Genomic DNA, 54,975 nt, shown 5'->3' with positions numbered 1-54,975 from the left:
AAAAATCTGAACCTTTAATAGTCTTATAGAAACCTTAAGGGATTGAACAGATAAGTGAATTTATTTTCTTTGCTGTTAATTAGATCGGCAATTATCATGGCAGCCGTTGTCCCATTTGTCATTCCCCAAAACCCAAATCCAGTTGCTACGTATATGCCTTCTTGAGATGTCATGCCTATCAGGGGTAGGCCATCATCAGTAACGCAGTCTTTACTGGACCACCTGTATTCAATAGACTTAACATTAAGGTGTTTGCGTGCATAATTTTCAAGTCTACTATAGTACACATTTTTGTCAGGTACATCTATCGGACTATGATCTCCAGCAACAATTATCATATTACCTTTGTCTGTAGGAGTTGTCCTATAGGTGTGTACAGGATTGAAGTCTATAAACATCCCTTCTGGGAAATTTCCTTCAGCATATAATGCTAATACATAGGATCTTCCTGAATGCAAATGTTTGTAAAGCTGATCTGGATCGTATACTGGTGTATTTGTTGCAACTACCACTTTATCGGCCATTATTGAGCCCTGATCTGTTACTACTTCTTTGATGTCTCCATTTTTGACAGTAATGGCACAGGTTTTCTCAAAGATATAACAACCATTGCCAATTACATACTTTGAAAGGGCCAGAAGATACTTACGGGGATGAAATTGAGCCTGATTCTCGTATTTGATGGCAGGACCAGTTCTAAAAGGTAAAGGTACTTCTTCTGTGTAAGAAACCGGAAGTCCCAACTCTCTAGCAGCTTTAAATTCACTTTTAATTTCGTCACTTTTTTCATCAGACTCAGTGTAAATGTAAAGAGGAAGACGTTTAAATTCACAGTCAATTTTCCGCTCTCTTATAATATCAGCTATTTTCTCAACTGCCTTGATATTGGCGTTAGCAAAATCCTGGGCTTTTGACTTACCTAATTTTGATATAATATTTTTATAAATCATATTAGGGCCCATACTTATCTTAGCTGTGGTTCCAACTGTTACTCCTTTTACAATCCGATCTGCCTCTATTACTGCTACGGTATGTCCGGTCTCCTTTAATAGTGTTGCAGTGGTTATACCAGCGATGCCACCTCCCAGTATTACCGCATCAACTCTTAACCCTTTTTCAATTTTTGGAAAATCTGTAGCAGGGGATGATTCTAACCAGAATGAAACTTCTTTTCCCATTATTTTTTCTTCTTTCTTCATCTCCTAACCTCAACTGACTTATTATTCTTTTTGATACTAAATTAGATAGACCGACCCAAGCGAAAATCTAAGACTTTTCTAATATCTATTTTCCGGTTAATTGACTTGTTTTTTTAGTTATAATTTAATTTTCAACAAATTAAATTAATCTATAGTTATATATTGAATAAGTATATAGTTACTTAGAAAATGTTTGAAATGTAAGTTATCTATATTTTAAATTATTAAAGATATATTGAATTTTAATAAACCAGAAATTCAAACAGATTGATTACGTAATTTAAAAATCGACCAAGAATAGGAGTTTATCCAATTTCTGCCTGGAAAGCTCGTATCTATAGTTAAAGGTTTAGTCAGAAAGGAGATGGTATAAATGAGTATGGAAGAAAATTTGATGTTGATGAAAACACTGGACGATGCCTGGAATTCACAGGACTGGGAGACTTTTAATAAACGTCATGCTGACAACGTAGCAGTATACTGGCCAGGGCAGCCAGAGCCCACAAAAGGTGGACATGCTCACCAGGCAGAGGCAGTGGAGTTCTTTAAGACGTTCCCAGATAATCATGTCGCAAACAATCCTTATAAGATCCTTTTTGGCTCTGGAGACTATACATGCTCTGTGGCTGATTTCACAGGTACCATGAAGGGACCAATGAAGGGTGCCGATGGTAAACTTATCCCTCCAACTAATAAGAAGTTCAAGGTAGAGTTCTGTACTGTTGCCCACTGGAAAGACGGAAAGATTGTGGAGGAAAGATTGTTCTACGATCTAGTGGGCTTGCTAAAGCAGATTGGCCTGATGTAATGTATGAAAATATTGACTACGTGAAAATCGGCTCGAATGTAAGTCATGCCTTTAATAACTAACAACTAATGCTCTAGGCAATCTAAGCCGTCAGCTTAGGAAGTGTACATCATTATCTTTAACTCTGAGCTAATTTGAAAATTAAACAATGAGGAACAGGAATGATTGAAACTAGAAAGATATCAAAGGTTCTGACGAGCAAACCCACAATAGAAGGAGCAGGCGTATATCTCAAACGTGCGTTTGGCTTTAGCCAGGTTCCTATTTTCGACCCATTTTTGCTTTTGGATGATTTTAGGTCCGATAATCCAGATCATTACATCAAAGGTTTTCCCTGGCATCCTCATAGAGGTATAGAGACTATTACTTATGTTCTTCGTGGTGATGTCGAACACGGGGACAGCATGGGTAATAAGGGAATTATTTCATCAGGGGATGTACAGTGGATGACTGCCGGAAGTGGAATTATACACCAGGAAATGCCCAAAGGAGACACGGATGGTTCGATGTATGGATTTCAGCTATGGGCTAATCTTCCTAAATCTCAAAAAATGATGGATCCGCGCTATCGAGAAGTAAAAAGTGATCAAATTCCGGTAGTATCGCTGGAGAATGGCACAAAAATCAGGGTAATTTGTGGAAATGTAGGAAGCGGACAAGGGCCAGTTAGAGATATAGTTACCGATCCGGAATATCTGGATGTAACCGTTCCCGACGGGTCAGAGTTTTCTCATCCTACCAAACGTGGATACACAGTGTTGGCTTATGTCATAGAGGGAAAAGGATATTTCTGCAAGGAGAAAGAACCATTTTCCTACGAGATGGAAGGTGCCAATTATTTTGACATGAAGCGAAATCCTTTCCTGGAAAATGGAGATGTTGTCCTGTTTAGTGACGGTGATCAAATTTTGGTTTCAACTGAGGGAGATCATGTCAGGTTCTTGCTAATCTCGGGAAAACCGATTGGTGAACCGATCGCTTGGTACGGTCCTATTGTAATGAATACGAATGAAGAATTACGTATCGCTTTTGAAGAGTACAGCAATGGAACTTTTATCAAGCAAGAGAGAGGAGGCAAGTAAAATAAGTAATTATCAAGAAAATGTGGGTCTTGGCTTGGCAACCCTCGCACATTGATAAATATTTTATTATTTTTTACCTGTTCTTACATTTCTTTGCTTTTTATTCTTTCGCTTTGGGTAACTTATTATATTATTTAGTCCTGTATGTTAGATCTTAAGTCTGACGCCTTTGACCTGGCTGGGCAACTTACATATGAATTACTTTTCAACAAAATATAGTTTCATATTAAACTCTAAACTCGTTTTGTTAAACTAACTTTTATGACTCTGTTCCTGATTATTCCTTCTCTGTTACCGTAAATTTCACAGTGAATTCTGTTCCATTACTCCTTTTAATTTCAAGTTTGCCATCTAACTGATCTGCAAGGGAAGTTACGAGTTGAAGCCCCAAACTATCAAGATTTTCAATGACTATGTTTTCAGGAATGCCCACTCCATTATCTGAGACGGACAGAATGTAAGCGTTACTACTATAGCCTTTACTTTTAGATTCTCTGTTTTCATCTCTTTGAAGTCTGATTTTGATTTTCCCTTTATCTCTTCCTTGAAATGCATGTTTAAAGGAATTGGAAACAAGTTCATTAATTATTATTCCCAATGGAATTGCTGTGTCGGTATCAAAGAATGTATTTTCCTCCAGATCCATATCTAAGCTAATATCCTTATTGCCTACCCTGTATGTCAGAATGAGATTTTCAGCAAGTTTTCCAATATAGGAAGAAAAGTTCAGTTTATCGGTTCCCCCGCCCCTATATAACTCTTCATGAATCAGAGACATGGAGATTATTCTGTCCTGGCTCTCTTTGAAAGCATTCAGCAATTCTGAATTGCTGATGTTAGTTCTGCCTTTTAACTTTTCAGCTTGAAGATCCAGTAACGCTGATATAATCTGCAAGTTATTCTTGATTCTATGATGAATTTCCTTTTTTTTGGCAATCTCATATTTTGCAAGAGCTTCCTTAGCCTCTTTTTCCTGAGTAATATCTCTAAACATTATTGCAAATTGTCCTTTTTCAATCCTATCGATTCGAACAGTAAACCATTTGCCTGGCATGTTTCCAAAATTCTCAAACTGAATAGATTTGCCTGTCTGGTCAACTTTTTTATAAGCTTCAAACCAGTAACCTTCCACATCAGGCCCTACTTCACGCATGGTTTTACCAATTTGTGCTTCCCGCTCAGCACCTGAAATTCTTGCTCCAGCAGGGTTTATATCCAGAATTAATAAATCACAGAGTGTACCATGATCATCATAGATTGCTTTGCAATTTGCAAAACCTTCACTTATAGAGTTGAATAAAGATTGATACTGCTCTTTACTCTTGCGTAAATCCTCCTCTGCTTTTTTATTTTCGGTAATGTCTTGGCCTGCTCCTCTTATTTGAACAGGTTTGTTTTCTTCGTTAAATATGACTTCAGAGTGCCCATGGATTACGCGCGTTTCTCCATCAGGTGAAATTATTCTAAATACTATTGGGCCACTGAGCTTTTTTCCTTTTAAAGACTCCTGATGGACACCAAGCAAATAGTCTCGATCGTCTGGATGTATGTAATTTAAAATTTTATCTAAAGAAATATCTTCTTGAGGTTTAAGTCCAAAAATCCGATACATTTCATCAGACCAGGATATTTTGTCGGTTAGAAGATTCCATTTCCAACTTCCAATGTGAGCTATTCTTTGAGCTTCAGCAAGATCTTTCTCACTCTCTTTCAACGATTTGTAGGCATTTTCAAGCTCTGATGTTCGTTCTTTAACCATATTTTCTAAATTTTCAAATGTTTCTTCCAGTTTAGCTTCTGCTTTTTTTCTCTCAGTTATGTCAGTAAATGATCCAACACTACCACGTACCTGACCTTCAGTATTATACAATGGACTTGCTGATACTGTAATTATTCGCCGTTTCCCACTTGGAAGAAGCGCTTCCAATTCCACATTGCGTAAGTCTATATTCTTTTTGGCTGCTTGTTGTACTGGTAATTCATCAGCGCACAACTCTTTGCCTTTGTAGAAAAAGCGCCCACCTTTGGGGACGCTTGCTGAAATATTTTCTCCAACTTCTGCCCTATAAAATTCATTTGCTATTCTATTGCCTGTAATATTGTATCCTTCCAAGTCATGGTTGATCAATATCGGTGTGGGTACTACTTCCATTATTGTTTCTAATTCTTGGGCTCGCAGACGAGTTTGCTCTTCCATATGTTTGCGTTCTGTAATATCCTCAAACAGTGTATATACCTGGAATGGTTTATCTTCTCCAGAACGGAAAAGAGGCACTGCACTTATGTTGATCCAGCGATAACATTTTTCTCTCGGATTGTAAACTCCCATCACTACATTTTGTACCTTCTGCCCTGTTTGCAGGGATACCATAGCTGGATGTTCAAGTCCTGGAAATTCCGAGCCGTCTTCCCGGATAGTATGATACTCTTCGCCAACAGATGAGCTGCCTAATAACTCACTTGATGTCTTGCCAAGGATCCTCTCAGCAGCCGGATTCATAGAGATTATCTTACCGCTAGCGTCCTGGTAGACTACACCTTGAAGCATGGTTTCATATAAAAGTCGATAATGCTGCTCAGACTGAAAAAGAGCTTCCTCTGCCTGCTTGCCTTCTGTTATGTTTGAGTCTTGAGTTGTATATATTATATGGCTGTACTTTTCCGCGTTCTTCCGAATCTTGTCTTCACATTCCCTATGCTCAGTTATGTCGAATCCAGAAATGTTCACACATTCCTTTTTGGGTAAGGGAGAAAAAACAACCAAGTATACTCTGTTTCCCGCTTTAACATCCAATTTTTCTGGACTATTTAGGGAAATTACTCTTTGAACGAGATCTGTGATATTTGGAGGTAGATTCTCCCCAATTTTCACTCCCCATTCACGCAATAGAGGCTCTGCTGCGTCGTTTGAGTAATTAACAATTCCATCTTTCGTGATACTGAGTAAAGGATTGGGGGTTTTTGCAAGAAATTGATCCATACCTGTGCCAGTTCCTCTTTAGGCTTGTTTTCTCTGGTGAGATATACCTTCCTTAACTATATCTGGAAAACTTATAGATAATTGAAATTTAAAATTATTTATTGATCCTATAAAAGACATACTTTATTTTAGTTAATTATTAACGTTGAAAAATATAAATAATAAATTAAAACTTGTAACGCATATGAGGCTCAGAATTAATAACTTCATAATTAGTACGAACTTTTACCTCCGGCTTGAAAAGCATACTATTTACAATGAGACTGGTATTTTCCTGTGAAAACCCAGAACCATAAAAATGGCTTTATAGAGATCCTCCCATTTATGATATGCCAAATGCATTGGATTGGATTGTAGAATCAGGTTTCAGGTTTAAATTGAGGTTATGAAAATCAGTTTTGGGAGGATTTCTACATAGTCCAAAAATGTAACTAAAAGAAAATTATTCGATCAAAAAAAGTTTGATGCGAGAGGTGCGATTCGAACGCACGAACTCCTACGAGAATAGGCTCTGAACCTATCGCCTTTGACCTGGCTGGGCAACTCTCGCATATGAAAGATAGTTTTTTGTATTTGTCTACTCTTTATTTAAATGGTATATTACTGCTAAATTTCGTCTCTTTTTTCTTGGATCTTCTAATAACATTTAGTCCTGTATGTTAGACTCTGAACCTGGCGCCTTTGACCTGGCTGGGCAACTCTCGCACGATGTAGCTTATGTTGCAGGAGCAATAGTAGTGCTCTTTATTCTTATACTTTTTCCTTGAAAGCCTGTTTGGAGGACAAAACTCGCCAGGACTCTTTTTAGAATTTCCTTTTTGTAAACGAGTTTGACCAGGTTTAACTAGGTTTAACCAGGCTTTAAAAACAGGACTTAAAAGAAACTCTGGGTATTTAGGAAGTCTCTAAAATAAGTTAGAATTGATGAAATTTTCATTTCATCAATTTCAGGATAAGGGCTTTTTGCGCATGCAGGCGGTTCTCGGCCTCATCAAAAATTACGGAATTCGGACCGTCCATAACTTCATCCGTAATCTCAAGGCCTCGACGAGCTGGCAGGCAGTGCATAACTATTACGTCCGGTTTTGCGGCTTTAAGGAGTTCCGTATTGACCTGGAAAGCGGCAAAGTCCTTCAGGCGTTTCTCCTGTTCAGCTTCATCGCCCATGGACACCCAGACATCCGTATAAATGATATCTGCATCTTTTGCAGCAACTTTCGGGTCATTCGTAACTGTGAACTTGCCTCCGAAGGCTTTTGCTTTTTCAAGGAACTCGGCTTTCGGCTCGTAGCCCTTCGGGCAGGCAACGGCAAATTCCATTCCCATGATAGCCGACCCTAGCATGGCTGAATTGCAAACGTTGTTTCCATCTCCTACCCAAGCAAATTTCAGGCCTTCGAATTTGTCCTTATACTCCATTATGGTCATGAAATCGCCAAGGATCTGACAGGGGTGTTCCCGATCCGAAAGCGCATTGATCACGGGTATTGTTGAGTATTCGGCTAGTTTCTTTACGGTTTCGTGGCTCATAACTCTGGCCATGATTCCGTGAAGGTAGCCTGAAAGGGTTCTGGCAGTGTCCTCAATAGTCTCGCCTCTTCCTATCTGAATATCTCTGGAATTCAGGTAAAGTGCGTGTCCTCCAAAATCAGTCATTGCAACCTCAAAGGATACCCTGGTTCTTGTGGAAGATTTCTCAAAAATCATTCCCAGGCTTTTGTTCTTCAGGAACTCTGTAGGTTCTCCAGCCTTGCGTTTTTCTTTCAGGTCCATGGCCGATTCAAGGAGTTCATAAATCTCTTTTCTGGACAGGTCAGTTATCGAAAGTACATCCTTCTTCATCACTTCAACCCCGACTTTACTCTAGCTAAACTTACTCTATTCAAGCTTAATTTCTCTATTTTAGCTGAATTTACTCCATTCAAGCTTAATTTCTCTATTTTAGCTGAACTTATTTCATTCTGGTTGAACTTTAGTTTGTATTACTACATAGTACTTATCTGCACGCCGTACTTTTGCATGACAGTTCAGGCAGTTAGCCTTATTTTCGGCAGTTAACCTTGTGTTTAGCATTCAATTTTATTTTCGGCAGTTAGCCTCTAAGTTCTTTCATATGGTCAATTCTCTTCTGGATAAGAGCAGCAGTCCCAATATCTTTCCGGAAAAACAACTTGCCGTGGAGATTTTCAAGGGCGTTCTGGGCAATTTTTTCGGCCGCAGCTATAGTTTCAGCAATCCCGATAACTGCAATGGCGCGGGAACTGGTTGTGTAAATTTTTCCTTCTTTTTCGTAGACACTGGCATAGTAAATGGAAGCTTCCCCTATGTCTCCTACAGTTACCTCAATGTCCTTTTCAGGCTTTTCAGGATAGCCGGCAGGAACTGCGTATTTACAGACAGTTGCTTTCTTGCTGAAGTTTACAGGCAAATTTCCAAGTGTCCCTTTAACTACCGCAGACATGATTTCCACGAAGTCTGTTTCAAGGAGGGGGATTACGTTCATGGCTTCGGGGTCACCGAATCGAGCATTGAATTCCACTACCTTGGGGCCGTTGGCTGTAAGGATGAACTGCCCATAGAGAACACCCTGATACCCGGTTCCGGTTTCCTCATAAAGTGACTTTACGGTATCCTGCATAATCTTCTTTGCCTTCTCAAGATCTTCAGGGAGCATAAAAGGCAGGATTTCCCCAGCATCAGTGTATGAACCCATGCCTCCTGTATTGGGTCCAAGATCCCCTTCATAGGCTCTTTTATGGTCTTGCACGGCAGGGAAGAAAACAAGGCTTTTTCCATCGACAAAGGCCTGAAGCGTAAACTCCTCTCCTATAAAACGTTCCTCAATGACCACAGCCCCTTTTTCAAGCAGCTCACTTGTGTAGGCTTTGGCAGCCTCGAGGTCAGGGAGCTGATCTCCCATAACTTTTACTCCTTTGCCTCCTGTCAGGCCTGAGGGCTTGACTGCCACGTCGCCAAGTTTTTCTATGAAAGCATGCGCAGGTTTTTCCTCTGTGAAAACTTCATAAGCAGGGCAGCCTTCGATTCCATATTTTTTCATGAAATTTCTTGCCCAAGCTTTGTCAAACTCTATAATTGCACAGGCTTTTTTAGGCCCTACAACCGGAATTCCGGCTTCCCAGAGGGCATCTGCAACTCCTGCTGCAAGAGGGGCTTCAGGCCCTACAAAGGCCATTTCGATGTTTCTGGCTTTTGCATACTCAATAACTTTTTCAATTTCGGTCTCCTTCTCAAGGAGAAAATCCTCACAGAGGGCAGCAATTCCGGGATTTTTTTTCGCCATGAATGCATAAAGAGAGGGATTATGCTTGCTTTTCTTGATTCCTTCGGCGATTGCATGTTCCCTTCCGCCTCCGCCGATAAGCAAAATTTTCATTTTTATTCTCCTGGTTTTAAAAAGATTCCTTTTATATTCAAGTCCTTTTATATTCAAGTATAAGTATGGTTTTAATATGTACTCATAATAAGATGAAATCGATGAGATAAGAAAAGGTGATGAATTTTCAGTCCTCAAAACCTTTCAATGCTGCTTTATGCAGCTGTCTCCTTTTATTGATAATTTGTTGGCAATTTATTGGCAATCTATTACCAAACACTTTTTAATAGGAATATACTGAAGGACTTCCTAGTTCTCTATTTCTTCTAATAAATATCTTCTCATTGTCAGGCTTCAAACTTAACTAAAAATCTTTCTTTTTGGGGCATGTTTCTGATTTTTGCTCCATTCTTTCCCGTGATCGAAATACTTTTCCCTTAACCGAATAGTCCAGGTTTTCTTAGCAGGGTGAAAACTCGTCCTTTTTCCTGATATGAAAAAACTAATTTTTATAAAGTAAAAATGATTAGACCATTCTGGAGATGAAAAGCACGAATCAAAATCCATATGAAATCTTCCAAAAAGAATGTCCAGAAGTAGCAGCACGTTTTAATGACCTTATTGAAGCTCAGAAAGCGTTGAAGGGCCTTGATGCTAAAACAAAGCAGTTGATCAACATAGCTATCCAGACTGCGAATCGAAATCCACGAGGCGTACAGATGCATGCAATGATGGCAAAGAACGAGGGTGCAACTCGTGAAGAAATTATTGCTGCAGTGGTATTGAACCTTCACCACTCAGGTTTTGCTAAAGTTCTTGAGTGCCTCCCTGCAGCGATTGATGGGTTTGAAGGTAAAATCTAAAAAGCTTCAGTACAGGAAGGTGCTCTTGCGCTTTCCTTACTTTAAGAGATCGCTTGCACTCACAAGAGAAACAAGCTCCGTACCTGTCTCTTTTAAGTTTTCGATTGCTCCCTCTTCCCTGTCCACGACACTGATTACATATTTGACATTTGCTCCGGTTTCCCTGACAACCTCAATTGCGTTCCTGACCGAGCCTCCGCTTGTTGTTACGTCTTCGAGCATTACAAGCCTGTCTTCCGGTTTAATGGTGCCCACAAACCTGCTCTTTGTACCGTAGTCTTTTACAGCTTTCCGAACTATAAGTAGGGGAAGTTCTGTTTCCATGGAAACTGCGGTTGCCAGCGGCACACCTCCAAGTTCCACGCCTGCTATTATATTCACATCCATCTGTTTTATCCTGAATGCTGCCTGCCGTGCTATAAGTTTCAGGGTTTTAGGGTCAGTACTGGCTTTTTTGATATCTATATAATACTTGCTCTTCTTTCCCGAGGCAAGCGTGAAGTCCCCGTAGCGGATAGCTCCGCAGGTTTTGAGGGCTGCGATCAGTTCCTGTTTTTGCGTCTCTAATTCCTTCTCAATTTCTGATTTGTTCATAATCTCACCGCTTTGCAGCCTTATTAGCTATTTTCTATTAAATGTTACCGGATAACATATATTATAACTTTATCAAGAACCTCGTAACTCCCCAGCTTATCATAATTCCAATTTTTTGATCAAATTTTTTTCGAAAAAGTTTGCATAACTCCAATAAGCTTACCATGGTTCTTTTTTTATACCTGTGAAGTATCCGATTATATTTGTTGTAAGATGCAGCAAAGGAGTCGTGATAAGGACAACTATCATTATCGAGGGAATAAAATTGCTCACGAACCATGCAGGGGCTGTAAGATATGCGAAAACCCAGGCTCCGATTACGAAGTCCAGCTGGTCTACAAGTGGAAGTGGAGCCCCTCTTTTCATGCCCATCCTGCGCTTGAAGAAGCTTTTGAACATATCCCCGAAAAGCGAGCCGCAGGCAAGGGCAAGGACCACTTTGAAAGCCTCAATATAATTCGGGCCGAAGGCTGGCATCTCGGTTCCCAGAATCTCGAATCCCCTTGAACTCAACCAGATCTGGATGCTACCTGCAAGCACTCCAAAAAAGATGCCTGAAAAAAGCCCTCTGTAGGTTTTTCCGTCTCCTATAATCCTTCTTCCATCCTTTAAAGTCCTGCCTCCGTCAATTGGCTTTCCGCCACCAAAAACAGCTGCAAAAGGATTGGGAAGGTATGCAGGAAGCATCAGCCAGAAGGCTTTAATTATCAGCTCGATCGTGGTATCAACTCTTTTTATAGTTTTTGTTTTTTTCTTGAGGCGAACTCAATTTTCTGGATACTGCTGTATTTTTTACTTCTCTATATAATTGCCCGCAGAACATACCAATAACTTGTGCTCGTTGTTTTACCCTGCTTTTTAACCAGTCAGTTACTGTTAAGATGTTGACTTAAAAATTGAATTAATTAATTGACATAAGTAATGGTCTTAAATAAGGGCTTGACTTACTCAACTGTGAGTTTATAATGTACTCAATTGATGGGCTTATGTAACTATTGACCCTATTTAATTGTATTTCTTTTGCTAAGTTTTAATCTTAATTTGCGCCCTTCAGCTCCTTCATATTTCTTTTATATATTGCGATCCTAACTACATTTTGTCGACATAATTAATCATGAAAAAACAATAAAGTCAATGAAAACAAAGAATAATAGATGAAGACGAAATCTCGGAATAAAAACGTAAAGTTTTCGAGACGCAGATGCTTCAAGGCGAGAAAAGAAAATTTAATAACACTTTTTGTACAGTCTTAATATAAAAATTGGTGTCGATCTGGGTAAATAGTCCCCGGATCTTTTTATACGCTATATAGAAAAGAATAACTTATTAAGGAATTATTTTTTCCTCTTTTCCTTTGCAAGCTTCTTCTTGGCGTCCTTGCTGCCTGCAGAAGCCTTTTTTTCCAGCTCTTCCATCTTTTCTCTCTTAGCGATCTTCTTCTTATCCATATCTTTTTTAGACATTGCCATAATACGTACCTTCATAGGTTTTGGTGAAGTTGCGATATCTATACAGGCACTACTGATGTGAGTTGCCTTAATAGATGTCGTGTAATCTACCTTCTTCAATTTCGAAAGTATTTATCAGTTTCCCGCCAAATGAATCTTTTTGACAGGGTGTCAGGCTGGATTAAAGGTTTGAATATCTCCGATACGATTAAAATATTCACAAAAAAGGGATTAAAAGTATTAAATTCCCTCAAATAATCTTTACTGCTTTTATCGTCCTTCTCTTTCTTTCCTGTACTTGCACATTGCCGCGACGAGACCATTGAATGGGGGAGACGGTCTTCCAGGCCGTGACCTGAACTCAGGATGAAACTGGGAACCAAAGAAGAAACGCTTGCCAGGAATCTCGGCGATTTCCATCCTGTTCTTGTTTTTGCCGGAAAAGAGAATACCGTAAGACTCAAGCCTGTCCACAAACTCTGGGTTAACCTCGTATCTGTGGCGGTGGCGCTCGACAATATAATTGGTTCCATAAATTTTAGCGGCAATAGAGCTTTCTTTAAGGATAGCCTCATAGTCCCCAAGGCGCATAGTTCCGCCCATATCTGCAACACCGGTTTGCTCAGGCAGGAGATCAATTACAGGGTAAGGGGTATCTTCGTCAAATTCCGTACTGTTTGCCCCTCCGAGTTTAGCTACATTTCTGGCAAACTCGATGACTGCAAGCTGCATACCCAGGCAGATGCCGAGGAAAGGAATATCGTTTTCCCTGGCGAACTTAATTGCCATCATTTTGCCTTCTGTGCCGCGCCCACCAAAGCCGCCTGGAATAAGAATCCCATCATACTGTATCAGCTTCTCAATCTCGGCCGGGTTTTCTTCCAGGATTTCGGCTTCAACCATATTGACTTCAACCCTGCATCCGTTATCAATTCCTCCGTGCTTGACAGCTTCTAGGATGCTGAGGTAAGAGTCCTCAAGATTCGTATATTTTCCGACGATTGCAAGTTTGACCGTATCGGTTGTAGATTTCATCCTTGCGACCATATCTTTCCATGCACCGTTCTCGACATTGGAGTCCAGTTGCAGGTGTTTCATGAGCTGGGTGGTTAATCCCTGCTCTTCTATCTCAAGAGGTACTTCATAAATATCGTCGGCGTCGTGAGCGCTGATAACCAGTTCCTGGGGCACGTCACAAAAGAGGGCAATTTTCTCTTTAGCACTTTCCTGAAGGGGAGTCTTTGACCTTACAACGATTACTTCAGGGCTAAGACCAAGGGCACGGAGTTCCTTTACGGAATGTTGGGACGGCTTGGTTTTTTGCTCGCCCTGAAGGTCTTCCATAGCCAGGGTCACATGAATAAATGCGATATTTTCGGAAGGTTCTTCCCTGTGCATCTGGCGTACAGCCTCAAGGAAAGGCATGCTCTCAATATCCCCAACAGTTCCTCCAATTTCAATAAGACAGATATCAGCTCCACTCCGGGCCGCAACTTTTCGGATCCTGCTTTTGATCTCATTTGTGATATGGGGAATAATCTGAACGGTTTTTCCGAGATAGTCTCCTCTTCTCTCTTTGGAAATTACTTCCAGGTAGATCTTGCCTGTGGTAAGGTTGTGATCCCTTGTAAGTTCCGTATCAAGGAAACGCTCGTAATTCCCAAGATCTAGGTCAACTTCCCCTCCGTCCTTGAGCACAAAAACTTCCCCATGCTGGTAGGGGCTCATGGTGCCTGCATCAATATTGATGTAAGGGTCGATCTTGATAGCCGTAACTTTATACCCTTTGTTTTTAAGGTTTCTGCCAATGGATGCGATGGTAATGCCTTTTCCAAGCCCGCTCATCACCCCACCGGTAACTATGATATACTTCATGGATAAGCTTCCTCAATAGTTTTTCCTAATAGCGGTTTCAGACTACTAAAGGATATTACGCGGAGTTAGACAGGAAATAATCAAATTAGTAATGCGTAAGAAATCTGTCATTAATCCTCTGGTACGAACACAATACCAATATCTTCATGATATAAAAATTACTCCCAACTTCTAAAAATGAACAGGCTCAAATAAGATGTGAAAATAAGAGAATAAGGCTTGAGTGAGGACAAGTTTATAAAATAATGGCATAAAATGCCAGCTACCGGAAAAATCCAGAGTGAAGGGAGAAAAATACAGAAAAGTACATTTTTTCTTGTCTTTAGATGATTCTGCAATTATGAATGTTCGGAATGGATTTTTCCGTGAATTTCTCAGTTTTGAACCAGATAAATTCTTACTTGAGCGCCTGAAGCTAATTCTCACTTCGGGTTCAGAAGTAAATTCTGAGTTATAAATCTGAAAATGACTTTCGGTTATAAACCTGAAGTTAATCTCAGTTATAAACCTGAAGTTAATCTCAGTTATAAACCTAAAGTTAATCTCAGTATAAACCTGAAGTTAATCTTAGTTATAAACCTGAAAATCAATTTTCAATTGTAAATCCGAAGTGAATTGAGTGGAAGTGAATTGAGTGGAAATAAATTGAGGGGTATCAGGCTCAAAATGAAATCTAACTCTCAGGCTTAATACGATATCTCCTAAAGGGTTTAGCTCTCTTCTGCAATTTTTAGCAGGATATATATCATACAGGTCACAAAAAGTATTGAAAACAAAAGCGACTGGGCAAAGCCGACTTCAAACTGCAGGCTCGATGGCAGGATAAAATAGAGGAAGAATAAGCATGCAAGTAGTAAAAAGCCTCCAAAAGCAATATTCAGAGGAAGTTTTTCGTTCCTACTTACATTTTTTGGGGTTTTTCTTCCTGTGGCTGAAAAGCTTCCTGTAAAGTTTCTGAGAGCGGAAGACGAAAATCCGCCAAACCCGCTTCCTTGTTTCGGGTGAGAGAGTTTCTTTATAGGTAGTGTAGCTGAGGATTTACTCGATTCGCTTTCCTCATTTCCTGAATAGGACTCATCTTCAGAATGTTCCTGTGGCTTTGGATCGATTTTTCCAAGTTGGACTGGAAAACCTTTCTTTCTTGAGCCATAACCTGCTGTGATATAGATCTGCCCTTTTGTAAGCACCCTGCCTTCTTGCGGGATTCTTGCAACTATAGAAACGTATTCTTTCTGAAGCACATATGGGTTGTCCCTCAGAAAAGTGATCTGACCTTTTAATTCATCACTTACTGAGAAATGAATATGTGTAGGGGACCCGTAGTTTGTGATCAGGATCTCAAAAGTTTCTTCTTCGCCGGGAGAAAGAGAAATTTCAACACTTTCCTTTTCAAACTCAATTGAGTTTATCTCCTGTCGGTTGATGATAACATTCTGGAATATATGCTGCAAGTTTAACCCTCATATCAGTTTCTAAGGTCAGGAGGAAGCAAGTTTGGAATTCCCTCATCGATCGGATAGTGCTCTTTGCATACAGGGCAGTAGAGGGTTCCAGATATGACCTCTTCTTCATTTTCTTCGACAACGTTCAAAATCAGGTCGCCCTTACATACAGGGCAAGCCAGAATATCCATAAGATCTTTTTTCACTAAAATTCACCGTTAAAGCCGCTTTTCCGATAGGAGGAGACAGAGTTTCACATTTAGTGAGGATAACTGATTGTTTCTAATCCTTATTCTCTCATCCTGCGGATGTGAACTTTATCCCACTATTTAACCGTATTCAATTCATCCTCCTATTTTAATGTAATCTATATATTTACAGGCACTTACGATTTGAAGCTTATCCGTTATGTCGAAGGTTGTTTTTTATATAAGCCCATTCCGAAAATAATATTATACTGACATTATAAATAGGAAATTACATCTTTTTACTTGGGTAATGGTGTTCAAAAATTTTATAGTATTTTATTGGACGTATACTCGAGAATTGCAAATTACAATCCATTGATTCTATAAAACTCCTTCACTTATTATATGTTAAATATTTTTAAATGGACTTATAACATTAGGTATCTAAGTTCAAACTGAGCTAGTAAAAACAAGTTTAGAGAAATTTCTATCTATCTTTTTTAAAATCTGAATAATTAATCTTTTTGCTATAAGGAACGTTTGTTCAATTCGTTTTATCTTATTGATGAAAATTATTTATATTACTTCTAGGAAGTATAATTCCGTATTACAATAGAAGGAATAAAACTTAGAATAGAGGGAATCAATTGATGAAAAACGATATAGAAAAAGTTTTAGAAACAAATTTAATAAGTATTTTTGTTTGTGAACAGCATACTTTTAATTTCTGATGAAATTTTCAAAATTTGTCAAAGTTATTCATTAAACATTAATCTAAACTTAAAAACAAATAGGAAAAACGGTAAATATTAAAAATTTGTTAATAAACAACCTTTAGACAGTTACCAAAAAGTTATCCATGTACTATAGTTATTTACGCAGAAAATTACACTTGAAATTGGATTTTCTTATTTTATAGCCCTATGTGCTATGTCTCTGGCTCATTTTGGGAGGTTAAGTGTAAATGTTTGCGTTCAAAGCTATAGTCAAAACTATCGGTGTTTCCATTTTGAGATCTTATCTATACCTTCTCTCAAGCACATTCCTGATCGGCTTTACGGTCATGGCTCCGGGAGTTCCTTTCATATTATGGGGAGGCCAGTCTCCTGACTTTATTTCTTCGGAATTTTCATCGTGTTCATCTTCCAGAAAGAGAATAACTTTTATATCTTTTTCTGGGATATCATCAACCATTTTTGCTCCGCATTCCGTAAGTTCCCTGAAGGCCTCTCTCCCTTTTTCTTCATCAAAAGGAGCGGTACACCCTTTTACGATATTTGTTCGAAACCCTTTTTCAAGGAAAATCAGGCTATTAATGTATATACAGACTTCTTCCACAAGGCCTGTTATGAATACTTCATCGATTCCCAGTTCTGCAATCTTCAGTTCGAGTTCGGGATTCATAAAGGCATTGGGGTGATCTTTCGGAAGCCTTATAACACTGACTGTTCCCTCACTTACTACTTTTATTATTAGTCTGGCTATTTTGTCAACAATTGACTTTGCCATAGGGGCTACAAGTTTTCCCTCATATAACGTTCCTTCATATTCATAGGTCTCAAATACGAAATCGTTAGTCATATCTATAATAACTAGAGCTTTCAAGGTTTCACCATCCTCTTTGAACTCCATTTCACGTTTATCTTTTATCAATCCTGTATCTAATTAATTATAAATTAGCATGAACCTGTTTCTGAATTATTTTTCAGTTCTAGCTTTTTAATCTGGCTCGTTAAAACCCCGAGATTCTTCGGTTGTGAAATAAAGAACGAAGCAAAAGACATAGTAAAAATATATCAGGCCATTCAATTAGCTAATGGAGATTCTAGTGCTGCGATTCCAAAGTATGTTCACAATCTTGACTTTTGCATTGATCCATAGATCAACGAATTTTCCGTTAAAGAAAGGATTTATTTTAGAATCAATACACTAACTGCGATTTCGAAGTAGGTTCATAAAACTTGGCTTTTGAACCTATTTCCCAATTACGAATTTTCCAGTAAATAGTGAATTTATTCTGGAATCGAAGCACTAGATTCCAGAGGCTTTCTACAGAGCTGAAATTTCAGCTATTCATCAGGCTCATCTTGTTTATTTTTATCCCATGAAACAACCCCCGAAGCTCTGACTGTCAAAAATATTCGAATGTTCTTGAAGAAATAATCTAAGAGCGGGCTAACTGGCTTTTTCTTATTTTTGCTTATATATCTCCTGTAAATTCCCTAGTACCCAAGTTCTTCTCTCGTCGAGATTTCCTCTCCTCGAATACCTTTCAGAGTTATTCTTCCTTTGCCAGTTTATACAATTCCCGAATTCTTAACTCAACAACATCCATCGCGTCTTCAAAGAGCTGCCTGTCGATTTTGATTCCAAAGTATTCCTTGAGTTTTTCTTCTGGACGCATTGTCGAGCCTGCCGAGAGGTATGCGATATAGTTTTTGTTAAAAGCGTCTGGATCTTCTCTGTACTGTTTGAAGAGAGCGAGGGTTATTGCCTTGGAAATCGCGTAATTGAAGGTATAGTAGTTGCTTGTCAGGTAAATATGGTTGATGTAAGTCCACTCTGCGGAATCTTCAGGATAATACTCAACTGAGCGGCTCCTGTATTCTTTAGAAAGGTCGGTCCAGATAGCATTAAGTTCCACTCCGCTTACCGTTTCTTTTTCTGTGCAGAGCCTGTGAGCTTTATATTCGAATTCCGTAATCAAGGGCTGTCTGGTAAAGAAGTTCTGGTAGTCATCGATCTGCTGGGAGAGTATGGCAACTGCGGTATCCCTATCCGAGTTTTCGACAATATGATCAACAAAGAGCTCTTCATTGAAAGTGGAAGGAATTTCCATTTCATAGATCGTACCTGAGCAGTAAAGATAGTCCACGGAATTGCCCATTAGGTAGAAATTAACGGCATGTCCCATCTCGTGGGTTAAAGTTTTCTGGTCCCTAATAAGGCCGTCATAGTTCATAAAAATGAGCGCCGGGGATTTCAGGGCACATAGATCGGTACAGTAACCTCCGGGTTGTTTTCCATGTTCTGGGTCAGGGTACACATCTATGAAACTGCCAGTTACCATTTTTAAAAAGATTTCCTTGAAATGGGGGTTCATCCTGGAGTAGGATTTTAGAATCTCTCGCAGGGCATCGATAAAGGCATACGTTTTGCCAGGTTGATCCGTTAGCTGCAGTATAAGGTCATATGGTTTGAGCACGTCAAGCCCGAGTTTTTTCCTCCTGAACTCGTTGTAGTCTTCAAATACGTCTTTTCTTTGCTTGAAGATCGTATTCATGTTCTCAATCTGATCATGAGTGAGATAAAAGTTATACAGACTGTAGTCATAGAAATCCGTATAGTTCAACTCTCTGGCAACAAGGTCGTCCAGCTGCGCTTTTCTAGAATATAGGGATGCCATAGAATCGGATTCATTAATCAGGTGGTAGAACCTCTTGTCGTAACAGTTTTTCCTGTTTTTCCGGCTCGGGTCTGTTGATAGTAAAGTACTGTAGGACTGGGAATTGACGGAGAATTTTTCTCCGTTCTCGAGCGTGATCTCTCCTGCCTTTGTGACTTTATTCGTGATTTCGGAAAGCGCTTCAGTCTCCAGTTTCATACGCTGGTTTTCGAGCTCTGCAAGATACGCAGCCTGGACCTCATTCTTTGGCCTGTGCTCCGCAAATCTAATATAATTAGCTTCAAGATAAGCCCTGTAAGCCTCGAGTTTGGGTTCTTCGGAAAAGAGCCTGTCCCATTCCTCCTTCCCCAGAGAGGTCAATTTTACGGTTGCAAAGGCTTGGGCTTTCTTATATTCAGTAAGCAGATCCTGAGAACTTCCAAGCAGAGAAATAAAGAACGATTCATTCACGTTTTTACTGAGCTGAGTATATGTATAAGTATACAGGACATCAAGCGATTTTGAATAAGCCTTTTCGGTTTCCAGATACTCAAGTACAATAGCCCCGGACAAATTATCAAATTTCGGGCGGAAAGTTTCGTCTATCTCCTGTGGTCCTTTTTTTAATCTCTCAAGCTCTTTCGAAGCATCTTCCCTGCTGCTGAAAAGATATTTATCATTCCATTCTGTCGGAACCTTACTGGAATCAAGCACTTCGGAAATATATTCATTGCTTGCGTTATTCTCATTACCTTTGCTATTGCCTGTGCTGTCAGAGTATTTCTCCAGCTTTTCAGAAGCCCTGCCTTCCGGAAAAACTGCAAGAGACAGTAATGCTCCAAGAGCGAGAGGCCCTTTAAGCATTCTTGAGCCTATGAGCCCTTTAACCGATTTCAATTTCATAAGACCACTATCCCCTGGTATAATCTTAAAGTATCCATCTATTGTTATCCTTCTATTAAAGTTGATTTAATGACCATTGATTTTTTTAATCTAATTAATTTCATATTTCACTATGATTTCAGAGTTTCACTTAATTTATGCAAAAATGCTATTTGTTTTAGATGGATTACTATATTGTAACAACTATAATAATAATTACCTTACATCGGTTGCAACTCATTTCTATTTTGAAAATCTGAACATATTTGAGAAAAACCTGTCTGCATAATAGATTTACTCAGTAACAGGTTTATTCAGGCTAGAACTCTTTCCTCGTAATTTAACACACTCTCGATTTCTTTTTCCGGCATCAGTTCCTTAGGAATCTCTTTTGCATCGGTCTGAATGCGAACTATGCGCTGCGGTAAAGGAATCTCTATGCCATTTTCTTCCAGAGTTTGTTTTATATTCCATAGAATTCTGGTTTTTATCCCGAACCACTCGTTCACAGGTGCCCAGATCCTGACAGAGATGTTTACTGAACTTTCTCCGAGGTCGTTTACGAAAACCGAAGGAGACGGATTCAGGAGAGCAAAGGGTTCTTTGTCAATAAGGTCTTTGATAAGAAAAATTGCGGCATTGGCATCGTCACTGTAACGGATCCTTATTGTGTATTCAAACCTTCGGACAGGGTGCCCTACAATGTTTGTGATATTTGTTGTAAAGACCTGTTGATTGGGGATACGGACAAGAAGCCCTTCAAAAGTTCTTATATGGGTAGAAATTATGCGAATATCCGTGACATAACCCGACACATCGTTGATTTGAACCTGGTCCCCTATTTTTATTGGCCTTTCGACCATGAGGAAAAAACCCGAGACCAGATTTCCTACAATATTCTGGCTTGCAAAACCAAGAATAATACCTGTGACTCCTCCTGCCACTAGGAGCGCTGAAGGATTAAGGCCTATGAGAGGAAGGGCCGAGATAAAAACGATAATAAGTATGCCATAATAAAGAATTTTGAGGACGGTCTCGCTCACGTCCTTGCTGACTTTGTCCTTCAAGGATCTGCGCAGATAAAGTGTGAGAATTCGGGAAAAAAGGACCGAGACAGACAGGATGAGTATAAATTTCAGCAGATGTCCTATAGTAACTGGGGCCTTTGAGGTAGTGTACAGGACGAAATCCAGAAAGTCAATATTCGTAATCAAAATCCACTCCCCATGTAAAAATTAAGAGGCGCGATACCAAGCTTCTTAAGTCTGTAAACCCCGAAAGCTTCTTTTCTGGTTTTAACATCTTTCAGGGGACTGCTTTTTAGCTCTCCGCTAAGTTTTTGCAACTCAAAACCTGTTTCAGCCGTGTTCCTATTGAGGATGTCCATACGCGCTCGCGTAAAAACATCACCGGCATAGTAAAGTTTCATACCATATGCACTGAAAACTACTTTTGAGATCGACGCCCAATCTGAGGAAACATTTCTAAGGGTCAGTTCAATAATTCCCTCCTGTAGAGGGTTAGGGGAAGGAGAAATTGAATATATCTGGCTTTTCCAATGCTTGCAGATAACTCCATTTGAAACTTCTCCATAAAGGGTAAATTTCTGCCTTACCAGGCTCAGCACGTCAAGAAGCTGGAGATTTTTGTCTCCATTATCCGCTATAAAAACACCTATTTCTACCGGAAAGGTCAGGAAAATTTTTCTTCTTGCTCCTCCCGCAAGCAACAGAGTTTTCTCAAACTCTATGAGCAGATTTGGAGTGATTTCCTTAGGAGTGTTTAAGGGTTCTACCGGGTTTATAATCAGGTGCTTTTCGTCTCCAAGAATAATTTTTTCTACTTTATCTGTTCCAAGTGTTCTTTTGTATATCAATTGCTTTCCGGTTTTTTCCACTGAAATAGCAATTCCTTCCTGTTCAACTGTAAAAGGGAGATTATAATGGCCGTACATAATATCCCATAAACTAACATACCTAATTAATTTTTTAAGTTTCTTAATTAATATAGATGTGTTACATTATAAAAATTTTACTTTTTAAAATTTTCTTTAATAGCTCGGAAAATAGATAGAACGTCCGAGAGAATACATCTCAGGAGAGAAAACACAAAGAACAGGTAGAAAAGCCAACAAAAAGAGAGTTAACTGTAAAGGGGCAAAAAAAGATAATTAGAGGACAAAAAGTTATGGAAAAGAAGACTAAAAAAAAGTGAAGACTAAAAGAAAAAGTCGCCGGAAAAAAAGAAAATCAAACCCATTTCATTTTCTTAAAATAAGCAAACATGCTGACTGCTAGAAAGGTCATTCCAATCACTACTGCCGGATAGCCCCAACGCCATTTGAGTTCAGGCATGTATTCAAAATTCATTCCATAAACGCCTACTATGAAAGTAAGAGGAATGAAAATTGTTGCTATGACCGTCAGGACCTTCATAACGTCGTTCATCCTGTAACTTATGCTGGAGAGATAGATGTCAACCATTGAAGACAAAATATCCCGTAACTCTTCGACTGAATCAATGACCTGGATAGTATGATCATAAATATCTCTCAGGTAAATGCTGGTAGTCTCTTTAATAAGATCGGACTCTACCCTCTGCAAACCATTTATCAGCTCCCGAAGAGGCCAGACGGATTTACGAAGGGTAATCAAATCCCTTTTATATTTCTGGATAGTCCTGAGAGTCTCAGGCCTTGGCTGTGTTACCAGCCCTTCCTCAAGGTATTCAATTTCTTCTCCAAAATGCTCAAGAATCAAAAAATAGTTATCGACCACAGCGTCAATAAGGCTGTAGGCAAGATAATCCACCCCGCTTTTCCGTATACGAGAAACCGGATTTTCAAACCTTTCCCGCACCGGATCAAAAACGTCTCCTTCCCTTTCCTGAAAAGAGAGGACATAATTGGGGCCGATGATGATGCTTAGCTGGTCTATAGTGATCTCTTCCTTTTCCCTATCAAGGAGAATCATTTTTAAAACCGAATAAATATATGAGTCGTAATCTTCAGTTTTTGGCCGCTGTCGTGTATTGAGTATATCTTCAAGAGTAAGGGGATGGATATTGAAATAACTCCCAAGCTTTTCTATAATGTCTACCTTATCCAGCCCGTCTACATTTATCCATAAATTGAGACCAGGCTGATCTTTAAACTCCAAACATTCCTCAACCTTCTCCAGTTTTCTTTCTACAAGCTTCTCACTGTTATATGCCAGGACCCGGATTACTACCTTTTCGACCTTCTTTTCCCCTACATGGACAAGCGTTCCAGGTGCAAGCCCGATTTGTGATCCTTTTCTTCCAGAAGTCCCCATGCTTATTTCTCTGCCTCACCTTCTAATAAAAATAGGTTATTCAGTAATTAAAGCTTCATTGATTTAAGTCTGTGCATAACTTTTGTCCGAGTCTATTTACTGAGCTTTTGAAGCACCTTGATTTATTTTCAACACAGTTCGACTCTTAATCTGAAATAAGGCTTTACATACTTGTAGATAAATATATGTATTATATAATTAATAGAATAATATATTAAATATATAATTTAATTTTTCCAAAAATTAGGGAACTTGGAAAGATCGTCAGTTTTGAACTGGGATATAATGCAGGGTGATCGATATGGTTGAAAATCAAATTATGAATAGTATATACACTATGCTTGATCAGTTTATAGCTTTTATACCGACATTAGTGGCAATAATTCTTCTCATTATCATAGGGAAACTACTGGGGGCATTTCTTGGAAAAGTCGGTGCAAGGATGCTGGATAAGATAGGACTGGATGATCTTGTTGACAAAACCGTAATAGGTGGAATGATAAGAAGAGGAAATATGAGTACGGTTGGCTTTTTTGATGCAGCCATCCGGTGGCTCGTTTACATCATCTTTGCCTTAATTATTCTTAATATTCTGAATATCCAGGCAGTCAATAATTTCATCAACCTGATTATATACTACATCCCACTTGTGATCTCCGCATTCATTGTACTGCTTATAGGCTTCTTGATTGTGGACTTCATTGGGGATCTGGTAAAAAATATGCTTGTTTCGATCGGAGTAGATGAGAAATTTGAAAGTACGCCTTTCGGAGCGGCTGTCAGAACAGGAGGACTTACAGCCTCAGGAATTATTTCCGGACTTATCAAGCTGTTTGGGTATCTGATATTTCTTACAACCGCATCGAATATTCTGCAGTTGACGATGTTTACTCTGTTGCTGATAAGTATTACCGAGTATTTGCCACGCCTTTTTACAGGTATTCTGATCCTGTTGATAGGAATCCTTTCCATCGATATAGTGATGGACTACCTTGCAGGTACGATCAGAGGTATGAATATAGAGGGAACGGAAATTATTCTTCCTATCCTGAGAGGTTTTCTATTCCTCATCGTGATTCTGGTGGCACTGGATACGATGCTCGTTAATACCAGTATTCTCTACCTGTTCTTCGGACCGCTGGCATGGGGAATTGCAATCGTGGTTGCTTTCAAATACGGAGTTAAGGACGCAATAGTTGCATATGCCAGAGAAAAAAGCAAGTAAGTAGTCTCATGAAAGTCCTGAAATCCGGTTAAAGCGGTACTTTTTGCATGCGCCAGAGAAAGGAAGAACTATTTCCTTTCCTTATTTATTCCTCTTCTTGAACATATCTGATAAAACCGATTTTTTTAATCTGTTTTACTCAGACTGAAGTGGTTTATTTAGAATTTTACTTTATACAGTTTTCATCTTTTTTAAATCAATATTTATTTAAAGCTTCTTGTCAAACAGTCACGGCATGAAAGCCCCCGATAACCACTCTTCTTTTGTAGAGAATATGTCTTATTTTGATATAGGCTTAAAGCATGCATTTACATGGTTTTCAAATAACTTCGGTACATTTTTATTCATACTTTTTATTGGCCTGGTCACTGTCCTTGTTGCACGGAACGTAAACAGTCTTCTGGAACGCCATTTCATAAAAGCAAATAACAGGCTGCATATGGATCCAACATCTTTCCGGATGTTCAGGCATATTGTTGTCGCACTAATCTATTTTCTGGGAATTGTTGTTGTTATTTTCAGCATTCCTAGTCTTCGAACCCTCTCGGTCGCTCTCTTTACTGGGGCAGGAATTGCAGGTATAGCTATCGGTTTTGCGGCCCAGAACACACTGAGCAACATAATCGCAGGGCTTTCCCTTGCTATTTTTCAACCCTTCAGGGTTGGAGATCGGCTTAATATTATGAACGAATACGGAAAAGTTACGGATCTTAATCTCAGGCACACTGTCATCATAACCTGGGATAACAGGCGGCTTATAATCCCGAATTCAATAATTAGCAATGAAGCGATAATTAACTGGACTATAGAAGACCCTGCAGTAATTTGGCCAATAGACGTCGGTATAAGCTATGATGCCGACATTGACCAGGCTAGAAGAATCATGATTGAAGAAGCCCGAAAACACCCCAATGTGATGCCTCCGCAGGAAGTTCAGTATAGTGTTGTAAAGCCCAGCTTAATCAAATCCGAAACTCTTAATATGGGATTTATTGATCCCCCTGTGCTTCATCCCGTGGACCCGGATTTCAGGGAGAGAGGAGAAGTTAAAGTAAATGTTGTTGAACTTGGAGATTCTGCTGTAAATCTCCGTATGAATGTCTGGTTCAAAGACAGAAACATTGCATATAGTTCTGGATGCGAAATCAGGGAAGCTATTAAGAAGCGCTTTGATAAGGAAGGCATAGAAATTCCATACCCGCACAGGACTATTGTATATAAGAACGATCCTGGAAGTGAAAAGAAGGTTACTGGAAAATTATCCCATACAGAGGGAGATAAAATCGAATAAGCCGTAAAATGCCGAGTAAAAGATGTTGACAATTAAGTAATTAAACGGTTGATAATAAAAGTAAGTAGAATGGGTCAAGGGATAAACAAGTGAAAATGGGTTGATAGAAAGCAATGGAAAGTAGATTGATAGCAAGCAATGAAAAGTGGACTGATAAAAGCAAGTAAGAGATGGATTAAATAAAAGCAAGTGAGAGATGGATTAAATAAAAGAAAAGATTGGGGATGAAAGGTCAAAAGGGGATTTCACAGTTCCCTTTCATCAATTACTCTTTTTGTCTTTTTCATGCTGCGGGGAAGTTCCCCCATCTCTACGCCCACGACGTCCACGGTTACACCTATAAAGTCCTTGAAGGCTTTTCTAAGAGCCTTTTCGGTTTTTTCTTTCTTTGCGGAATCTTCTGCATCTTCGATCTCAACCCTGAAGATCATGCTGTCCCTTCCGTCCTTGCGGGTAAGCAGGATCTGGTATTCACTGCTTACGCCAGGAATCCTGTGAACAAGGTCTTCGATCTGGCCCGGATAGATATTTACAGCCTTGAACTTTATGCGGTCGTCCGACCTTCCAAGGACCCTGTCAATTCTCGGGAACGGACAGCCGCACTTACAGAGGCCAGGAATGATCCGTGTCAGGTCTCTCGTCCTATAGCGAATGAGTGGAGCCCCTTCCTTTGTGAGGGTTGTGATTACAAGTTCTCCAAGCGTACCGTCAGGAAGCTGCTCACCTGTAATAGGATCGATTATCTCAAAGAGCAGGTAGTCGGACCAGTAATGCATACCCTCATGGAAAGAGCAATCAAGGCCGATTCCTGGCCCGTAGATCTCTGTCAGCCCGTAAATATCAAAAGTCTCTATCCCCAGCTCGGTTTCGATTCGGGTGCGCATCTTTTCACTCCAGCGCTCCGAACCTATAATACCTTTTCTGAGCTGAATCTGGGACTTAAGCCCGCGCTTTTCAATCTCTTCAGCAAGCAAAATCGCATAAGAGGAAGTGCTTGCAAGGGCTGTGGACTTTAGGTCAACAAACATCTCAAGCTGTTTTTCGGTATTTCCCGGACCTGTAGGTATGGCCATTGCTCCCAGGCGTTCAGCCCCAAGCTGGAACCCTATCCCTGCAGTCCAGAGCCCGTATCCTGGGGTAATCTGGATCCTGTCCTGATTGGTAAGGCCTGCCAGCATGTAGCAACGCATCATCATCTCGGCCCAGACATCCACATCTTTTCGGGTGTAAGGAATAATTACGGGTTTTCCGGTTGTCCCGGATGAGGAATGGATCCTTACGACCTCTGAGTCAGACACAGCCTGTAACCCAAGAGGGTAGGCGTCCCTGAGTTCTTCTTTATTCGTAAAGGGAAGAAGCTTCAGGTCTTCAAGCGACCTTATGTTCTCGATATCGATATTTGCTTCCCTGAATTTTTTCTGGTAAAAAGGACTATTTTCAACTACGCGCCTCAGCAGTGCCTTTAATTTTGCAAAGGTATCTTCTTCCGAGATTTTTGGATGGTAAAGCTGTGCATTAGGATCAAGTTCAGCCTCAGTGGATGCTTCATACATGTCATTTCACCTTCTGCTCCCCAGTTCAGGGGCTGGAGATAAATCTAATACATTTCCTTGCGCGTTCGAATGCGGCATCATTTACAGCCCTGTATTTTTCAGGGATTTCGGCATCCAGTACTGCCTTAAGAATATCTTCCTCAAAAGGCAATACTCGTGCGCCTGCGGCCGCTCCAAGCATTGCAACGTTTGCAGCTCTATATGTTCCTACATCATCTGCAAGCTCCGTGAAGTCCGAGCAGAGAATATCAGGGTAGTATGCACACAAAAAAGAGAGCAAAGCTGCAGGATCATATTCCGGGCTCCCAGGCGGCCTCGATGCCGGTGGGATAGCATGGGTATTTACCAGAACCTTTCCGCCTTCCCTGAGAAAAGGCAGGTTTCGTACGGTTTCCGCGGGTTCCAAGCCTAAAAGCAGATCTGCCTGCCCGATGGGAATAAGTGACCCGGAAACTTTGTCTCCTATCCTTATATGGCTGCTAACCGAACCTTCCCTCTGAGACATGCCTATGGTTTCGGCAGTGCTTACGTGGAATCCGGCTTTCATCGCAGCAAGGGCAAGCATGCGAGACGCGAGTATAACACCCTGCCCACCAACGCCTGCAATCAGAATATCATATTTCACAGCTTTACCCCTCCTATGCAGATAGCTTCCGACGGGCAGATCTGCGCACAGAGCCCGCAACCGCTGCAACTGTCCTGTATAACAGGCTTATCCACAGTAAGAGTAAGTGCAGGGCAGCCGAGCTCTTTTATACATAAACCACAACCTGTGCAGGCTTCAGGTTTTATTTTGTAATATTTATCAGGTTTTGTAATCCCTACGCATTTTCCTTTAAAGACTATAACTGACGGTCCCTTAAAATTCATTGCTTCCTTTGCGGCTTTTACGCAACTCTCAAGGCTGTCCGGATCTACAGTATTTACTGTCCTTATAGATTCAACCCCGCAACTCCGGACTACGTCTGCAATCTCGATAGCTTTTGAAACATTTCCGAGCACGGTCACGCCTACGCCGGGATGTGGCTGGTGCCCTGTCATTGCAGTTGTGCGGTTATCAAGGACTGCAAGGGTGATGTCAGCTCCGTTATAGACAGCGTTTACCACTGCAGGAATGCCTGAGTGGAAAAAAGTCGAATCTCCGATGAAAGCTACGTGTTTTGTCTTTGGGTTCGTACGGAAGAGCCCTCCTGCAAGGCTTATCCCGGCTCCCATGCAGAGACAGGTATCTACCATGTTAAGGGGATAGGCATTTCCAAGTGTATAACAGCCAATATCCCCGGAGAAAATCGTATCAGTTTGAGCTTCTTTTTTAAGCTGTTTTGCAGCCTGTTTGAAAGCATAAAAGACAGTTCTATGCATGCAGCCGGCACAGAGGGTGGGGGCCCGGATCGGAAGGGGAGGAAGCTTTTCTCTTGAGACAGCAGAAGAAGCATGAGAAAGGCGCAAATTCTCCCCACACGCTGCAAGTGAGCGGTTGATGCTGTCAATGACAATATCCACATTATATTCCCCGCTCACAGGGAAAAAGCCGTTCTTCTTCCCGTAAACATCTATAGGCAGATGGGCTTTTCCTATAAGCTGGAGCACCTGTTCTTCAAGGTAAGGGTCAAGCTCTTCGGCCACAATCAGCCGGTCAATGCCTTTCAGAAAAGAAAGGGCTGCCTTTTCCGGAAACGGATACACCGTCCCGATCCTGAAGAGTGTAAAAAGTTCTTTAAAACCCCTAGCAGTTTCTATAGCCTCCTTTACATAAAGGGCTGAGACGCCTGAAGCAATAATCCCTATTTTACCTGACCCAGACACCGAATTGAAAGAAAGCTCGGAAAAGCGTTCGGAAAGCTTTCCCTGCAAGCTTTCGAGCCAGGGGTGCCGTTCGGCCGTAAGCTTTGGAAAGATAGTCCAGCGCCTATCCTTTACAAAACCCTCCTCAACGGCTTCAACCGGAGAAGGTTCTGCAACCGTAACTTCAACATCCCCGCAACTGTGGGAGACCCGCGTAGTGGTTCTCAGGACAACAGGAATTTCAAATTCATTTGAAAGTTCAAAAGCCAGTTTTGTCAGTTCGTAGGCTTCCTGAGGTGTCGAAGGGTCTAGGACGGGAATATTTGCAAAGTGTCCGAAAGCTCGGGTATCCTGTTCAGTCTGGGAAGAATGAGGCCCAGGATCGTCGGCGACGAGCAGGACAAGAGCTCCTTTTACCCCGATATAGCTAAGGCTCATAAGAGGGTCGGATGCAACGTTTAACCCTACCTGTTTCATGGTTACAAGCGCTTTTGCTCCGGAATAAGCTGCTCCGACGGCTGTTTCAAGTGCAACTTTTTCGTTGCTTGACCACTCAGTATAGATTCCGCACCTGTTTGCATACCGGGCAATCGTCTCCAGAGCTTCAGTCGAGGGAGTTCCGGGATATCCTGTAACCACCTGGACGCCGGCTTCTATAGCTCCAAGTGCAATGGCTTCATTACCCATTAACAGTTTTTTATCAGTCAATAAACTCATCTCGAATTCAGGGTAATACTTTAACAAATTAAACAAATCTCAAAGGAAATAAGATGAAGTTGAAATAAATTTAAACTCTTAAACTGTCTACTAAAATTATTTTGAGAATCCAAAAATTGATTTTAAGGTATTTCACCGCTGTTTTACGCCACGGAAAATACGATGACCATCTATGTACAATGCTGTCTGGAAGAAGTACGTAAAATTTACATATAAAGTTTTTGTTTTATTAAATGGTGTCTTTTGGTTTGGATGGAAACAATTAAGGTTTATTTGGTGTATAGCGTAGATAAAATAGCAGCGAGTTTATATTATAAATTCACTTTTTGAGCCATAATAAATTACGAGTTTACGCATGATTTTGAATATTCCTCTAATTTTTACTTTTTCTATAAATTTTGTACCGCTGAGAAACGCGAGATAGAAAATTTAAGTAATTACTCTAAAAAGATGGCTCTTCGCTGTTTCGAGTGGGTAACTTATATTCATTTCCTAAATATTGAAGTAACATGTCCAAAATTTAAAAACATCTATTATTGAAAATCAAATTCAAGTTCAATGTTTTTCATTTTAATTGGATAGCTGTGTAACTAATGAATTATTCTCAGCCCTTACAAAACAGCGAAGAGTCAAAAAGATATTAGATTCTCATAATTAAATGTCGGGCTCTATAACAATGCACGTACTATTCTTCGAAATATGCAAAACAATAATCATATATATTGAATAAACTATAAGTCTAGAAAATATTGATAAGTTTAATCATCTAAACTGAAAATATCAATAAGGGAGCTAATTATGCAAAGTTTTTCACTCGATTAGAATTTTAGAGTCCGAGAACAACAAAGTAGGTGACCTATTCAGCAGACTTATGGGAGATTTATTTTCTTCTTTGGGATATGAAGGCATTCGCTATAATATCCATAAGACAGGAAGAGAAATAGATCTCCAAGGCTCCCATAGACTAGAAGGTAGACATTTTGTTGCTGAATGTAAAGCTGTCAAAAATAAAGTCGGTGGAGACAACGTAAATAAATTCGTTGGAGTTATCGATGCTGAGAAACGTAAAAATCCAAATACTCCTTTAATTGGTTATTTTGTTTCACTTTGGGGATTTACAGAAAGTGCAATAGAACAAGAAAATGAATTTGAAGTTAAACGCTTAATACTTCTCGAAGAAAATGATATAATAAGAGAGTTGATTAAAGGAAATATTATCGTATCACCAGAGAAAGCCATAGAGAGAGCAGGTCGCTGTGCATCAGATTTTTCAGATCACCTAAATCCTGAGATAAATTGTGAACTTTTAGCAGTTCATGATATGGGTTGGATCTGGGCTGTTTATTTTGAAGAATATAGAGAAAGAACGCATTTTGCTCTTATCCATGCAAGTGGAGAATCCATCTCTTCGGAATTAGCTAAAGAGATAATTGACAAGGATAAGAGGCTGAAAGGAAAGTTACATTTATTAAAATATCTACCTCCAAAGTTTCAGACTACAAGAGAACAAGCTAGAATAAATGAGGCAAAAACGAAATACTTTGAATATTTGGCTAATGAATGCGGTGAGATAACTCTCGAAGGGCTTCCTGCAGACCAAGAAGTTGGATCAAGAAGACTTCGTCTTGAAAACATCTTTATTCCATTGCGCTTGGAAGAAGAATATCCTCCAAACTCTGGAACATCATATAAAGAAAATGTTGAAAAAAAAGAACTTCAGTCAGCAGGAAAAGTTTTTTCAGAAAATCGCCGGCTTGCAATTTTAGCAGCACCTGGCGGAGGTAAAACCACTCTTTTAAAGAGATTAGCTACTGCCTACGCATTTCCTGATAGGCGTGAAATAATTGACGATGATCTCCCAGAGAACAGCTTACTTCCAATTTTTATTCGTTGTCGTCAACTAGGTGACTTTGCAAATTCTTCAATAAGTGACATTCTTCGTACAATACCTAAAAAATTTGAACGAGAGGATCTTGAAAACGAGTTCTTATATATTGTGAATACTTCACTCCAAAAAGGAGATGCACTTCTTTTAATAGACGGGCTTGATGAAATATCTAATGACGGTTCTCGTATCTCATTTGTCAAACAATTCCGGAATTTTCTTTCTGTCTATCCTAATATAAGAATTGTAGTGACATCTCGTGAGGCTGGATTCAGAGTAGTTAGTGGGTCATTGAACGATTACTGTAAAAAATATAAAATCGCTGACTTCACCAATGATGATATTAAAAGATTAACTGTAGCATGGAACAAAGAGGTAGTTGGAAACAAACCTGAAATAATTTTGGATTCGGAAAAGTTAGCAAATAATATATGTAATTCAGATCGTGTCCGCCAATTAGCAAAAAATCCCTTGCTCTTGACAACCCTCCTTTTAGTTAATCGATGGGTAGGTCAGCTTCCTACTAAAAGAAGCGTCTTGTATGGAAAAGCAATAGAAGTTCTACTTATGACCTGGAATGTAGAAGGACATGATCCTATTGATCCTGATGAGACTATCCCACAGTTATCTTTCGTAGCATTTTCAATGATGAAAGAAGGTGTGCAGAGAATTTCATCAAGAAGATTTAGGGAGTTACTAGAAATAGCTAGAAAACAGATGCCAGAAATATTGGGTTATACAAGAATTAATGCATTAGAATTTATCAAAAGAGTTGAGCTTCGAAGCAGTCTCATGATTCTCAGTGGACATGAGATTGAACAGGGAACATTATATCCAATGTATGAATTCCAACATTTAACATTTCAAGAATATTTAACTGCTAGAGCAGTAGTTGATGGATATTATCCTGATCGAAAAGACACTGATACTATACTTGAAATCTTGCAACCTTACCTAGAAAATCAGCAGTGGAAAGAAGTTATTCCTTTAACTGCTGTTTTAGCCGACAGAAGAGCGCAACCACTGATTGAACAGCTAATAACCCAATGTAAAAATTTGCCAACTTTTATAGCTAAGAAAGACGATCCATCAGACTCAGTTTCACCTCTAGTTTTACTTGGACAATGCATTCTGGACGAAGTCAAAGTTGTCCCAAATAAATTGCAAGAATCATTTGAGTGGCTTTCACGAAGGGAAACTCCTAAGGAAATTCTACTTCAGATTTATAAAGGCAAGTTTGGCGAGGAATATAAAGAGGTTGTTCAAAAAGTATATCTGAGCTCCTATGAAGATTTGCTGAGTTTGTCAAATGCACTTATAATTACTTCAGAAGTTGAATTTAAAAATACTTCTGAACTAAAATTAAGCAGTGATAACTTTGAGAAGATTAACACTTTATTAGAAGATGGGGAAACTTTGGAGAAAGCAAAGGGTGCGCTTGCAACAATGGTTGCCGCTTTCAGTTTTTACTATATTTGGAAAAGATCTAAATTCGAAACTTCAGGTGATAAATTAGAGAATATAAAATATAAGCTGAAAGATTTAGGGGATAAATTGTCTCTTCTTCTTTATTCTGATGATATACATCTATATCTTCCAGCATGCTGGGCATATGCGTGGTTAGGATCGACGCATGCGTGGAGTCCTGAGAGTGAACCTAACATTATTTCACGTTTGTTTGAGATTTGGAGAGATTCAAAAGTAGAAGAGGTCCAATATTTAGCTTATTGGGCGATCGCACGGTTACCATTAATGAATCGTGATGCTTACAAACTCTTGGAACCTAACATCCAATCTATAAATTTTATAAAAAAACAATTTCGTTCAAGACAGAAAAATCGGCGTATCGAAATGAAGAAGTTGGCTTGCTTAGTTATGGGATTTTACTGGAAAACACCTTGGGACGATAAAGAAATTGATGAATTAATAGAGAGCATGCCTTATGAAAAAGGTAGACATAACAGATATTATAACATTAAAGAAGAATTGAAGCTATTGCATGATTCGCTTGGTGAACCGAGTAAAATTGCACTCAAAAGCGTGGAAGAAAAAGAATTAACTCTGTAAAATTTGCATAAAATTCATTATGACCAGCTTTTAATTGATTTCGATCCCATTTTTTGTAATATAAATTTACGTTTTGATATATGTGAGTACAAAAATCTTTATTCATAGTACACTACGCCAATACTTGGAAAGAGATTATGCAAAACCATAGGATTTTTACAGGGAAATGCCAAAGACCGGGGATACCTTGAGCCTTTCATTCTTGCGACCGTCAGTGCGTCCATAAGCGTGTTTATTCACCTGATTTTTACTCCAGAAACGGATGAGGTTAGAAAATTCATTTATGCGGCACCGATGATTGCGGTTATGATACCCTTTATAGGCATTACTGCTCTTTTTGTCGACACTACAATACTTTATATTATTTATAAAGCAGTTGGAAGAAAGGAAACTTATTAGGGTACTGCGAAATTAGTACTTTACTCATCTGCTGCCTCATCACTCATCTGGATTCCTTTTGTCGGCTGGGTTTTCGGAATTTACCAGTTCTATCTCTATATTGTGGGCGGTAAGTTTGTACACAACATGAGCATGGAAAATCCTTACTGGCGATATTTTGACTCCTTTTGCTTATAATGGTTTTTGTAGTACTTCTTATTCTCAGCGACCTTGCTCCTAATTGGTTAACCACCTTTTGAAAAGTAAGCTACCCCGCAGAAAAATACTGAAAAATAGAACAAGAATAGAGAGATTCCAAATAAGTTTTCTATTTTATAGTTTGTAGGGTGTGGGGATCATGAAAGAGTTTTTATTCAATTTAGAGAGATCCCTTGCATACGCACTATTTCCCCACTACCCATAAGATATAATGCTATAGTTCTATTTATACGTGACTTACTAAAACCAACGAAGACTTTTTTTAGTCACGTTCTATTTAATTTATTGGAAGTTTTTACATATAAAATAAAAATAAGACTTTCTATCCAGACTTCAAGTCCAGACCGGAAATTCGGACTGTTTGATCCGGATAAAAATAGATGTCGTAGCATATCGGAAATTATTTCTACATTTTGTAGCATTGTTAGAGTCATGAATCAGGAAGAGAAAACAATAGCCAGCCCTGACCAGAGCCGTGAGTTCGGAGCAATGGGAGAACTCTTACGGGAACTCCAGAAGGAAGAACTGGAGCAAAACGAAAACTCCGCTGCGGAAATTCCGGAAGCCCAGATAACAAAAAACACAACAGAACTAATGACAGAAATCAATTCAACATTAAAAGAGATTGCAGAGATTCAGAAGAGCATACTGGAAGAAATTAAAAGAAGTAAATAACTAAAATACAAGCTTTTTCAAAAAAGGCTTGAGCGAAAACCCCTAGCAACATTTGAGTTTGAAAACCTTAATCCCAAACCCTATCCGGCGTGATCAACCGGCGCAACGGTTGCGGGTCAACGGTTGAGCTCAAGAAAGCGTTTACAAATGCAGGTACATATATTTTCCCTATTTTCGGTAGCTATAATCTATCAAAAACTATCAAGTAGATTTTTTTCCGTGCCTGCCAGATTATAGCAAAAATTTGGATAATTGAAAAAATCACATAAAATATGTGAATTTCTATGAGTGGCACTGTGGAATATGAGAGTAAAAATAGATACAAAACAAAAAATTTAATGAGATCTCTTTTAAGCTCGTTTGATTCTGGCAAGCAAAAAAGAAGTTATTCAAGCACACCAGAATTTATGCCAGGGCTGGAGGTTCGCTTCAATTCATTTTAACACTTTAAACCTCTTTTTGAGCTCTTTCTTTCTTCTGAGCTTTTTCTGCCATTTATTTTTCACGTTTAATAATTATGTGCTCCGGATTTTCTAGATTTGGGGCCTTTGTTTGGCCTGAAAGCCCGTTCCGGGCATTTCTTGGAATCAGTTTTACCGTGCACTTCAAAACCCAGGCTGAAACATTCGCCTTTTAGCTCATCAATAGCCGTATAAAATCTACAATCTTGGCATGTAGGCATTCGGATTACTACCTCCAGATATATGAAGGCCATCTGGTCTTAGTCCCAGAGTGTTTGCCCGGACACAGCCTCTGAAGCAAGAGATCGCTTCTCTTCGGATATCTTAAGTACAGAGATGTATCCTCTAAATAATATGTATCTGTAAATAAAACATTTTTGGTAGACTAGCAGAATGAAGGTAGGGTTTCGTATCCGGCCAACAGCCGAAAAATTACAATAACTACCTAAAGTTATTTATATTTATATCCTGAAAGCTTTTGCCGGTTATTTGCTGTTTGCTTGCCTCGGTTATTTGAGATTATTGGTATCTACTTATTGACTATTTGGCAGCTATTTGTTGATTATTTAATAACTGTTTGATGACTATCTGCTGGCTCCCTATCGGTTATTTGCTAGCTATCTGTAGGTTATTTGATACTGCTTGTCAGCTTCTCAGTATTGCGTTTTTGTTAATGATCGAATTTGTAGAAATGTGCTTCTGAATGGATGAACGCTTTCCGGCAGCGATAAACTTTTTCTGGAGGGAAGAATTTTTCCGAGCTGGTTCTTAAGTCAAATTTCTTCGTAGTCCTCAAATTCAACATCAAGCACGGGGAGCTCGATTACTTTTCCTTCCCTATTATAACATGTCCAGCTTTGATTATTATAGGGGCGACCCACTATGATATGGCAGTTGCCTGTTTTCGAAAAGAGGTGCAGGTCAGCCTGTGAGGGGTTGCGATTCGGGCCCGGATGGCTGTGGACCGAGCCTGCTGCTTTAATGTTCGGCATCATATAAAGCCTGAAAACGGCATTCGAATCACTGGATTCTGTGCCAGGTAATATCAGAACTTCAGTGATTATTCCGTCTTTTTCCTGCAACAGTCCGGCAAATTCCTGAGGAGCCATGGATTTACTCGCCTCCAGGATAAAATTAAGGGTATCACGGGCTATTCCTTTAATTTGCATAAAAGATTATTCTTCTGAAAAGGTATATCTTTTCTGCGGTAACGAATGCTGAATGCATTAACTCTCGCCAGCTGAGTTTTTCCGCAATTCAACAGATCGGGAATTCCTGGGATTGAAAAGGCTGTTGGTAAACGTAGAATTAAGGCAGCAGGTTCAGTTCAGTCAGTTAAGGTCGGTTGGTTCAGTGGACCAGTTTCACAATTCTATCTAGTGAGTATATCTACGGCCTGCGTAGACTATTACACAGAAAGTTTTATTTCTTAAAACTTAATAGGACTAAGGCTTCGCTCACAACAGTAAGATTGTCAGAAAGTTTTATTTCTTAGAACTTAATCGCGTTAAGGCTTTGCTACAACATTAAGTATTGTCAGGGGGTATTGAGATCAAGAATATGCACTCGTCCTCAGAGCTGGAAACTTATCTGAAAAAGAATTCCGGAAAAGACCTGGAAAAGGATTCAGTAAAGGATCTGGAAAAGGATTCAGTAAAGGATCTGGAAAAGGATTCAGTAAAGGATCTGGAAAAATACCAGGAAAAAGGCAATGATCCACACACATCCTTGTATCGGGAATCACTTGCCATGCACCGACAGCTTGGGGGTGTACTGGAGGTTGCCAGTAAAGTTAGCCTTCAAACAATACACGATCTCAGCATCGTCTATACGCCAGGAGTTGCCGAGCCGTGTAGAAAGATAGTCAAGGACCCGGAACTTGTCTACCTCTATACCCTGAAGAGAAATACTATTGCTGTTGTCACCGATGGATCGGCAGTGCTGGGGCTTGGGAACATAGGACCTTATGCTGCACTACCTGTTATGGAGGGAAAGGCAATAATTTTCAAAGAATTTGCAGGCATTGATGCCTTTCCAATTTGCCTGGACACACAGGAAACCGAAGAAGTGATAAAAGCAGTAAAGTATCTGGCTCCTGCATTCGGAGGCATTAACCTTGAAGACATTAGCTCTCCTCGTTGTTTTGAAATCGAGGGCAGGCTGCGTGAAGAACTCGATCTGCCAGTTATGCACGATGACCAGCATGGGACAGCCATTGTAGTTTTCGCCGGGCTCCTCAATGCCCTTAAAATTGTGAATAAAAAGTTAAATGAACTCCATATAGTGATTTCAGGCCTGGGGGCTGCAGGAGTATCAATTTTCCGGTTCCTGGTTCGGGCAGGAGCAAACCCAGCAAGAATTCTTGCCTGCGACAGCAAAGGGCTCGTGTATGAAGGCCGGGAAAATGGCATGAACCCTGTAAAAGAGGAAATTGCCAGGCTCACAAACCCTGAAAAATTGAAAGGAGGGCTTGAAAATGCTTTACCGGGCGCTGACCTTTTTATTGGTATCTCTGTGGGAGGTATAGTCAGTGAGGAAATGGTTCGGTCCATGGCAAAAGATGCAATTGTAATGGCCATGGCAAACCCTGTGCCTGAGATAATGCCTGATGCTGCAAAGCGGGCAGGAGCGAGGATTGTTGCTACAGGCAGATCGGACTTTCCAAATCAGCTTAATAACTGCCTGAGCTTTCCGGGAGTTTTCAAAGGAGCTCTTAGCACCTGTGCAAGGAAAATAACACCTGAGATGGAAATGGCTGCGGCTCATGCGCTTGCAGAGGTCGTAACACTAAGCGAACTTTATGAAGATTACATAATTTCTGACCCCCTTGACAGGCGTGTTGTGCCGGCGGTTGCGAAAGCCGTTGCAAGTGCATCGCTTGAAAGTTGTGTTGCAAGAAAAAGTCATGAAGACCGCATCTGAAAGACTTAAATTTACTTAGAAAACACAATTGTGAATATATCTCCTAATTTTTAAAATCCTTTTAAACTCTCAAAGTATATTTTTAAATTTTTGCACTGAATCATCTAGCTCCGACGCTATCTATTTCTATCTACATTATGACTAAATATTTTTAAATTTAATACTTTAATAAAGTTTAAGTCTAAAGGGAAGAATATAAAAATATTAAAAAGTGTGAACTAGTTGCGAGTGAAGATTGTCTATTTTTTGTTAAGTATTAAGGAATGGAACATATGAGATATAATAAAAATTTTTATATAGCTTTTTTAGCATCAATATTTTTGGTTACATTTTTAATCCTCTTTTCATCTGTGGCATTTGCAGCTACTGTACAAGATACTTCACTCACAATTACTAAAACTCAGATTACAACCAGTGGGTTAGCAGAGAGGCCTGCTATTTTCGGTGATAAGATAATATGGCAGGATTACCGCAACGACAATGGAACCGGGGTAATTACTGATATCTACATGTATAATCTCTCGACTTCCAAAGAAATTCAGGTAATCACCAGTGGATCAGCGGAAGCACCTGTTATCTATAATGATAAGATAGTTTGGCGGGATGGGCGTAATGGAAACTTTAGTCTTGAGAAGCCCGATATCTACGTGTACGATCTCTCTACTCACAAGGAAACACGAGTTACCACTAACGGTTCGTACTCGACTTCCCCTACTATCTATAAGGATAGGATAGTGTGGACGAACTACAGTAGTAGTGTTCAAATGTACAATCTTTCCACCAACCAGGAAAGTCAGATTGCTAACAGTGAATCAATGATATTTAGTCCTGCTAATTATGGTAATATTATAGCATGGGAAGATTTTCATGTCTTTAGAGATGACAATGTTCAGGTTGATAGTAACACATCTAATTTTTCCACCCATAAAAAGACTCCAACCCGTGACATCTGCTTTTATGATCTATCCACTCACAAGAAAACTCAGATAACTACCGATGGATCAGCAGCACACCCCGCTATTTATGAGGATAGGATAGTGTATTACGATTGGCGTAATGGAAACTGGGATATCTACATGTATAATATCTCTACTTCCACAGAAACTCGAGTTACCACAAACGGATCAGCACAGGATCCTGCTATCTACGGTAATAGAATAGTCTGGGTGGACGGGCGTAATGGAAGCTCGGACATTTACGTGTACGATCTCTCCACTCACAAGGAAATTCAGATTACCAACAGTGAATCGTCTAAGGAATTTCCTGCGATTTATGAGAACAAGATAGTGTGGGAGGATGCTTTCAATGGAAGCTCCAACATCTATATGTGTACTATCTCAGGAGATGAACCTGAAATCAAAACACCTGTGGCGAATTTCAGTAGCAATGTCACATCCGGTTATGCCCCCCTTTCTGTGCAATTTACAGATCTATCAGAAAATGCAACTGGATGGAACTGGAATTTTGGAGACCGAACTAACTCAACCAAGCGAAATCCAACTCATACCTACTCTGCAACTGGAAAGTATACAGTAACGTTAACAGCAAGCAACGGCGAAAATGGAACGGATATAAAGACAAGTAAAATAAAGGTACAAAGTGCCCCCCGACCGATTCCTTCTGGATTTAATCTTTTGATTCTTGGAATAATTGTATTCTATTTATTTAGAAAATCAACATGAAGCTGTACCAAAATTAATAGATGCCTTATAATGCTGAAAAAAAAGCCCTATTCTTTTGATAAAGATCCAAAAATCCAGTTTATGAATCTCTTTAGTAAGCTCGAAAAACAGAACAGTTATCCAGCCAGATCACAAGTTGAGAAAACAGTAAAAAGGATTAAGGTAAAAAGTAATGCGATTACTATTTTTATCGAGTAAACCCACAGTTTGCTGGAATATAAGCTTCCTGAGAACCTCATTGCCATAAAATATACCAAGGGTGCTGCTAGGAATACATCTGTTACTTGCAGTATGGCAAGTCAGCTCAATTCATAACTTTTTTTAACTCTTTCTCTCAGTTCTCAGTTCGCAGACCAATCTTCAGAACTATTGTTTCAAAAACAATTTGAACTTAAATTACATAATTTTTCTGTCATATATTACGGGGTGATCTGAAATGAACTGCAGCGAATTGAGGGACGGTCAAACTCTTGTTTGTGAGAGATGCGGGCTTGAACTTAAAGTGATAAGTGAGTGCACAGACGATAGTTGCTCTACAGGCTGTGTCGGCGATATTGACTGCTGCGGAGAGCCAATGAAATTGAAAGAGTGAATAAAATCGTAAAATAAAAAAGTAAAGAATATAAAAAGAATATTATAAAAAATTAAACGAGGGGTCTCCTCAGATATATAAGGGAAATAGTTCCAAGGGAAATAGTTCCAAGGGAAATAGTTCCAAAAAGCTATATTGAAGACTTAATTTCATAATCCATTTGTCACTAATTTCTTTCCTGCATACTTTCTTTCCTGCACAGTTTTTCCTCTATAGTTTTTTCTTTCCATCTGATCGCTACTTTCTTTTTGTGTTGTCTGTTTATTGTCTGCTTATTTTCAAGTTTCTAGAAACCTTTTTGTAGCTTCCTTATCTCCGCGAATACTTTCTGATTTGTATAAGAACTTTATAAATTGTATCAGTGGTACAAAGTGCATGCAACATAAGGAGAAAGAATACTTTATATATTCAATAGGAAGAAAAAACACTAAGCTTATGCAACACAACGGAAAAAAGCCATTAGGAATGCAAAGTTTTGGGGATAAATATGAGCGAAATTCGAAGAAGATTTGATGATATTTCAAAAAAATACGATGGACAGAGAAGGAAGTTTATACCTTGCTTCGACGACTTTTATAGAGTACCGGTATCCGTTGCTTCCGTAAACACGGAAAGTCCGGATATACTGGACATCGGAGCTGGAACTGGCCTTTTATCGGCATTCCTGATGGAGAGGTATCCAGAGGCATCGTTTACTCTTATTGATATCTCGGAAAAAATGCTGGATATGGCAAAAGAGCGATTCAGGGATAATCCAAACGTAAAATATGTTGTAGCCGATTGTTCAAAGCATCATTTCGCGGAAAAATATGATATGGTAGTGTCGGCGCTATCTATCCATCATCTGGAAGATAGTGGTAAAAAAGAAATTTATAAAAAAAGTTATTTTCTACTTAAACAAAACGGGATTTTTATTAACGCCGATCAGGTCTATGGAGAGACTCTTTTCATAGAAAACCTGAATAAACAAATCTGGAGGCAGTATATCGAGGACAGTGTTTTGTCCGACGAAGAAATCCTCGATGGTTATGAAAGAATTAAGCTTGATAAGGAATCAACATTGGATCAACAAATGAACTGGCTTAAGGAAGCCGGCTTTTATGATGTTAGCTGTATCTATAAGTTCTATCATTTTGTGGTTATGTTTGGGAGAAAGATTGTATAAATTAACGATTTACTGGCTTCTATCCTCCCCTTACCTTACGGGCTCTGCAAAAATATAAAAAATGCCCGCCGAAAATTAAAGATCCGGAACGTTCAGTTTATATTTTTTAAAGATTAATGGTAATACTAATGCAAAGGAGATAAAATATGTCAGCAAACTTGATAGAATATTTTAACAAATCGCCCAGGCTTGGCGTCCTCAGCACATCCAGCACTGACGGCCGGGTCGATTCAGCTGTCTTTGGCTCGCCTCAAATGATCGATGAAAAGACTGTAGTAGCGGCAACGGCTGATAATCGCACCTTCGCAAATCTTCAGGAAAATCCATATGCTATGTATACGATCATGGAAACCGGAGAGTCAATAACGGATTGGAAAGGCATCAGGGTTTATATGAAACTTAAAGAGTATGCGACGTCCGGGGAGTTGCTTGATACGATTCGAGGTGAGGCTGCAAAGTTCGTAGGTGAAGAAGGCGCGAAAATGATACACGCTGCACTGACCTTTGAAGTCTATGAGGTCAGACCCCTGGTAGATTTCGGACAGGGATGGGAGAAATCGATCTGAGTTTTATAATTTGCAGAATTGAATAGTGGAAGGATTACAGATTAAAAGTTTACAGGTTTCCTTAAAAGATTACAATTAATTTGTTTTCCGAATCTGCACTCCTTCCGGATACTTTTTTACTGTTTTCAAAATAATCCTCAAGACTTAAAAAACTTGATATAGTTGATATCTGTTGCAATCGATATGGGTGATATGAAGAGCAGGAAAAAACCATCACTCACCTTAAGTATCCAGATGCTCCGGGTCAGTTGCGAACGAAATATAAAATTTACAGTATATCTTTTGCCACATGTTCCTATTTAAACTCTGTTTTCATTTCTTATTGGATTCTAATTTATATTTCTCTAGTTATTATATGTCAGTAATAATAATCTCTTTATGACACCAAGAGACTTTTTCCTGATTTATGGATCTTTGCTTGATGACAGCAGGTGCCAGTTAAATCATTTTTATATAGATGGGGTAATTAAACATGCACGAAGGAATGATGGGACAAAGTGAAATGCATCACGGCTCGATGCCTGAAATTTGGGAAATGCTGACTGACGAACAGAAAAAAGAAGTTGCATTAATGAAGCTGGATATGAAAATCCAATGGATGGAAATGAAAATAAGCGAAATGGAAAATATGATTAAGTTAAAGAGAAAAGCTATAGAGAATATTAAAAAATTCAGAGAGGCACTTCAAAAATAAAATTCAAGGAAATCGAGAGCTATAACCGTTGACCCGCAACCATTGTGCCGCAACCGTTGCGCCGGTTGATCACGCCGCTGCTAGGGTTTTCGATAAAACCTTTTCTCAAAAGGTTTTCGGTCAGCAGTTTTTTAAAAAGGGTTGCGGGACTAACAACTGACTTCATACGTGGTTTCAAGAACTTCCTGAGCAATCTGGATAAGCCTGAACCAGGTATTCAGTGCTGAACGCAGGGAAACCACATCTTCAGCTTTTACGCTCAGTACCAGCTTATTCGCATCCTCAAGGGAAAGGCCTATTGCAGATCTTTGTGAAAAGTTATCATCGAGTTCGGGCAGGAGAGCCCTGTAGATCGTTTCTGCAGTTTCGGTTTCAAAAATAAACTCTGCGAAAAGTTTCAAGAAATTCCTCCTGATAAATCTCCTTTTTGAATGTTTTTGAAGCGAATAAGGGAAAAGTCGGTTTGCGATTTCCTTTGAAAATCAGTCTCAAGATTCTTAACATAAAAAATCGATTTACAAAATTCGGCTCTAAATATAAGGGTTTGGAGGTCAATACTTTTTAAAACCTCGGAGATTAAGTTTAAAAAGGGACTTTCCACTGCCCACAAAATCGATATCTTTTTCCCCAATCACTATTAAAGTGGAACTGGGAGGAAGTTGATCAATTTTATCACTTTCAACCCTTTGAAAGTGGAAAAAAGCCTCAAAGGCATCCGCAAGCTCTCCATGGCCTGTTAGTGTGGGTTCGAGATCTGAAAACCAGTAGGAATCAAGTTCCTTAGAATACCAGTCTGTAAACCTGAGCGAGAACAGGAGCTTTCCGGCTTCATCATAAAAGCTGAGTTCCCCGGGATTTCCGTGGTACTCTCCTACAACTATAAGGGGTCCTCCATCCGCAAACTCCAGCATTCCCTGCATGCCCATTTTTCCGCGCGTTATACACCTGCCGGCTATAAACCGCGAAAGTAACTTGCAAAGCGTCCTGGTCCTTGCAGAAGGTTTGCGAGAAGAAGTAACAAGCATACTCCTTACTCGGCCTTAATGCGTTTAATGGTTGTAGGACGCTCTTTTACCAGGATTCTGTGTCCGCAGTACGGACACCTTATACCTGTGTACTCGTAGTCGATTTCCACTTTCTGTTTACATCGAGTGCATTTATAACCCATACAACCACAACCTTAAGATTTACTTTGCCTCAGCAACATTCTTCATCGTACGCAGCAGAGTCTGACCAACACTGGTATAGGGAATGTAAGTTCCGCCAGCGAAGGTGTGCCCGCACTTGCTGCATTTCCAGATACCAGTCCCAATTCTCTTCACTGTAGGCCTGGCACATTTTGTACATACATGCGGAGCTCGCATGCGTTCTTCCAGATCTGCAACAAGCTTTCTGTCCTTTCTTCCATATCTTGGACCGAATCTGCCTGCTGATCTGGAAATCCTTCCTTTCTTAGTGAACTTTTTTGCCATCGTTATAACTCCTTAAAATGTAAATGTTTAATCCAAAGTGATTGAACTAAGAACCTGCTGGCTCACGGGTCAGGTCCCTGAAACTCAGATTATCAGATTCCATTCATTACCTATTGCACGTGTACTTAGACCGTAATATGGCATTTAATATTTATAATTAATTAGTCCTGCCTGACTCATTCCCGCTTTACCAGTTCTTCTAGGTAAAGTTCCCTGAGTTCGGCTGCCTTTTCACGTGCCATATCTATTGCTTCCAGCACCTCGGCCTCGGTGAATGGAGCAGATCCCATTTTCTGCATGCCAGCAACCGATCCGTCCGAACTTGAGACTACAGTCAATTTTGTCTCACAAACAGCTTCCTCATCCAGTGAGGGGTCCACCATCAGCTTTGACCCGATTTTGGCAATAGTCACGCCCACAGGTATCTCTCTCATGGCAAGGGGAACATTCGTACCGATTCCCTGCTGCTCGTTCGGGACAATCGCGGTCATAAGGGCCGCAATAGCAGCGAGGCAGGACGCATCAATCACATTTCCATCATCATTGAGGACATGGACATCTATGAAGACGATCCAGACGGATTCTCCAACGGTTATGCAAAGCTTCTTTATATCAATTGCGCCCGATTCCCGGATTCCCCTATCTACAACCCTTGCCATTTCGATTGCTTCTTCTCTGGGTGGGCCTGGCTCAAACTCCGGAGAAGCAATAGGGTTGAGTTCCAGGTTAGTAATAATCACGCCTTCGTCCTGAGAATCCGGAAAAGGAGTTCCTGTCTGAAGCTTAACTCCTACAATAACCTGGGTGTCTCCCAGAGTTACCTTTGCCGAGCCCTCGGCTTTCGAGATAACATTCGTTTCGAGCTTGATATCCCTAAAATCTTTAAATCCGCGTCCATCCTGACGCTTTCCCTTAATCATAAGGTTGTAAATATAGTCCTTCTTAAGCGTAGCAATAACTTCACTCATCGTTTTCACCTCTGCTTCCGGATTCAGAGGGGTCTTTTACTACCTTCCAGGGGCCTTTGCACTTTTCTTCTTCAGGCTCTTCTACGGTCTGTTCGGCAGGAGCCTCTTTCCTAGACTCGGCTTCGGACTCAATCTCTGACTCGGATTCAAAAGTTTCTTCTGAAGCAGCTTCTTCAATCTCGGCTTCTTCTTCAGGCTGAGTTTCTTCTTCAGGCTGAATTTTCTCTTCAGCAAATTCCTCGACCTCGGGCTCGAATTCTGTTTCTTCTTCGGTTTCTTCGAGCTCAGGTTCTTCGATCTCCTCAGGTTCAGAAACTTCCTCAAATGAAGCCTCGAAAGCAGCTTCAAAATCAGCTTCTTCTTCAAAAGCCTCTTTCTCAACTTCTTCTTCTGATTCTGCTTCAATTGCTCCCTCTATAGATTCCCCTTCTACGATTTCAGCCTCGGCATCTTTAATAATCTCTTCAAGCTTCTCGCACTCGGGAGCCTCTTCATTAAGAGCACATGCTTCAACAGTTTCTTCGGAAAGCTCTTCAGTTTCCTCAATAATTTCTTCTACGGCTGCCGCTTCAGGAGCATATTCAAGAGAAGGTTCCGTTTCTACAACTTCAGCCTCTGACCCTTCAGCCTCTTCTGAGGCCTCGGCTTCAGGCTCTTCTACAGGCGTTTCAAACTTCTTTCTCAGCACTGCCTGCTGAATCTCAAGGATCTCTTTGCAGCCTTTCTTTATAAGCTCAAAGCCTTTTCGAATTTCATCAGGAGTGAGATTTCCGTCCATCTGGAGCAGGGTAATTTCTCCATCCTGGGTCATTGCAACAGGGAAATCGGCCTCACCATAATTGTCCTCTTCCTTGTTGAGGTCAAGCACTATCTGCCCGTCGACTTTTCCAAAAGCACAGGAAGTAACCAGGCCTTTCATCGGAATGCCTGCATCTGCAAGCGCTATGCTCGAGGCATTAATTGCTGCTGTCCTTGTCCCTGCATCCGCCTGAAGGACTTCCACGAAAATATCGATTGCGGTTTTCGGGAAAAGTTCTGCCATAATCACCGGCTCAAAAGCTTCCCTGGAAACTTTTGAAATTTCAATACTCCTTCTGCTGGGTCCTGGCCTGGCGCGGTCTTCCACGGAAAAAGAAGCCATATTATATTTGTAACGGATAACCGCAGTATCTGCACGTTGTGAACGTCGGGGGTGGACCTCTCTCGGGCCAAATACGCCTACGAGGATCTTATTTCTTCCCCATTCAAGATAACATGAACCGTCGGCTCGCGAAAGTACGCCGATCTCAATTTTCATGGGCCTGATCTCATCCGCATGCCTCCCGTCAAGGCGCAGCCCATCGTCAGTGATTAATTTTTCAGGTTTATCACTCATACTTTAATCTCCAAAAAACTCCTAACAACTACTTTAAAGAAGCTTCCCTAAAATCCCTCATGACTATCCGGAATTCAGTTATTCGGATCCAGCAACACATCAATCTTCCTGTAAATCTCTTCGGAATGATCTTCTTTTGGCAACTTTGCCTCTTTCTTACCACTTTTAAAAAACTTGGCGGGCTTTGGCTCTTTCTGCTTGCTCCGCTCATTCTTCAAAAAGTTATAGATCCTATCTGTCAATCCGGAACGCTGGGCTTCGGCTTCGATCTTCCTGAGGGCCTTACTTAAAAGCTCCACATCATCGTCCTTTCCATCGATCCATATTCTGCCGTTCTGGCCAACGAAAATGCTGCAGTTTGTTTCTTTCTTCAGCATTGAGATCATGGAACCACCGTGTCCTATCACACGTGGGACTTTCACAGGCTCAACTTCTACAATCTGGCCTGTTTTAAGTTTATGGAAGTTCGAATCCCTGAGAGCAAGCTCGACTTTCATGGAATCGTCTACGTCTTTTACTCTAAGAATTATAGAGTCGCCTACGTCCATAATTTCATGCATCTCCCGGGATTCTACTCTTCGGGGGTATTCGGATACATGGAACAAGCCGTCATAAGGAGAAGCAATGTCCATTATCCAGTTGGATGGCGTAACCACAATAACGATCCCGATCACCACATCATTTACGGAAGGGATATAAGCTCCCGCAAGAGGGATCACTCCAACTTTATCCTCTTTGAGATTTTCAATACCACAAAATGAAGAATAAATCTTGTCGTTCTTGACATAAGTCCCGTATCCGGCTTTTTTCGAATTCTCGGATAGCAGGTCACCAGGGATCACTATTTTTTTATCCATCCAACATCCTCTTATAAAAGTTTAGTTTGAGCCTCTCCCTTCGTAAGATGATTTATAAGAGCGTATAAATCAGTCTGGACTCCTGCAGGAATTCTTACCACCGCAATCCAGGAGCCGTCACGCTGCCATTCTTCTTTTGTAATGCTTCCTATCTTGGAAATATCTCCGTATGCTTTGGGAGCATATTCGGGAGGGATTTTCACAGCAATACTGACCTCTTCAAAGCGTATAGGTATGAGCGGGCGAATGGCTTTCATAGTGATATTGACCAGCTGATCCACGCTTTTCAAGGGATCTATATGCACCTTTGCCTCTTCCATCGCCTTTTCGATCCGTGCGGGAGGATGCGGTGCTTTTGTCTGGGGATTTATCGCATTCCTGGAAATGGTATAGATAACTTTTTTCTTTTTTTCCTCAAGCATACGTTTTCTCTGTTCAGCAGTGAGCTGAAGCTCTCCGCTTTTCAGGATCACGGCAGCAATCTTGAAGGGATCCGTTGTCTCAAAAGCATTGAGAATTTCGGACTCTGCTGCTCGGTCCCCTCGGTTTGCGTCTTCGAAGATAGTTTCAACCGCCAGAATATCTTCAAGGCTTACGTCTTCTCCTCGCTTGTAGGCCAGAGCTCCTTCGGGCTCGACCAGGACTTCGAAGTGTTTGCTGCCTCTTTTAAGCCGCGCAGTCACTGCCTCGTCCAGGGACACCATTTTCAAATACCTTCTCCAAAATATAATTTTGAGAATCCGAAGATTCTCTGAGTACTCATTCTCAAATATTATATAGATTTTATTCTTTGTGTTCAGTTTCCTTGTGTTTTACAAGGATCTGCTGAACATAATTCTCAACTTCTTCAGGAACTAATTTCCTGAATTTCTTATCCTGAAGCGACACAACACCCACCTCAAGGGTAGACGCATCAAACTTGCCTTCGGCAGCTCTGTAGAGCGCGTCCATGCCGAGGAGAATCGCCGCATCAATATTCATATCTTCCCTGTATTCTGCTTCAAAGACCTCAACGACCGCGTTTCTGCCTGCTCCTATGGCTGTCGCTTTGTATTCCAGAAGAGCACCGCTCGGGTCAGTCTCAAAGAGCCTTGGCAGGTTGTCATCTACGCCTGCAATCAAAAGTGCAGTCCCATATGGGCGAACTCCACCATACTGGGTGTAAGTTTGCTTGTGGTCGCAAATTTTCTTGGAGATGACCTCTACACCTATGGGTTCGTCATAAGAAACCCTGTTGACCTGCGCTTCTACACGGGCTCTGTCAACAAGGGAACGGGCATCTGCCACAAGCCCTGAGGTTGCAGCTCCTATGTGGTCATCAATCTGAAAAATCTTTTCAATTGACTGAGCCTCCACAAGCCTGCTGGTTATTCGCTTGTCAACGAGCAGTACTACCCCATCAGCTGCCTTGATTCCCACGGCTGTTGTTCCCCTCTTGACTGCTTCGCGGGCATATTCTACCTGAAAAAGTCTTCCATCAGGGCTGAAAACCGTAATTGCCCTGTCATAGCCCATCTGTGGTGCCATCTGCATATTCCGTATCTCCCTTAATTTTTATTCTATATTGTTTTTATCTTCCCGGCTAGAAACCGGTCTTTTTCCTATAAAGGATCTCTGTCCGCAGGCTCGTCAGCTAAATCACTGCCTTCCCCAAAAAGGCTTTGGTCAGTGATCATGAACTGCTGCGAGGATATCCCGAAAATTCAGGAGCTTAAAGTCCCCGACCCAGCATTCAGGTAAGGAAACCGACTTTTGATTTCCTATTACGTATTTCTTCCTTATTAGAGTTTTTAACCTTCTTTTTAGAACTTTCAATCCTGAAAGACTTTTTTCGGACGAAACCTGCGGGAAATACCCCAGTTACAGGGAATTCAAAGGCACTTGTACCCTGCAAAACTTCTACCCTGTAAAGTACGTATTCCAGAATCTGGATTCGCGCACTTCAGGAGCCTTTTTAATAGTTTTTAAGGTCCAGTTCTAAATGTCAACTAAGTCCGCTAATAAAGTGTATTTACTCAGTTATAATGCTTGTGAAACCCGGACTTTTCCGATGCTTAAAACCGTATTTTGAGCCCTCTATAAAAGAATTTTTGCTCTCACGCTTCACTCATCCAAGTTTCGATCTGCTTCCTATCAGATCTGCAATCGCCTGGATTTTCCTCCGGACCAGCTATTTTTTTTGTCAATCAGCCTTGCCAATGATATTATATTTGTTACACTAATATACTCATTAATATACTCATTCATCATGGTATATATCAAACAGCATCCTGACAGTTTATTAAATAGTTTTCTTATAGCCTCAAAGCTGAGGATTCTCAACACTGGCACAAAAGCCATTAATCGGAAAAGCTGCTTAATTTAGCTTTCCTGAACCCTGCAGTTTAGCTTTCCTGAATCCTCCCCGGCTATTCTTCAGACGTTTTGGATTTTATCCTGATTTTGGGTTCAAATGTCGTATTCTGAAGAAATTTCTCGGTTGCCCTTTTAATCGTACCTGAGGTTCCAAGTATATGCACAGTTGCCCTTTTTCCATTGACCCGTATAAGAGTTGCCAGGGATGCTCTCGTTTCTTTCACTTTCGTATGAGAACACTGAATAATACCTTTCGAGTCTTCGAACCCTAGAACCTTGATATCACATTCACTGGCAGTAACGTCTCCAAGTAAGGAAGAAGCCGAGGACATGACCTCTTTGACCAGATCACTCCTGCTGACTGGCATCTCCGAGATCAGCTCAAAGGCCAGATAGCGCTTTTTAGCACGAAGCGAAGGAAGCAGGCGTTTCAAATGTAATCTCCCTCCTTAAGCACCTCAATACCTTCTCTGATATAGCCGGGACCATGGCGGTTCCTTGAGATTATTTTTTCAGGCACAACAGTAATGGCTTCAAAAGCCTCATCTTCTTCAAGCCCGCAGACTTCAGCCAGAGCAAGAGTCTCCATGGGAGAGCGAAGATCAAAACAGGACATCGCATCACTTGAAAGGACAAGGGGAACATCATACTTTCTGGCAAGGTCAAGGTTTGATCTTAAATCCGACAACAGACGAACGCGTCTTGGCCCTCTTGAATGAAGGAGGGGCCTTATTGTCAGGCCGATTGCAACATCATTTTCAGCTGCGGCCTTTGCGAGCACCTGGTTTAATCCGCTGCTCTTAGCAAAAGCCGGATGGTTAAGGATATCTACTCTTGGGTTTTCCAGAGCAGCCCTGTTGACGGTTTCAGAGCCTCCATGCACTATCAGGACATCTACAGACTTTCGGAATTTTCCGATAAGTCCATGAAGTTTCGAAGGATTTTCCTCCACAAGCTCAATTCCCCTGAAAAACTCAAATTCATTAGTAGAGGGTAATACCAGCTGTGATTGAGGAAGCTTATCAGAATGGTTTGCAAGCGCAATCCCACTGTACCCTAAATGCCAGGCAAGGGCAGCAAGTTGCTCAATCATATTTTCCCCATCAGGCACCGCATGAACGCAAAAATCGTAGAATTTAGGTTTACCCAAACAACTCCTCCACTATAGCTCCAGCTTTTTCCCGGTTCTTCGGATAAGTCTCGATCTTGACTTTTGCAGTGATCGTATCCGAGGAATCAGTCAGCCTCACCTGCTGCAGGTATGCAGCTTGCTTGTCAAAGCGAAGATGGAAGACCTGGTCGTCATCCAGCCTCTCAGGCATTTCTTCCCTCAGCTTTGCTACATCTTCTTCGGAAAAGCTCTCTCGGACAAAGCTGGCAAAATTCAGACAGTCTGCCTTTCTTTTAAGCTGCACGCTCAGGATAGTAATGGGATTTCCATGGTGCCCTTCAGCCTGGAGCTCTTCAATCAGTTTGCTCCCTTCCCGGACGCCGGCGCTGGATAAAAAAAAGTCCAGAGCCGCACGGACTCTGGATACGTCTTCGGTTGCGTGGGCGATCACACGCAGTATTATGTGATGAATCACTTGCCTCGACTCTGATGTGCACGGATACTCGGCCTGGTCTTTTCAGTACCTTTGCCGCGTGTAGTCATGCCTCTACCCTTCCGACCAACACTGGTTTTGCCCCTTGCGGCTCTGTCCCTCACAGACGAGTCACAGATCCAGTTTAGGTTCTTGTCACTCTTTATTACAGGGTGGTGTGGGTCTACAAGGATGACTTCAAACCACTTGTGCTTTCCATCTTCCCCTACCCAGTAGGAGTTCAGAACTTCAAGGTTCGGGTATTTGCGGTCTGCACGGGCTTCGGCGATCCTCTGGATGCTCATTCCACCTGTGATCTTATTCGTTCCCATTTTCTGGGTTCTTCTTCCACGTTTGGGCCTTATTTTACCAAGCCCTCCGCGGCGTACATTCACTCTGGCAACGACAATGCCCTGCTTGGCTTTGTATCCAAGGGAGCGTGCTTTGTCTATTCTTGTGGGCCTTTCGATTCTAGTCACGGACCCCTGCTTTCTCCAGACCTGCATGCGCTCCCAGCGGAGTTCGTTCACGTAAGTCTCATCAGGATTTTTCCATGCATCGCGTACGTATGTGTAAAAAGATTTTACCAATTTAAACACCAAGTTTCACTTTTGTTTCACGGTTCAGCCCTGCCTGCAGGACCACATTCCAACGGGACCTAATCCCGAAAATGAAACATGCGATAAACTGAATCATCTGATTTAAAGCTTTGCCCGTGCACAGGTCGATTAAAAGTGAAGAACATGCACAGAGCAGAAAGATAGAATATTTGAAAAGAGAAAACAAAGAAAGTTGGAAGTAAGCTTTAGAAAGTTTTTGTTTTGGAAAGTTTTTGACTTCTTGTAAAACTCCTACAACATTTTCAAATTCGGCACCGGCTTTAGCAAATAACGGCATAGAATTAGTGGCTTTAATCAGGATTTAGGGCTTTGCTGGCTATCTTTGCTTGAGTAAACTTTTAAAAGGAATATCCAAATTTATAAAGGCAAAGTAATCATATATTAAACATGGAAAATTCTCCAATGAAAACCCGATTTTTATATTTTACTACATCCCTTATTACATGATAATATTAGGGTACTTATCTCATGATTTAGTGAATGGAATACGCATTGGAATTGGCAGTGGAATTGGGGTAGCTATAGGGATGGAACTAGGAAAAAGGCGGGAGAAAAGGAAACAAAGAGAAACAGAAAATAATACTAATAATAGATGAAATAAAAAAGATACAGAAACCATAAAAACCAAACCGAAGAATAAAACACAAATAGACGGTCTGATATAACTAAGCCAGGTCGGTTACACCACTTTTTCCTCAGCTTGGTGTACCCAGAGTATCACCTGACGCCGGCACTTCATTCCCTTTGAATTTTACCTCTTTTCCCTTGATATTCTTTTTCTTCTTCTCTTCTAGTATAGGAAGAGCTGCCATTATTCCATCAATTATGTCTTCGGGTCTTGGACAACACCCTGGAACATATACATCTACAGGAATTACCTGATCCACTCCTCCTATTACATTATAGCAGCCATGGAAAATTCCACCTGTGGATGCACATGCTCCGACTGCTACAACAGCTTTTGGATCTGGAATCTGATTATAGATATTTATAAGCACATTCACATTTTTGTAATTTACTGCGCCTGTAACCACCATTATATCTGCTTGCTTTGGGGTACCGATATTTAAAATACCAAACCTTTCGGCATCATACATAGGAGTAAGACAAGCGATTACTTCAATATCACAGCCATTACAACTGTTGCAGTTCACGTGTATAATCCATGGGGATTTTGCTAATGCCATAAACATTTCTCTTTTATGCTGTTTTCATCTGAGCAACGTATAGAATTACTACGTTTACTCTGCGTTCCATGTATACTATCTCAATAGCACTTTTGAAACATATCCAAATAATCTAAAATCTTATGGAGCTCGATGAAAATTGAATACAATTAGTAATTTGAACTCTTATTTTANNTAAAATAAGAGTTCAAATTACTTCCTATAATAAGAGAGAATAAAGATATAATGAGATTAACAAAACCCAAGTTGAAGTTCTGTTAATATCTAAAAACTGCACAATCACGAAAAAATAAACTACTCTGTCAAGTAGTCGGTTGATAGAAAAAAACTTGACAGAACAACCATACAGAAAGTACAAATTAACAAAAATTAAATTGAAGAAATATTTTAAGTACTTTATTTCAATAATTTAAGGGCTTCTCTGCAAGCAGCAACAGCCGGAGCTCCTGAGGTGATAAAGATAACCTCCATGGCTTCCATGATTTCTTCCTTAGTGACTCCATGATTAAGAGCACTTTTCATCTGCGCCACCGTACAGGCCTCACACTGCTTAGATGCCACAACTGCAAGAGCCATAAGGATTTTTGTTTTTGCAGACAGAGCCCCATCAGATAATAATTTTCCATCACAACGTTTGTACTTTGTAAGAAATTCAGGGTCAAGTTCTTCAAGAGTTTCTAAGATATGGGGCTTAAATCCCATTTTCTTTTCAATATTTTCTGCTACTGTTTTATGGTCTGCCAAATTATGCCACCTACCTATAGACTAATATTAACTATTTCTTTTTATATTAAAGAGTTAACTGTTAAATTAAGAATAATGGACTTTGTAGAAATCCTAAATTGTCCAGTTATTATAAAATAAATGTTAAATAAAGAGCTCCTTCCACTTTTTACCACAAAAATGTAGGGGCACCTAAAATAAGTGATTTCAAATAAAAGTAGCAGTAACAAGTATATAAAATTTAGTGAACTTAGTCTGAAGACTGTTCAGTCTTCCAGACTGAACCTTTATTCATGTAAGTTCTCAATAAGAAATTATACTCAGCATCAACACTTTGTTCTTGTCTTATTCAATATATTGGGACAGATTATCGTGGAATTGTTGAGCTAGTTGATTTAATGAGCAAAGTAAAAGAGGTACTTGGTCTTGACCAAGTACCGCATTTTACTACTCTTCAGAAATTTGTCTCAAGAATTCCATATTATTTCTTTAACTTAATTTTATCCAGAACTTTAAAAATGTTTTATTACGAAAGAGAAAAAATAGCAGTAAACGCTATTGATG

General features: G+C 40.2%; 50 protein-coding genes and 1 tRNA gene. 13 read left to right on the top strand and 38 right to left on the bottom strand.

Annotated features, from left to right (window positions below):
• Nucleotides 1-23: 23 nt before the first annotated feature.
• Nucleotides 24-1,199 (bottom strand): NAD(P)/FAD-dependent oxidoreductase, encoded by a 1,176-nt coding sequence (locus BP621_RS14260; protein ID WP_292391148.1) that lies wholly within the window; start codon nt 1,197-1,199, stop codon nt 24-26.
• 394 nt (nt 1,200-1,593) lie between these two features.
• Between BP621_RS14260 and BP621_RS14255 the strand changes: the two genes are divergently transcribed.
• Nucleotides 1,594-2,007: an ester cyclase gene (locus BP621_RS14255; RefSeq protein WP_292391147.1), complete on the top strand. Its 414-nt coding sequence runs from the start codon at nt 1,594-1,596 to the stop codon at nt 2,005-2,007.
• Nucleotides 2,008-2,168: 161 nt separating this feature from the next.
• Entirely contained in the window at nt 2,169-3,089 is a 921-nt protein-coding gene (locus BP621_RS14250) for a pirin family protein (protein WP_292391145.1), read from the top strand.
• Nucleotides 3,090-3,366: 277 nt separating this feature from the next.
• Here the strand turns inward: BP621_RS14250 and BP621_RS14245 are convergent, their stop codons facing one another.
• From BP621_RS14245 to purD, 4 genes are all read right to left on the bottom strand, one after another.
• Nucleotides 3,367-6,069, bottom strand: coding sequence for a PAS domain-containing sensor histidine kinase (locus tag BP621_RS14245; protein WP_292391143.1), 2,703 nt, complete (start codon nt 6,067-6,069; stop codon nt 3,367-3,369).
• Nucleotides 6,070-6,534: 465 nt separating this feature from the next.
• Nucleotides 6,535-6,619 (bottom strand) — tRNA-Leu (locus BP621_RS14240).
• 383 nt (nt 6,620-7,002) lie between these two features.
• A complete protein-coding gene (gene argF, locus BP621_RS14235; protein WP_292391141.1) occupies nt 7,003-7,911 on the bottom strand; it encodes an ornithine carbamoyltransferase in 909 nt (302 codons plus the stop codon).
• A gap of 250 nt (nt 7,912-8,161) precedes the next feature.
• On the bottom strand, nt 8,162-9,463 hold the full coding sequence (gene purD / locus BP621_RS14230; protein WP_292391140.1) for a phosphoribosylamine--glycine ligase: 1,302 nt from the start codon (nt 9,461-9,463) through the stop codon (nt 8,162-8,164).
• A gap of 482 nt (nt 9,464-9,945) precedes the next feature.
• Between purD and BP621_RS14225 the strand changes: the two genes are divergently transcribed.
• The gene (locus tag BP621_RS14225; RefSeq protein ID WP_292391138.1) at nt 9,946-10,266 is read left to right on the top strand and encodes a carboxymuconolactone decarboxylase family protein; all 321 of its coding nucleotides are present in this window, start codon (nt 9,946-9,948) and stop codon (nt 10,264-10,266) included.
• Between the two features lie 36 nt (nt 10,267-10,302).
• Here the strand turns inward: BP621_RS14225 and pyrE are convergent, their stop codons facing one another.
• The 11 genes from pyrE to corA all read right to left on the bottom strand — a co-directional run bounded on the left by pyrE (nt 10,303) and on the right by corA (nt 23,394).
• Nucleotides 10,303-10,860, bottom strand: a complete 558-nt coding sequence (gene pyrE / locus BP621_RS14220) for an orotate phosphoribosyltransferase (RefSeq protein WP_292391137.1) — start codon at nt 10,858-10,860, stop codon at nt 10,303-10,305.
• A 159-nt stretch (nt 10,861-11,019) separates the two neighbouring features.
• Entirely contained in the window at nt 11,020-11,547 is a 528-nt protein-coding gene (locus tag BP621_RS14215) for a CDP-2,3-bis-(O-geranylgeranyl)-sn-glycerol synthase (protein ID WP_394339311.1), read from the bottom strand.
• A gap of 647 nt (nt 11,548-12,194) precedes the next feature.
• The gene (locus BP621_RS14210) at nt 12,195-12,428 is read right to left on the bottom strand and encodes a hypothetical protein (protein WP_292391136.1); all 234 of its coding nucleotides are present in this window, start codon (nt 12,426-12,428) and stop codon (nt 12,195-12,197) included.
• A 150-nt stretch (nt 12,429-12,578) separates the two neighbouring features.
• Entirely contained in the window at nt 12,579-14,183 is a 1,605-nt protein-coding gene (pyrG, locus tag BP621_RS14205; RefSeq protein WP_292391134.1) for a glutamine hydrolyzing CTP synthase, read from the bottom strand.
• Nucleotides 14,184-14,893: 710 nt separating this feature from the next.
• On the bottom strand, nt 14,894-15,634 hold the full coding sequence (locus BP621_RS14200) for a DUF7524 family protein (protein ID WP_292391132.1): 741 nt from the start codon (nt 15,632-15,634) through the stop codon (nt 14,894-14,896).
• Between the two features lie 14 nt (nt 15,635-15,648).
• The gene (locus BP621_RS14195; RefSeq protein ID WP_292391131.1) at nt 15,649-15,831 is read right to left on the bottom strand and encodes a methytransferase partner Trm112; all 183 of its coding nucleotides are present in this window, start codon (nt 15,829-15,831) and stop codon (nt 15,649-15,651) included.
• Between the two features lie 999 nt (nt 15,832-16,830).
• A complete protein-coding gene (locus tag BP621_RS14190) occupies nt 16,831-17,445 on the bottom strand; it encodes a cysteine hydrolase family protein (RefSeq protein WP_292391129.1) in 615 nt (204 codons plus the stop codon).
• 646 nt (nt 17,446-18,091) lie between these two features.
• Complete coding sequence (locus BP621_RS14185; RefSeq protein ID WP_292391127.1) at nt 18,092-20,101, bottom strand: M3 family oligoendopeptidase; 2,010 nt, start codon at nt 20,099-20,101, stop codon at nt 18,092-18,094.
• A gap of 293 nt (nt 20,102-20,394) precedes the next feature.
• Nucleotides 20,395-21,294 carry a mechanosensitive ion channel family protein gene (locus BP621_RS14180; RefSeq protein WP_292391126.1) on the bottom strand — a complete coding sequence of 300 codons (900 nt, stop codon included), beginning with the start codon at nt 21,292-21,294 and terminating at the stop codon, nt 20,395-20,397.
• Entirely contained in the window at nt 21,291-22,034 is a 744-nt protein-coding gene (locus BP621_RS14175; RefSeq protein WP_292391125.1) for a DUF432 domain-containing protein, read from the bottom strand. Before BP621_RS14175 ends, BP621_RS14180 begins: the two co-directional genes overlap by 4 nt.
• A gap of 295 nt (nt 22,035-22,329) precedes the next feature.
• A complete protein-coding gene (corA, locus tag BP621_RS14170) occupies nt 22,330-23,394 on the bottom strand; it encodes a magnesium/cobalt transporter CorA (RefSeq protein WP_292391123.1) in 1,065 nt (354 codons plus the stop codon).
• Nucleotides 23,395-23,695: 301 nt separating this feature from the next.
• Between corA and BP621_RS14165 the strand changes: the two genes are divergently transcribed.
• Nucleotides 23,696-24,619, top strand: coding sequence for a mechanosensitive ion channel family protein (locus BP621_RS14165; RefSeq protein WP_292391122.1), 924 nt, complete (start codon nt 23,696-23,698; stop codon nt 24,617-24,619).
• Between the two features lie 235 nt (nt 24,620-24,854).
• On the top strand, nt 24,855-25,910 hold the full coding sequence (locus tag BP621_RS14160; RefSeq protein ID WP_394339312.1) for a mechanosensitive ion channel family protein: 1,056 nt from the start codon (nt 24,855-24,857) through the stop codon (nt 25,908-25,910).
• 245 nt (nt 25,911-26,155) lie between these two features.
• Here BP621_RS14160 and BP621_RS14155 read toward each other — a convergent pair whose 3' ends face one another.
• The 3 genes from BP621_RS14155 to iorA are packed head-to-tail and all read right to left on the bottom strand — an operon-like array spanning nt 26,156 to nt 29,965.
• Nucleotides 26,156-27,463 carry a phenylacetate--CoA ligase family protein gene (locus BP621_RS14155; protein WP_292391120.1) on the bottom strand — a complete coding sequence of 436 codons (1,308 nt, stop codon included), beginning with the start codon at nt 27,461-27,463 and terminating at the stop codon, nt 26,156-26,158.
• 25 nt (nt 27,464-27,488) lie between these two features.
• Nucleotides 27,489-28,088: an indolepyruvate oxidoreductase subunit beta gene (locus BP621_RS14150; protein ID WP_292391119.1), complete on the bottom strand. Its 600-nt coding sequence runs from the start codon at nt 28,086-28,088 to the stop codon at nt 27,489-27,491.
• Nucleotides 28,085-29,965, bottom strand: a complete 1,881-nt coding sequence (gene iorA / locus BP621_RS14145; protein ID WP_292391118.1) for an indolepyruvate ferredoxin oxidoreductase subunit alpha — start codon at nt 29,963-29,965, stop codon at nt 28,085-28,087. The genes BP621_RS14150 and iorA overlap by 4 nt, the downstream gene beginning before the upstream one ends.
• An 871-nt stretch (nt 29,966-30,836) precedes the next feature.
• Here iorA and BP621_RS14140 point away from each other — a divergent pair.
• Both BP621_RS14140 and BP621_RS14135 read left to right on the top strand, forming a co-directional pair.
• The gene (locus BP621_RS14140) at nt 30,837-33,917 is read left to right on the top strand and encodes an NACHT domain-containing protein (RefSeq protein WP_394339310.1); all 3,081 of its coding nucleotides are present in this window, start codon (nt 30,837-30,839) and stop codon (nt 33,915-33,917) included.
• A gap of 1,029 nt (nt 33,918-34,946) precedes the next feature.
• Nucleotides 34,947-35,189 carry a hypothetical protein gene (locus BP621_RS14135; RefSeq protein ID WP_292391117.1) on the top strand — a complete coding sequence of 81 codons (243 nt, stop codon included), beginning with the start codon at nt 34,947-34,949 and terminating at the stop codon, nt 35,187-35,189.
• 508 nt (nt 35,190-35,697) lie between these two features.
• Here BP621_RS14135 and BP621_RS14130 read toward each other — a convergent pair.
• Nucleotides 35,698-35,871: a hypothetical protein gene (locus tag BP621_RS14130; RefSeq protein WP_292391116.1), complete on the bottom strand. Its 174-nt coding sequence runs from the start codon at nt 35,869-35,871 to the stop codon at nt 35,698-35,700.
• Between the two features lie 552 nt (nt 35,872-36,423).
• Entirely contained in the window at nt 36,424-36,819 is a 396-nt protein-coding gene (locus BP621_RS14125; RefSeq protein ID WP_292391114.1) for a Mov34/MPN/PAD-1 family protein, read from the bottom strand.
• Nucleotides 36,820-37,399: 580 nt separating this feature from the next.
• On the opposite strand from BP621_RS14125, the gene BP621_RS14120 reads away from it, so the two are divergent.
• The 6 genes from BP621_RS14120 (at nt 37,400) to BP621_RS14095 (ending at nt 43,271) form a co-directional block, all read left to right on the top strand.
• Nucleotides 37,400-38,572, top strand: coding sequence for an NADP-dependent malic enzyme (locus tag BP621_RS14120; protein ID WP_349682086.1), 1,173 nt, complete (start codon nt 37,400-37,402; stop codon nt 38,570-38,572).
• 320 nt (nt 38,573-38,892) lie between these two features.
• Nucleotides 38,893-40,254: a PKD domain-containing protein gene (locus BP621_RS14115; RefSeq protein WP_292391112.1), complete on the top strand. Its 1,362-nt coding sequence runs from the start codon at nt 38,893-38,895 to the stop codon at nt 40,252-40,254.
• 436 nt (nt 40,255-40,690) lie between these two features.
• A complete protein-coding gene (locus BP621_RS14110) occupies nt 40,691-40,846 on the top strand; it encodes a hypothetical protein (protein WP_292391110.1) in 156 nt (51 codons plus the stop codon).
• 487 nt (nt 40,847-41,333) lie between these two features.
• A complete protein-coding gene (locus tag BP621_RS14105) occupies nt 41,334-42,011 on the top strand; it encodes a class I SAM-dependent methyltransferase (protein WP_292391108.1) in 678 nt (225 codons plus the stop codon).
• Between the two features lie 146 nt (nt 42,012-42,157).
• Complete coding sequence (locus BP621_RS14100) at nt 42,158-42,577, top strand: pyridoxamine 5'-phosphate oxidase family protein (RefSeq protein WP_292391107.1); 420 nt, start codon at nt 42,158-42,160, stop codon at nt 42,575-42,577.
• A 472-nt stretch (nt 42,578-43,049) separates the two neighbouring features.
• Complete coding sequence (locus BP621_RS14095) at nt 43,050-43,271, top strand: hypothetical protein (protein ID WP_292391106.1); 222 nt, start codon at nt 43,050-43,052, stop codon at nt 43,269-43,271.
• Between the two features lie 19 nt (nt 43,272-43,290).
• Here BP621_RS14095 and BP621_RS14090 read toward each other — a convergent pair whose 3' ends face one another.
• The 17 genes from BP621_RS14090 to BP621_RS14010 all read right to left on the bottom strand — a co-directional run bounded on the left by BP621_RS14090 (nt 43,291) and on the right by BP621_RS14010 (nt 54,432).
• Nucleotides 43,291-43,437, bottom strand: coding sequence for a hypothetical protein (locus BP621_RS14090; protein ID WP_292391104.1), 147 nt, complete (start codon nt 43,435-43,437; stop codon nt 43,291-43,293).
• Nucleotides 43,421-43,672, bottom strand: coding sequence for a KEOPS complex subunit Pcc1 (locus BP621_RS14085; RefSeq protein WP_292391102.1), 252 nt, complete (start codon nt 43,670-43,672; stop codon nt 43,421-43,423). Before BP621_RS14085 ends, BP621_RS14090 begins: the two co-directional genes overlap by 17 nt.
• A 150-nt stretch (nt 43,673-43,822) precedes the next feature.
• On the bottom strand, nt 43,823-44,296 hold the full coding sequence (locus BP621_RS14080; protein ID WP_292391100.1) for an rRNA maturation protein: 474 nt from the start codon (nt 44,294-44,296) through the stop codon (nt 43,823-43,825).
• Between the two features lie 5 nt (nt 44,297-44,301).
• Nucleotides 44,302-44,439, bottom strand: a complete 138-nt coding sequence (locus tag BP621_RS14075; RefSeq protein ID WP_011021777.1) for a DNA-directed RNA polymerase subunit P — start codon at nt 44,437-44,439, stop codon at nt 44,302-44,304.
• A 19-nt stretch (nt 44,440-44,458) separates the two neighbouring features.
• Nucleotides 44,459-44,743 (bottom strand): 50S ribosomal protein L37ae, encoded by a 285-nt coding sequence (locus tag BP621_RS14070; RefSeq protein ID WP_128506952.1) that lies wholly within the window; start codon nt 44,741-44,743, stop codon nt 44,459-44,461.
• A 176-nt stretch (nt 44,744-44,919) separates the two neighbouring features.
• The gene (gene rrp42 / locus BP621_RS14065; RefSeq protein ID WP_292391098.1) at nt 44,920-45,720 is read right to left on the bottom strand and encodes an exosome complex protein Rrp42; all 801 of its coding nucleotides are present in this window, start codon (nt 45,718-45,720) and stop codon (nt 44,920-44,922) included.
• Nucleotides 45,704-47,086, bottom strand: a complete 1,383-nt coding sequence (gene rrp41 / locus BP621_RS14060; RefSeq protein WP_292391096.1) for an exosome complex exonuclease Rrp41 — start codon at nt 47,084-47,086, stop codon at nt 45,704-45,706. The genes rrp42 and rrp41 overlap by 17 nt, the downstream gene beginning before the upstream one ends.
• Before the next feature lie 74 nt (nt 47,087-47,160).
• A complete protein-coding gene (rrp4, locus tag BP621_RS14055) occupies nt 47,161-47,943 on the bottom strand; it encodes an exosome complex RNA-binding protein Rrp4 (RefSeq protein ID WP_292391094.1) in 783 nt (260 codons plus the stop codon).
• A gap of 11 nt (nt 47,944-47,954) precedes the next feature.
• On the bottom strand, nt 47,955-48,647 hold the full coding sequence (locus BP621_RS14050) for a ribosome assembly factor SBDS (RefSeq protein ID WP_292391150.1): 693 nt from the start codon (nt 48,645-48,647) through the stop codon (nt 47,955-47,957).
• A 79-nt stretch (nt 48,648-48,726) separates the two neighbouring features.
• Nucleotides 48,727-49,476, bottom strand: coding sequence for an archaeal proteasome endopeptidase complex subunit alpha (gene psmA / locus BP621_RS14045; RefSeq protein ID WP_292391093.1), 750 nt, complete (start codon nt 49,474-49,476; stop codon nt 48,727-48,729).
• 875 nt (nt 49,477-50,351) lie between these two features.
• Nucleotides 50,352-50,732, bottom strand: coding sequence for an Rpp14/Pop5 family protein (locus BP621_RS14040; RefSeq protein ID WP_292391091.1), 381 nt, complete (start codon nt 50,730-50,732; stop codon nt 50,352-50,354).
• Nucleotides 50,729-51,448, bottom strand: coding sequence for a ribonuclease P protein component 3 (gene rnp3 / locus BP621_RS14035; RefSeq protein WP_292391089.1), 720 nt, complete (start codon nt 51,446-51,448; stop codon nt 50,729-50,731). Before rnp3 ends, BP621_RS14040 begins: the two co-directional genes overlap by 4 nt.
• Nucleotides 51,441-51,884, bottom strand: a complete 444-nt coding sequence (locus tag BP621_RS14030) for an RNA-binding protein (protein ID WP_292391087.1) — start codon at nt 51,882-51,884, stop codon at nt 51,441-51,443. Before BP621_RS14030 ends, rnp3 begins: the two co-directional genes overlap by 8 nt.
• On the bottom strand, nt 51,881-52,471 hold the full coding sequence (locus BP621_RS14025) for a 50S ribosomal protein L15e (protein ID WP_292391084.1): 591 nt from the start codon (nt 52,469-52,471) through the stop codon (nt 51,881-51,883). The genes BP621_RS14030 and BP621_RS14025 overlap by 4 nt, the downstream gene beginning before the upstream one ends.
• 1 nt (nt 52,472) lies before the next feature.
• Entirely contained in the window at nt 52,473-52,778 is a 306-nt protein-coding gene (locus tag BP621_RS14020) for a hypothetical protein (protein ID WP_292391082.1), read from the bottom strand.
• Between the two features lie 418 nt (nt 52,779-53,196).
• Entirely contained in the window at nt 53,197-53,688 is a 492-nt protein-coding gene (locus BP621_RS14015; RefSeq protein WP_292391079.1) for an NADH-quinone oxidoreductase subunit B family protein, read from the bottom strand.
• 396 nt (nt 53,689-54,084) lie between these two features.
• A complete protein-coding gene (locus tag BP621_RS14010; protein ID WP_292391077.1) occupies nt 54,085-54,432 on the bottom strand; it encodes a carboxymuconolactone decarboxylase family protein in 348 nt (115 codons plus the stop codon).
• Nucleotides 54,433-54,975: the final 543 nt, after the last annotated feature.

This window comes from Methanosarcina sp. UBA5 (assembly GCF_002505485.1).
In the GTDB taxonomy this organism is placed as follows: Archaea; Halobacteriota; Methanosarcinia; order Methanosarcinales; family Methanosarcinaceae; genus Methanosarcina.
Note: the sequence above shows the minus strand (reverse complement) of the source record. Positions and strands in the feature narration are given on the sequence as shown.

Coding starts and splice junctions, on each gene's coding strand:
- BP621_RS14140 (WP_394339310.1), top strand. CDS start 30,837: ATGGGAGATTTATTTTCTTCTTTGGGATATGAAGGCATTCGCTATAAT.
- BP621_RS14070 (WP_128506952.1), bottom strand. CDS start 44,743: ATGGCAAAAAAGTTCACTAAGAAAGGAAGGATTTCCAGATCAGCAGGC.
- BP621_RS14225 (WP_292391138.1), top strand. CDS start 9,946: ATGAAAAGCACGAATCAAAATCCATATGAAATCTTCCAAAAAGAATGT.
- BP621_RS14090 (WP_292391104.1), bottom strand. CDS start 43,437: ATGAAGTCAGTTGTTAGTCCCGCAACCCTTTTTAAAAAACTGCTGACC.
- argF (WP_292391141.1), bottom strand. CDS start 7,911: ATGAAGAAGGATGTACTTTCGATAACTGACCTGTCCAGAAAAGAGATT.
- corA (WP_292391123.1), bottom strand. CDS start 23,394: ATGGGGACTTCTGGAAGAAAAGGATCACAAATCGGGCTTGCACCTGGA.
- BP621_RS14165 (WP_292391122.1), top strand. CDS start 23,696: ATGGTTGAAAATCAAATTATGAATAGTATATACACTATGCTTGATCAG.
- pyrG (WP_292391134.1), bottom strand. CDS start 14,183: ATGAAGTATATCATAGTTACCGGTGGGGTGATGAGCGGGCTTGGAAAA.
- BP621_RS14175 (WP_292391125.1), bottom strand. CDS start 22,034: ATGTACGGCCATTATAATCTCCCTTTTACAGTTGAACAGGAAGGAATT.
- BP621_RS14255 (WP_292391147.1), top strand. CDS start 1,594: ATGTTGATGAAAACACTGGACGATGCCTGGAATTCACAGGACTGGGAG.
- BP621_RS14185 (WP_292391127.1), bottom strand. CDS start 20,101: ATGAAATTGAAATCGGTTAAAGGGCTCATAGGCTCAAGAATGCTTAAA.
- iorA (WP_292391118.1), bottom strand. CDS start 29,965: ATGAGTTTATTGACTGATAAAAAACTGTTAATGGGTAATGAAGCCATT.
- BP621_RS14105 (WP_292391108.1), top strand. CDS start 41,334: ATGAGCGAAATTCGAAGAAGATTTGATGATATTTCAAAAAAATACGAT.
- purD (WP_292391140.1), bottom strand. CDS start 9,463: ATGAAAATTTTGCTTATCGGCGGAGGCGGAAGGGAACATGCAATCGCC.
- BP621_RS14050 (WP_292391150.1), bottom strand. CDS start 48,647: ATGGTGTCCCTGGACGAGGCAGTGACTGCGCGGCTTAAAAGAGGCAGC.
- BP621_RS14015 (WP_292391079.1), bottom strand. CDS start 53,688: ATGGCATTAGCAAAATCCCCATGGATTATACACGTGAACTGCAACAGT.
- BP621_RS14080 (WP_292391100.1), bottom strand. CDS start 44,296: ATGCTTGTTACTTCTTCTCGCAAACCTTCTGCAAGGACCAGGACGCTT.
- BP621_RS14020 (WP_292391082.1), bottom strand. CDS start 52,778: ATGCCGTTATTTGCTAAAGCCGGTGCCGAATTTGAAAATGTTGTAGGA.
- BP621_RS14135 (WP_292391117.1), top strand. CDS start 34,947: ATGAATCAGGAAGAGAAAACAATAGCCAGCCCTGACCAGAGCCGTGAG.
- rrp4 (WP_292391094.1), bottom strand. CDS start 47,943: ATGGATAAAAAAATAGTGATCCCTGGTGACCTGCTATCCGAGAATTCG.
- BP621_RS14095 (WP_292391106.1), top strand. CDS start 43,050: ATGCACGAAGGAATGATGGGACAAAGTGAAATGCATCACGGCTCGATG.
- BP621_RS14100 (WP_292391107.1), top strand. CDS start 42,158: ATGTCAGCAAACTTGATAGAATATTTTAACAAATCGCCCAGGCTTGGC.
- BP621_RS14245 (WP_292391143.1), bottom strand. CDS start 6,069: ATGGATCAATTTCTTGCAAAAACCCCCAATCCTTTACTCAGTATCACG.
- BP621_RS14250 (WP_292391145.1), top strand. CDS start 2,169: ATGATTGAAACTAGAAAGATATCAAAGGTTCTGACGAGCAAACCCACA.
- BP621_RS14130 (WP_292391116.1), bottom strand. CDS start 35,871: ATGCCTACATGCCAAGATTGTAGATTTTATACGGCTATTGATGAGCTA.
- BP621_RS14215 (WP_394339311.1), bottom strand. CDS start 11,547: ATGCTTCCTGCATACCTTCCCAATCCTTTTGCAGCTGTTTTTGGTGGC.
- BP621_RS14155 (WP_292391120.1), bottom strand. CDS start 27,463: ATGTATGAAGCATCCACTGAGGCTGAACTTGATCCTAATGCACAGCTT.
- BP621_RS14075 (WP_011021777.1), bottom strand. CDS start 44,439: ATGGGTTATAAATGCACTCGATGTAAACAGAAAGTGGAAATCGACTAC.
- BP621_RS14190 (WP_292391129.1), bottom strand. CDS start 17,445: ATGGAGTTCAAAGAGGATGGTGAAACCTTGAAAGCTCTAGTTATTATA.
- BP621_RS14110 (WP_292391110.1), top strand. CDS start 40,691: ATGAACTGCAGCGAATTGAGGGACGGTCAAACTCTTGTTTGTGAGAGA.
- BP621_RS14260 (WP_292391148.1), bottom strand. CDS start 1,199: ATGAAGAAAGAAGAAAAAATAATGGGAAAAGAAGTTTCATTCTGGTTA.
- pyrE (WP_292391137.1), bottom strand. CDS start 10,860: ATGAACAAATCAGAAATTGAGAAGGAATTAGAGACGCAAAAACAGGAA.
- BP621_RS14125 (WP_292391114.1), bottom strand. CDS start 36,819: ATGCAAATTAAAGGAATAGCCCGTGATACCCTTAATTTTATCCTGGAG.
- BP621_RS14120 (WP_349682086.1), top strand. CDS start 37,400: ATGCACCGACAGCTTGGGGGTGTACTGGAGGTTGCCAGTAAAGTTAGC.
- psmA (WP_292391093.1), bottom strand. CDS start 49,476: ATGCAGATGGCACCACAGATGGGCTATGACAGGGCAATTACGGTTTTC.
- BP621_RS14160 (WP_394339312.1), top strand. CDS start 24,855: ATGAAAGCCCCCGATAACCACTCTTCTTTTGTAGAGAATATGTCTTAT.
- rrp41 (WP_292391096.1), bottom strand. CDS start 47,086: ATGAGTGATAAACCTGAAAAATTAATCACTGACGATGGGCTGCGCCTT.